The sequence below is a fragment of the Paenibacillus sp. G2S3 genome, assembly GCF_030123105.1.
In the GTDB taxonomy this organism is placed as follows: Bacteria; Bacillota; Bacilli; order Paenibacillales; family Paenibacillaceae; genus Paenibacillus_AQ.
In genome coordinates, this window is the sequence record NZ_CP126095.1 from 6,284,080 (window position 1) to 6,341,750 (window position 57,671).

Consider the following 57,671-nt stretch of genomic DNA (forward strand, 5'->3'; position numbering starts at 1 on the left):
CGCAGAAGCCTTCCATTTCTCGCTTTAGCCTTAGCTCAATGCCTGTCGTTTCCCTCAGTCTATCCAATGGGGATTCAGAGGATCTTGAGGAACTGACCCGTATTGCCGAGAATGACATTCGCCCTGCCCTTGAAGATGTTGAGGGTGTCGCTTCTATTCAAATCTCTGGACAATACGTCAAAGAAGTTTCGCTTAAGTTCAATCAAGAGAAGCTCAGCCAATACGGACTGACCGAAGATACGGTTAAAGGGATCATTCAAGGCTCTTCCCTCCGTGTTCCTTTAGGGCTGTTCGAGATGGACAAAGCTCAAAAGGCAGTGGTTGTGGATGGCAACATCACTACCGTTGAGGATCTTAAAAATGTAACCATTCCAGTTATGCCAACTGGTGCTACGGGCGCTGCTGGCGCTGGTGCTTCTGGAGCTGGTGCTACCGGTGCAGGTGCAGGAAGTACTGCTGGTGCAGGCGCTGCTGGCGGAGCCGCAAATATGGGATTGCCGACCGTGAAGCTGGGAGAGCTTGCCACAATTGAGGTTGTTGGGAATTCTGAATCCATCTCCCGTACGAATGGTAAAGAATCAATCGGTATCCAGATTGTCAAAGCCAATGATGCCAACACTGTTGATGTCGTAAATGGCGTTAAGGACAAAACTGAAGAATTAAAAGCACAATATAAAGGCATTGACCTTACAGTTCTGCTTGACCAAGGTAAGCCGATTGAGGACTCCGTAAATACAATGTTGTCCAAGGCAGTATTTGGTGCTCTTTTCGCAGTAATTATCATTTTGGTCTTCCTGCGGAATATTCGTTCGACGATCATTTCTATTATCTCTATTCCATTATCACTACTGATCGCAGTGTTATGTCTGCGTCAAATGGATATCACGCTTAATATGATGACCCTTGGTGCGATGACCGTTGCCATCGGACGGGTAGTCGATGACTCGATTGTCGTCATAGAGAACATATACCGGCGGCTCTCCTTATCTGGCGAGAAACTAAAAGGCCGGGAATTAATCAGTGCAGCGACACGTGAAATGTTCGTACCAATCATGTCCTCTACGATTGTAACCATTGCGGTGTTCTTACCGCTTGCTCTCGTAAGTGGTATGGTTGGCGAGCTGTTCTTGCCTTTCGCTTTAACCATGGTCTTCGCCCTGCTCGCTTCATTGGTAGTTGCGATTACCCTAGTTCCTGCAATGGCTCACTCGCTGTTCCGCAATGGATTGAAAGGTAAGAAAACGCATAGTGAGAAACCAGACAGAATGTCTGCCGGTTATCAAAAAATTCTGAACTGGTGTCTTTCTCATAAACTCATTACGTTCGGAGTTGCGGTTATTCTCCTTGCGGGTAGCTTGTTCCTGATCAAACCTATCGGTGTTAGCTTTATGCCTTCCCAAGAAGATAAAACCGTTATGCTAACTTACTCACCGAAGGCTGGGCAAAGAACTGAAGAAGTTCAAGAGCAAGGCCTGAAAGCTGAGAAATATATTTTAGCGCAGCAGCATGTAGATAAGATGCAATATTCTATCGGCGGCGGTGGCCCAATGGGTATGGGCGGATCCAGCAACTCAGGACTCTTTTTCATCGTTTATGATAGTAATACTCCTGATTTCGAAAGCGTAAAAGAGAAGTTGATCGAAGGCTTAACCGCAGAAGTCCCAGATGGTGTGTGGGGTGATATGTCCGCGATGATGAGCGGAGGTATGGGTGGAAGCACGTTAACCGTGAATGTATTCGGAGACGAATTAGATCAAATTAAGCCGGTAGCAGATGAGATCGCCAAGATCGTACAGGCTGACACCACTAATTTCAAAGATGGAGAAACAAGTCTCAAAGAAGCTTACGATCAATATACGATTGTAGCGGATCAAGAGAAGCTTAGCTCCCTTGGACTTACAGCGGGACAAATTGCGATGAAGCTTGCTCCTGCAGGTACACGTCCAGTACTCACAGAAGTAGAAATGGACGGCAAGAACTACAAAGTCTATATCGAAACAGATAAAGAAACGTATAAGAGTATTAAAGAAATGGAAGAGGCTACATTGACTTCACCACTAGGCATTTCCGTGCCAATCGGTCAAGTTGCCAAAATTGAAAATGGCTCTTCCCCTGACTCGATTACTCGGATGGACGGTAAAATGAAGGTGGATGTCACTGCCGAGATTATTTCAAGTGACGTCAATAGTGCTTCAAACATCGTGAAAGAAAAAGTAGATGCTATGGAATTACCTGATGGCGTAACGGTTAGCTTCGGTGGTGTAACCGAACAGATCAATGATACGTTTGGTCAATTAGGTATTGCTATGGCGGCTGCTATTGCCATCGTATACTTCGTGCTTGTGGTTACGTTTGGCGGTGGATTAGCTCCATTTGCTATCCTGTTCTCACTTCCTTTCACAGTTATCGGGGTACTCGTTGCCCTTCTGATCGCTGGGGAAACCTTAAACGTCTCCTCCCTCATGGGTGCGCTGATGTTGATTGGTATCGTAGTCACGAATGCAATTGTCCTCATCGACCGCGTTATTCATAAGGAAAAAGAAGGAATGACCACACGTCAAGCCTTGCTTGAAGCAGGCGGCACACGTTTACGTCCAATCCTGATGACTGCACTTGCAACGATTGGCGCATTGCTGCCACTGGTTACAGGACTTGAAAACAGTGCAGGGATCATCTCCAGAGGACTGGGAGTTACAGTTATCGGCGGTTTGATCAGTTCCACGCTGCTGACACTTGTAGTAGTACCAGTTGTGTATGAGTTCCTGATGAAATTCCGCAGTAAAAAGGTAATTGACTAGAACTCTTGATGCGAATCAAGTACACATGCTAAATGAAGAAGCTGTCTCCTTAGTAGTGAATACTACTTATGAGGCAGCTTCTTTTTTACTTGGACCTCTATATACATCACTATTCACACTTCTTCTACATGAAAAACCCGACCTAATTTATAGGCCGGGCTCTGTATTATTATACTGTTCTTATACCATTACTGTTGCACTGCTCTCCAGCGAAGCTCTCCAGGAACGCAGCATTTGCAGATCAAGGGGTAGAAACTCAGCGAGCATATGGGAAAGTCCCAAGTACAATGTACTATTCGTTGCTGCGTTTAACTTCTCGCAGAACTGTGGAGTCCATTGCAGTAAATGATCTTCCAAAAAGGCTACCTGAATATCAAGTAGATCCATAGCACTTCTAATTGAGAAGCTGTTGTACAACATTCGCTCATGCATCACTGCCATAAATTCCAGCTCAATAGCAATATGATCATCAGCTTCACCATTACATTTGTTAAATACGATTCCTGCGGAAGTATATACATTAGCAAGCACGTTGCAGAAATCTTCAGAACGACCCAGAATAGCAGCTTCACGTAATTTAAAAGAGCTTACTGTCTGTTCGTGCATAAGCCGTTTATACTCTTGGGTCTCTTGCTCACATATATGGGGGAGCTTATTCGGTTCCTGACTCAAATAGCGCTTCAGTTCCCGTCCACCTTCTGTCATCTCTGCAGCAACACTCATCTTACGATTCCGGCTCCACTGAGCCACAAGTGAGAGTGATGGTTTTCTGCCCAAAAAATCCACTAAAAGCTGATATATTAATCCCCGACTTTCCAACCAATGGCTAAATGCCTCCGGCACGGCGAGCGATGGAACAGTTTGCATAGTCATTTTGCAAATCCTCCTCATTGGGTTTCCCGGCCACACACCGTCACATGATCGACGTGCAATTTCCGGTATCCTTTCTGTTTTCGCAAAAGTGAACGTAAAAGTAATCCGCACCTAGATTATATCGGATATTAAAAATGCTTTCCGTGAGCATTCTATGACTAATCACATCATTTGTCGTACTTTTGTCACATTTTCGCCAGTCAATTTCGGCTTTGTCATTCTATTTAGTTTGTCCATTATTATGCAATTAAATCACAACCCTCCTTCTTCAAATAGGGGGAGTTTAACCCGTTCAATAGTTTGCTCATTGACGTACCCGCGAGCGATCTTTAAAATTCTAAACAAGTATAATCACCTTCGCCTCCTCTTAAGGCGGGAAGCATTCAAAATACCAACAAATGAAGGGAGCAACGCTATGGAGCCGCTGACGGACCCTTTTGGGCGTTTACACGATTACATCCGCATTTCGGTTACCGACCGCTGCAACCTGCGTTGCATTTATTGTATGCCAGCGGAAGGGATGGAATTCCAGCCGCAGGACGAGATTCTGAGCTATGAGGAAATCACCGCAGTTGTGGAATCGCTAGCACCACTTGGATTACGCAAGGTACGGCTAACAGGTGGAGAGCCTCTTGTACGCAAAGACCTGGAGAAGCTAGTGGCGATGATATCTGCCATTCCGGGGATCGATGATATTTCACTAACTACGAACGGATTAATGCTTCCAGCTAAAGCAGCACTGCTAAAAGAAGCAGGACTATCACGAGTGAACATCAGTCTGGACTCTTTACGCCAAGATCGCTTCTCTATGATTACACGCGGCGGAGAGGTCTCCAAGGTACTTAAGGGGATCGAGGCTGCACAAGCTGCTGGGCTGGAGCCGATTAAGCTTAATGTTGTATTAATGAAAGGGATTAATGATGACGAGATCAAAGACTTCATCTCCCTTACTCTGAACAGTCCACTAAATGTACGTTTTATTGAATATATGCCCATCGGAAGTGCTACTGATTCTTGGCGCCAAGCCTATCTACCGCTGGAAACTGTAATAGAAGCCTGTACTGCGGCCGGTTGGGAAACCCAGGAGGCGGAGATGCCATCTGGCAATGGCCCTTCCCAGAATCGGCGGGTAATTGGAGCGCAAGGAACCTTCGGTCTAATCCATCCTGTAAGCGAACACTTCTGCGATAACTGCAACCGTCTGCGACTCACAGCTGATGGTCATATCAAAGCTTGTCTGTATTGGGCGGATGAGTACCATGTGCGTCCTTTAATAAGCGATCCCGCAGCGATGCAAGCCTTATTCCGAAAAGCTCTGGGCAACAAGCCACATAACCACGAAATGGCATTAGCCTTGGAGAAAAAAGCACAAAGCCACACGCCGACGGCTCGGCGTATGTCTCAAATTGGAGGCTAATCTGTCTCATTAAAAACGCCGCTTCCCCCAAGCCATCTGGGGAAAGCGGCGTTTCATTTGGAGATTAAAGGATAGCCTTCGCCATCCACTCTTATAGATACAGGGCATCGAGCAGCTTGTAAAGCGTCGCTGCTGCCTCCGCTCTTGTTGCATTGTTCTCAGATCGGAAGGTATTATCTTCGAATCCACCCAGTAGCCCCGCTTCAACACCCGCTTTTACGGATGCCTGTGCCCATTGTGGAATAGAGGCAAGATCGGCGAAGTGCACCTCTTTATCCGATTGCTTATGGGCATTAGCCTTCAAAGCATTGGCGAGCATAACTGACATCTCGGCACGGGTAATTTTCTCCGAAGGCTCGAAGAACATTTTACCGTTCACATCATATCCACGAAGGATTCCTGCATCTACCGCCGCTGCTACATCACCTGCAGCCCAAGCTGGAATCGCACTTTGATCCGCGAATTTCACTGTGCTACCTGTAGATTGCAAACCAAGCGCCCGTACAATCATAGAAGCGAACTGTGCCCGGGTAACATCCTCATTCGGACGGAAGGTATGATTCTCGTACCCTTTCATGATGCCCATTCCGATTAGACGATCTGTAAATTCATTAGACCAATGATTACTCAAATCTATAATTGATGGGGCTTGATAATTAAACACAGCATATTTGGCAAACTGATTTACGCTTGCAGTTATAGTACCATCCGTTTGATTCTGGCCACCAACATAAACCCACTTGTTAAGCTGTTCATTGTAATAGTAGATAGCTGCTTTGTGCCCCGATGTAATCTTGGTCGCATCGTATTTGAGGGACAGTTCCACAGGCTTACTGAGCATGCCTGCCTTGTCACTAGTAAGCTCTACTGCTGCACTCACAGCCTGAAGATCGCCCATTGCTGGCGTCTCACCAGTGGCAACAACCGAAAAGGTAATTTCACTGTTACCAGACAACGCTCCAGCCGGAATCGTAAAGCTGCCCACGTCTTTAAGTGTGCCCGTTCCTCCTTGCTGTGCCTTTACATCCAATTCTACCTGAGAAGTTGTAGAAGGCTGCTCTGTAGGGGATGGTGTCGGGGTAGGAACTGGAGTTGCAACTGGTCCGCTGCCCCCTCCACTGCTAGTGCCCGGGGTTACAACTACGGTGCGTACAACCTCAGCAGACACATTGCCAGCCAAATCTGTGGCATTGTACTTCAGTGTATAGGTTCCTGGAGTCTGAACATCTACTGTTCCTGTCACCAGGATAGAGCCTGCAACCCCAACTTTGTCAGTAACGTCTGCGCCAGGATCCTTGAAGTCATCCCCTTGGGTCAGACTAAGATGGCTATCCCCTTTCAAGGTAATCACAGGCGCTGTACGATCGATATTCACAGCAATCGGCAATGTTGTCTTATTTTCTAAAGAATCCGTTGCGTTAAATTGCAGTTGATGTTGACCTTCTTCCGAAATCTCAACCACTTTCCCACTTTCATACGGTAGGAAATTGCCGTTTATATCGGTCGCTAATTGAATGGATACATCCGAGCCTGGAATATATACGCTGGCATACACGCTTACGGAAACACTCTGATTCGTCCAGTTACCGCTTAAATAAGCTTGTCCGTTCTCAGTCTTTAATGTGCTATGAAGCGCCAATGGAGTGATACTATCATCTCCGCTAAGCGTTACTTCAAAAGCCTTTGTTACTGTAGCTAATCCCCGCTGAATCGTAGCTGTTAAGGTCAGCTTCGTATCCTGCTTAGGCTGGAATTTGATTTTGCCATCATTCGTCATCAGGACCGGATTGGAGCTTTTCCACACAATGCTTGTCCCGTGTTTGCCTTCAGAAGGCAACATTAGATCCGTCTTAATTGCGCTTGTGTCTCCAAGATCTAACTCAGTCATAGTATCGTTAACTGCCTGCTGATCGCTATACGAATCCACATCTACAAAAATCGGATTGGAATAAAACCACATATCACTATAATTACGGGCGTTGATTTCTTCGAAACGAGTTAGGTTATCGACAGTATTATTTTTCGGATCAATTTGTGGTTCGCCGTTAACCGTTTCTCCAGCAACATCAGTACCAAGATTAGTCCCTCTTAAACGGAAATAACGATCCTTGTCCGCTGCCCCTACCTTGTACTTAATGACATTGTAGCCTTCGGCATCCGTAGTCCAGTCCTCGCTTGTGAAACGTTTCAGAACTTTTGTAGTATTGTTAGTTGCTTTAGTGTACTCAGGTGTACCTGGTTCAACCTTGCCATTGACTTCACCGGAGATCAAATCTACATGATCCACCTTAACGGCGTCGCCATTATTATTTTGCTGTGGACTTTTGAAACGGATGGTAAGCTCTAGGTCGTCCCCTTGTTTTACATCCAGTTCGCCGCCCATTTCTTCCTCTTCTCCATCTCCAGACACATTAAATTCTAATGCATTGATGAGATCACCAAAAACAGAAAAGGATTTGCCCGACCGCATGCCGTCTACGACAGCGTTAATATCGGAGCCATCTACCCAAGTGTAGTTCTTGGAATACTCGCCAGGCCAGTAACCGCTAGAGAATTGATCATTTTTTGTTTTGAAATGAAAATCTGAGTTAGCAAAATTCCAAAATCTGCGGCCCTCACCAAGCAATGCGTCCCACATTCCTCCAAGCTGTGCAACCTTGACGTCTGTACCTCCGTAAGTCTCAGGCGTCTCTCCTCGGTCACTCGCCATCTGATTGCCTAGCATACCTTCAAAGCCGAAGACAAGATTCGGATCGATATTGTTAAAGTCACGGATATCCTCTATTTTAAGCTCCGCGCTTGTACCATTTTTTCTGGAGGGGTGATTGATCAGTACATAGCTATCTGGATAATGGCTACTTAGCCATTTCATAGCTGTACGAGTATCTTCTTTTGTAGAAAAAGCTCTCTTATCCGCTGCGCTCCACTCAGCCACATCTGCCGGATTGAACATACTTACATCTCGATTAGTAAATAAATATTCAAATTGATTAATAGCCTTCAAAGCTTCTGCGGACCCTGGGTGATCTGTAACAATCCCAACCGCAGCATGATCATATTGGGGCATATCCCACTCAAAGCCGGAAAAAATAATTTTGCCAGCGTATTTACCTTCTGCCTGTAATTTCTTGATTTTTTCATTCTGATAATCCACAATGCCTTGAGACATCGGAATGGAGCCGCCAGGAATATTCATCCCTTCATCATCCCGGTCAGAAACCCGAAGATGATCCGCCAGTGCCATCCAGTCAAAACCATTCTGTTCAAATGCAGTATCTAGTACACTCATCAGTGATTCCTGAGCATCATTCGATTCAAAAGTATGTGCGTGGTATTCACCTGTCATCCATTTCCCTGAAAGTTCAGAAGCTGTAGCCGTCAAATCAGGCGTTGATTCACCTGAAGCACTGTAAACTGTCTGCAATGAAAAGTTGGGTGCTAACAATAAAACGGCAAGCGAACTAGTTAGAAAAACGCGAACTCTGCTCTTCTTCAAAATGATTAATCCTCCGATGTCTTTATGATTTTCTATTATTCTATATTTAGAATAGTAGAAAATTGTAAAGACATGTCGGATTTTGTTGCATGTTTATGTAAATATTCATATTTACATAAACACTGCCGATTTATTTCTTTGGCATTGGTAAGCTCACTACAAAAGCCGTTCCTTCACCGGGTCGGCTGGCTACGGTTACTTTACCTTTATGTAGCTCAACGATCTTCTTAACCAGTGATAGGCCCAGGCCACTACCTCCCCCGCTCGCTGTTCTAGCTTTGTCTGCCTTATAGAAGCGATCAAAGATGCGAGGTAAGTCTTCTTCAGAGATACCAATTCCACTATCTTGAATCTCCACCTCTACCCGCTCATCTACCGTTCGAAGCTTGATATGAATACATCCATTCTGGGGAGTGAATTTAATACTGTTATGAAGAAGATTGGTCCAGACCTGGGTCATTAAATCTTTTACCGCAGTTACATTCACTTCCTCCAATTCAGCCTCTACCTCTATATTTTTCTCCAGCCACTGTGGCTCAGAAGCCAAAATCGTATCTCTAAGCTGCTTATCCAGACGATAAACCTGATTTTCAAACGGGAAATTGCCTGATTCAAGCGCGGACAGCTTCAATAAATTATCACTGAGTCCAGATACGCGGGTGCTCTCAGCCACGATAATATTAAGGTAGTGCCTCCTACTTTCCACATTCAGAGTCTCATCCTGCAGCGCAAGAGCAAACCCCCGAATCGAGGTTAGTGGAGATTGAATTTCATGCGATACGTTGGAGATAAAATCCTGGCGCATGGTCTCCATCTGACTCAGCTCACTTGCCATTACATTGATACTCTCAACAATTTCTCCGAATTCGCCGTATTCCCTATTATTATCCAATACTACATTAAAATCACCCTTAGCAATTCGTCCTAACCCTTCAATGATTGATCTATAAAAGACACGTTCCCAGCCACGAAATAGCTTGGAGACTACCAATGCCATCATGAACAAGATCACAATACCGACCATCACGCTGATTAATTGGACCAAATAATCCGAGGAGGGGCGCCCAGCCCTGCTATATATCCAGTTCATTAGGAAATAAGCTGCAGTCCAGCTAATCCCAACGCCACCGAAATAAACAAAGGACATCCCAATCCGCTTAATGATCTCCTTAAATCGATTCATGCCTCAGCCTCCAACCGGTAACCAAGACCACGGATCGTACGAATCACGAACCCATAGTTATCCTGATTAAAACGTTCACGCAAACGGTTGATATGCACATCCAGCGTTCGTTCATTTCCCTCAAAATCATAACCCCAAATCTCTTCGATCAGCCTGTCTCTAGTCAAGGTCTGACCCGGATAGCTAGCCAGCTTAAATAGGAGCTCAAACTCTTTAAGTGGCAATGTGATCTCTCCATATTCCGAGGAAACCTCATAGGTTTTGCGATTCATTCGCAATCGACCTATGGTCACACTTTGTGCAGCAGAAATTTGATATCGCTTGAGCAGCGCCTTTACTCGCGCAATTAGCACCACTGGCTCAAAGGGCTTGACGAGATAGTCATCACTTCCCAGCTCAAAGCCCTTCACAATTTGTGAGGTCTCACCCTTAGCCGTCAGCATCAATATCGGAAAATCATAAGCTTGACGTATTTTCCGGCATAGCTCCCAACCATCCAAATTGGGCATCATCACATCAATAATAGCTAAATCTATGTTATTACCTTCCAGAATCTGAAGAGCCTCCAGTCCATCGGAAGCCCCATAAATCTCATCCAACCCCTCAGCTCTCAGAAATACTTCTACCAATTCGCGGATGTGCGGATCGTCGTCCGCTACTAGTATTTTTGTCATGTATCACTGGAGCCTCCTCTTTATTGTCCTGAATTTCAGGATTATTCATCTGCAGCTGCTGGGTAGCAAATTCCCGGTATAGCTCATGATTGTCCAACAGCTCTTCATGTCTTCCCATTCCGGTAATCTGACCTTTTTCCATAAAAATAATCTGCTCTGCATTTACAACCGTAGCCAAACGGTGAGCAATTACAATCGTAGTCCGACCCTTCATCAAATTGGACAGTGCCTTCTGCACTACCGCCTCTGATTGGCTATCCAAACTGGAAGTGGCTTCATCAAGCATAAGAATCTTTGGATTCCGCAGTAGTGCTCTGGCAATGGCAATCCGTTGCCGTTGTCCACCAGACAGCTTCACGCCTCTTTCGCCGACATCCGTATTATATCCTTCAGGAAGTGCATCAATAAAGCCATCTGCATAAGCCATTGCTGCTGCTGCGTGCATCTCCTCCCTGCTAACGTCCCGATCCAATCCGTAGGTTAAATTCTCAGCAATCGTACCGGCCAACAGCGGACTTTCCTGCGAGACATACCCTATAAGCTTCCGCCACGAACGTAGTGAGAATGTAGACACTGGCTTGTCACCCAGCTTAATCAGACCTGACTGAGGCTCGTAAAAACGTTCTAGCAACGAGAACAACGTGGTCTTACCGCCCCCGCTCGGTCCGACAATAGCCGTCACCTGACCCGGAAGCATCTGGAAGCTTACATCGTTCAACACCTTCTCACCATTTTTATATCCAAAGCTTAGACCCTCTACCGAGATAGGTCCTTCTGCACCGTTCGCCTCTTCCTGTCCTTCATATACTTCCTCTTCTGCTGCCAGAGTCTCAATAATACGCTCTGAGGCACCCTTTGCCTTCTGAATCTGTGTGAAGAACGTAGTCAATTGAGTAAGTGGCATAATAATCTGAATAAGATAAAGAATAAAGGCGACTAGTTCTCCAGCCGTCAAGACGCCGGAAGATACCTGCATTCCACCATAACCGATAATGACTACAAGCAACATCATAAAAACAAAGGAGACGAGTGGACTGATCATCGCGCTAATCTTGCCTTCACGAATACCAAAGGAAAGCAGGTTCATAATTCCACTCTTGCCTGCCTCGTACTCTTTTTTCTCTGCGCCCGAGGATTTGACTAGACGGATCTCTGATAAAACACCACTAAGTGTAGCGGTAAAAGAAGCGGTCTCGTCTTGCATCCCCTTGGAAATTTTGTACATCTGCCGTCCAAGCGGTACTAGAATCAGCGCAGACAGTGGAAGAACAGTAAATAGAACAAGCGTCATTTTCCAATTTAAAAACAGTAAAACTGAGATCGAACCTACAATGGAGATCACTCCGGTAAATAGACTGGCTAGATGCTCAGAAATCAGCGTTTTGATGATCCCCGTATCATTCGTCATGCGGCTGACACTTTCTCCTGTTCGGTTGTCATTATAATAAGCCACAGGCAGAACTAGAAATTTACGCCACAATCGATCCCGCAGACCTGCAACCATCTTCTGGCCCACATAATTCAGCAGGTAGATGGAGATTCCTCCGGCAATCGTCTGTGCGATAAACGCGGCTGCAATGCCCACAATTTGCAGCTTGCTAACGGAAGCCAGGGAGAAGCCATCCACCAAGTTCTTAGTGAACATCGGGATGACCAGACTGACCAAAGTTGATATCATGCTTAGCGCAATGGCTATAGCCAATAAGCCGTATGAAGGCTTGGTTTCTCTTAGTAGCGTTAAGAACGGCTTCAGCGCCATCTTTCGCTTGGGATCGGATTTCTTCATAACATTAATTCCCCTTTTCTTAATAGCTCTACGAGAAAAGCATAGCAATATCTTTCTCGCCTTACACCCATCCTATCTACAGATTGTAAACTGAAGTTAAACCCGCTGATCTGGCATTGTGCGGACATCCTACGGAATTACCATCGGGCAAAATAATACCCGTTACACTTAGTGTTTATGCCTCCTACGGAAGCGTTCACGCATTTTTTGTCGCTTATCGTCTCAAACATAAATAAAACCCAAAATAATGTAAAAAAGTAAAAAAGGGTGTTTGTATCCCTTTTCAACACGTGTTACAGTGATAGAAGGGCCTACTATTGGCCACTCTACTCCAAGCAAGATATTTAGTGAGAAAGGAGTGAACCATTTGCGAAAAGGCGTTATTCCATCTTCTATCACGTCTTTAAAATGGTTCAATTTTTTTGTATATGGAACCATGGTCCTCTTCACCAGCTTCTTTCAACTATACCTGCTGGATGTAGGGATGAACAAATTAGAGATTGGTGTCTTATTCTCTATGGGAGCGCTAGTATCCATATTTGCAAATCCATTTTGGGCGTTCTTAACAGACCGTTCTCAGAATATACGGCGTATCGTTTTGCTTATGTTATTCGGAACGCTAGTGTTCTCACAGTTTATGTTTCGAGCAAATACATATGAAACGATCTACAACGCCATTATTTTGTTCTATTTCTTCCAAGGACCACTATTTGCTCAAAGCAACACAATGATTCTCAGCTATATTGACGGAACTAATCAGCGTTTCCGTTCTTTCCGGCTTTGGGGTTCAATAGGGTGGGCACTGATCGCGATTGTCGCCGGCTTTATCCTGGATTGGGCTGATGTATCCATCTTGACCTATCTGCTTACAGCGTTACTAGGTGCATCAATCCTATCCGTTCTTGTATTGCCTAAAATTAACCATTCTATTATGAGAGCTCCGATGCCGTATAAGGGCTTAAGTAAGTTAATTTTCAATCCTTTTTTCTTGTGTTTTTTAGTGTTTGGTATTCTGGTATCCATACCAAACACTATGAACACCACATTTATATCCTTGTATATTACGGATCTGGGCGGTTCTAAAAAAATGATTGGTCTTGCCGTATTCCTCTCCTCCATTTTGGAGGTAGGCGTATTCGTTCTCTGTGACCGATTCCTGAAACGTAAAATTTCTGTTCTGCTCGGCTGGCTTGCATTGGTCAGTGGTTTGTTCGTTTTGCGTTGGTGGTTTATGGCTGATGCGACTACTGCCCTTCAAGTGGTGTTTATTCAAATCTTACACTGTATAACATTCGGCGGCTTCTTCTATGTAGGTACCCAATTGACGATGCTCCTGATTCCACGGCCTTATCGCTCTTCCGGACAAGCGCTCTACACCCTAAGCTGGAGTGGGATATCCGGTTTCATTGGAGGTATTCTCGGAGGTTGGATGTATCAGTATCTGGGTGCACAGAGCATGTATCAGACGGGTGTATTCTTGACGCTAATTGGAACGCTTGGCTTTGGCTTCATGTGGCTCTTTGTTAGCCGTGGAGGGTATCGCCCCCCTACAGAGGAAGATGAAGAGATCTTCGACATCGAAGCATTGTAAGTCAACAAAAGCAGGCCCAAACGTACCTATTCGGGACGTTTGGGCCTGCTTTTTGTTGTTATCTTGAGTAATTTATCTATTTAGCCTTGTTTAGGAGGCTGAAATGAACTCTTCAGTGAAACGATAAGGTTGAATACGAGATGTCCAGGTGCTGAATATTTGCTATCCACATTAAAATAGCCATGACGGAAGAACTGGAATTTATCCTGAGCCACGCTATCCTTAAGTGCAGGTTCGACAAAGCCTTGTAAGATTTCAATGGACTTAGGATTAAGCTGATCTAAGAAGCTAGGCTCCGATTTCTCTACCGAGGAATCTAAACCTTCAACTTCAACAGCCTCTTCCGCTTCTTCCGCAGAAATCAGAGGCTCGTATAAACGGAATTCCGCAGGAACCGCTTGGCTAGCTTCAACCCAGTGCAACGTACCTTTTACCTTACGGCCTGTAAATCCGCTGCCACTCTTCGTTTCTGGATCATACGTACAATGCAGTTCCACTACCTCGCCATTCTCATCCTTAATAACCTCATTACATTTGATGAAATAAGCATGCTTCAGGCGTACTTCATTGCCAGGGAACAACCGGAAATATTTGTTCGGCGGATTCTCCATGAAGTCATCACGCTCAACATAAATTTCACGTGAGAACGGAATTTGGCGTACGCCCATTTCCTCATTCTCTGTATTATTCTCCGCTTCAAGCCATTCTGTTTGACCTTCTGGATAATTGGTGATAACAACCTTAAGCGGTCTTAACACAGCCATTGTACGCGGTACAGTTAGCTTAAGATCCTCACGGATAAAGTGTTCCAGCATTTGCAGGTCCACCAGACCCTGACTCTTCGAGATACCCGCTTCATATACGAATTTACGAATCGCTTCCGGCGTATATCCTCTACGGCGTAGACCAGAAATCGTAGGCATCCGTGGATCATCCCAGCCATCCACATGTCCTTCGTCTACAAGTAGCTTCAGCTTACGCTTACTAGTCATCGTTTGAGCCAAATTCAGACGACCAAATTCATATTGATGAGGGACAGCTGGCATCTCACATTCAGCTACAACCCAATCGTAGAATGGACGTTGATCTTCGAATTCGAGCGAGCAAAGGGAGTGAGTGACCCCCTCAATAGCATCTTCTAACGGATGAGCGAAGGTATACATTGGGTAGATACACCATTTATCGCCTGTGTTATGGTGATGTGCATGTGTAATCCGATAAATTACAGGATCACGCAGGTTAATGTTCGGTGACGCCATGTCGATCTTGGCGCGAAGAACCTTCTCGCCGTCCTTGAATTCGCCTGCACGCATACGGCGGAACAGGTCCAAATTCTCTTCGATACTACGATCGCGATACGGACTATTCTTTCCTGGCTCTGTTAGCGTTCCGCGCAATTGGCGAATTTCATCCGCACTGAGGTCATCAACATAAGCTTTGCCCTTAGTAATTAATAATTCGGCACGTTTGTACATTTCTTCGAAATAATCAGATGCAAAACGCAGCTCTTCCCATTCATAACCGAGCCACTTTACATCTTCCTGAATCGAGTTCACATACTCCGTATCCTCTTTGGCCGGATTCGTGTCGTCAAATCTTAGGTTAGTCTTGCCACCGAACTCGTCCGCCAGTGTAAAGTTAATCCAGATCGCCTTGGCATGTCCGATATGTAAATAACCGTTCGGCTCCGGCGGAAAGCGAGTGATAACTTCCTTTACTTTACCCGTACGGAGGTCTTCGGTAATAACATTCTTAATAAAATTGGAGGGGGTGCTACGGTTCTCCACAGCTATCAACCTTTCATTCTGTAGTGTTACACTACTTCTTGTTTAAACATGTTTCCTACTAATATACCCGTTAACCGTAGATTGATCAATAAAAGGGGGCACAAGGCATGGATCATTTTTTAGTGTCTTTAGACCTTTTGACTTCTGTCAGGGCGATAGAGTAGCATGATAATCATAAGAAATAATCCATAATCATACATAAGGCCTTGTGCCGAAAAGGAGGCAACCGCTTGTTTAATTATGTCATCGATGAAGAGCTAATGTTAAAGCCGATTATGCCAGAACACGCTCGGCATATGTTCACGTTAGTAGAGCACTCACGTGAACGACTAAGACAATGGCTCCCTTGGGTGGATGCCGTTACGGAACAGGCTCACACTCTTAATTTCATCAAAAATGCAGTTAAACAAAGCACTGACAATGGTGCTTTTACCGCTGGACTATGGGTTCGCGGTGAGCTCGCCGGTGTTGTTGGGTATCACCAGATTGACTGGCATAACAGAGCTGTTGGGATCGGCTACTGGCTTGGTGAAGGCTATGAAGGCAAAGGGTATATGACCAGTGCCTGTCGGGTTCTAGTGGACTATGCACTACTGGAAATGGAGCTACAACGTGTTGAAATCCGCTGCGCAACCGGAAATGTTTCCAGCCGGGCGATTCCGGAACGGCTTGGTTTTGTGCTCGAGGGTGTGATTAGACAGGCAGAGAAACTGCCTCATGGCTACGTAAACCACGCCGTATACGGTTTATTGCGTAGTGAATGGCAGCTGCTCGGCTAAGCTAGGCTACGCAAGCAAAACATATAAACTCATAAATAGAAATAAGCCTGGAAGGCATACGCCTCCAGGCTTATTTTCGTATGTAGATCGTATCTAATTTTCCGGCAGACCCAGCTGTTTTCGAAATTTGTTCCGAACTACGGCAGAAAGAGTTTCTAGCTCCGCAAGCTCTGCCAGTGCAGCTTCCTCTTGCAGCCCTACTTGCATTAAATGCAGAACATGCGCCACGGACGCACCGCCAGCCCCATTTTCTTTTTTGACAATTACATCTCCGGTTGAAATCTTCCCTTCACGAAGCACACGCAAGTAAAATCCGCTATATCTAGTGTCCAGTACTTGAGCTGGAAGATCTGCCGGACCATGCTTTTGTGAGATTTTGAAGCAAGGATACCGGGGCTGGCTGACCTGCAGCACAGTGGTGCCTATTTCGTACACATCGCCAATGCACACGTCTGTCTCCAATAAGCCGGCAGTTGTTATATTTTCTCCGAAGGCAGAGTATTCCAGCTTCTTCCCAAGCTGCTGCTCCCAGTAGGAATAGTGCTCGATCGGATAGGCACAAACTGCCTTATCAGGACCGCCGTGATGTTTAAGGTCTGCTTGCCCGTCTCCATCAAATCCGCTCATATGTAGCTGAACCGATCCTTCTGCAGGCATTTTATAAATGCCAGTTTCTAAAGGTTTCCCCCGATAATCCACTGTTATCGGCCGCCCCACATTAAGCGAGATGATCTCCATATCCTTTTCCTCCTGTCAGCATGCAGCACATAAATATTTCATCCACATAACGACCGCCTAGATAAAACTCCTCCCGCAGACGTCCCTCTTCCACAAACCCACATTTACGATAAAAAGAAAGCGCTGATTCATTACAGGATAATACGCGTAAACGCAGCTTGCGAATGGCGTTCTCTGCGGCATGTTCCTTAATAGCCTCTATGAGCTGCCGGCCAATACCTAAACGTTGATAATCCGGATGGACAGCAATATTGACCTCACACACATGCCTGTTACTCTCCATTCGACTAGGACAGCCAAACCCAACATATCCGCATAGCTTGTCATCCTTTAACGCGACAAGCTGTGAACCCGGGGGAGCATTCAGTAGGTAATCCTCTTGAGAACGCCACATTAATGGCCCCGGACTAGTGTCCTCCGTCCAGATCATATGATCCAGATGTATCAGTTCCCGCACGTCTTTAATCTCTGAGAATCTTATTATAAGCCTATCCCTGTTGCTTCGTTTCATAAAGATGTACACCCCTTGCCTTGCACCTCTATAGAATTCATCGCAGATCATTTGAATCCACTATGCTCAACTATCCTATTGACCGCTCCAATGAATTTCCTCGGCGGTTGATATATGCATGAACGATAAAGAATCCTACGGACAGCAGTGCCATCGCACATGCCAACCATGCGGTAGGCGCTAAGCCTCCACTATCGTATAACCTACCCATTAAGTATGGTCCAATCACCCTGCCGACTGCCCCCATGCCTCCACTTAGCCCTAAATAGAAAGGAGCACTGCGACCTGCATGATCCGAAATAAAGGAAGGCATGGCCGGAGATATCAGCATTTCCCCAAGCGTAGCGAGTACCATCCCAAGCACTAGACCTGAATAAGTCGGCATCCATAAAAGAACAGCATACCCACCCAAATAAAATAGAGCACTTACTGTCATTTGGGCCGTTGAGGTGGATGCGAACCAGCGTTTAATCACTGTTACGAGTGGCTGGGCCGCAAAAATAAGAATACCGTTCAGCGTCCATAGGAAACCATACGTTTTCTTAGGCCAGCCCTCTGAAATAATAAAAGGGGACACCCCTGTATTCCAGATAGAGTTCCCTAACAGTAGGAACATCGAGGCAATACCCATATAAAGATAAATTCGTGTATGCCCCATTAGCTTCCAGGTGGATTGTTTGTCAGGACCAGCCTTCTGGTGTTCTGCGACCTCCTGTGAAGAATCTCCTCCAACTTTCTTGAGATATACAAAAAAGAATACCGCAAATACCGCTGAGGTTACGCCGTTCATCACAAAGCTGAGCATATAAGAAATATCGGCCAAAAAACCACTTAACGCCGTACCCAGTGCTACACCAATATTATTGGCGACATAAATAACATTAAACAGCTCTCCGCGCTGCTTCGTAAAACGAAAGCCGATAAACGCCTGAATCGCAGGTAATGACAACGAATTAAAAAGCCCTACCAATCCCATCGCGACCATAAATAACGTCCAGTTGCTACTTGCTGCCGGCAAAGTGAACAGGGCAAGTGCATTCATGCCCAGTGCTCCAACAATCAGCCGGTTAACGCCTACCTTATGATAGAGTGAGCCCCCGAGTAGTTGACCCACGATCCCTCCAACCGATTGAATAAGAATTACTAATCCAGCATCCGACATGCTGCGTCCGAGCTCATCAAATACATACATTGTAACCAGAGGCCACATCAGTGCACTACCGGTTGCGTTAATTAGGCTGGCAATTAAAAATATCTTAACTTCTTTAGGATAATTCTGTAAAAACTTCATAAGTAGTGTACATCCCCTGTAATATATGTGTCATTATTCCATCCAGTATTATCCCAAAACAGGGTTCAGAGCAAGCAGACGCATTGACGTGCTATCGTGATAAAGTATCTCCATACTCTACCTCTTATTTAGGTCTAACTTCTACCGTAGCTGAGAAAAAAGTGGCCCCGTTCACGTCCGCAATCCTCCATTGCTCCTACTATCTATTTATATATTATAGTTGCCGCTATCGTCCGTAAAGCAGACTAAACAAAACGATGTGATTCGTTCTTGCAAAGTCGGGGTAATAGAGCCTAGAAACACTCCCCCTTTTAAAATTCGCCGTGCATCCGAATTCGTTCCCCCGAGATTGGATACATCACGGCGGATTTTATTTGTTTATACAGTAAAAAGCACCCCTCGACTATTCTAAGGAGTGCTCTATAAGATAGGTTTAGGCGTGTTTCTTTACACCGCTGCCGGACATGCTGTCCACGGATTGAATAGATGCAGGCTCTTTACGCAGGTAAGCCATCCAATAAGCTGCCGCAACAAAAATGGCGCCGCCCGTCAAGTTGCCTAGCCATACCGGAACAAAGTTATTGAAATACTCTCCCCATGAAAAATAACCTTCAAAAATAGCAGCCGGAATTAAGAACATGTTGGCTACAACGTGCTGGAAGCCGATAGCTACAAAAGCCATCGTTGGGAACCAGATGCCGAGAATTTTACCACTGAAGTTATCTGCTCCATAGGAGAGCCATACAGCCAAAGCTACGAGCCAGTTACAACCGATACCGGAAACAAATGCCGGCAAGAAATCTGCCTCAAGCTTATGTCCTGCCATCTCCACTAATTTTTCCAAATACACACCGTCAGAGGTTAGACCAACCACGTGACCGAAAAAGTAAGCTACAAACAAAGCTCCCGCTAGATTGCTCAGGGTAATCAATACAAGATTCTTAACAACTTCCCAGAAGGATATCTTCTTCGCCATAAAAGCAAGTGGCACAGCCATCATATTGCCTGTCAGTAGTTCTCCCCCTGCAAGCAGTACTAGAATCAATCCAACAGGAAAGACTGCTGCCCCTATAAAGTTAGCGATGGATCCCCATTCATGTGGTGCGCCAGCAATGACGCGAATATCCAGTAAAAATCCGAGCGCGATAAACGCTCCTCCCAGAAAGCCCAGAATTAGTACGGTGCTTAAAGGATTGTGCGCCTTTTTTATGCCGTTCTCGACCGTGACTGCGGCAATCTGCTGCGGTTTATTATAAGCCATGATTCCTATCCCCTTCATCTATTTACTTAAAATTTGTTCCTTTACGACCATTGTAGCGTGTCATAAAACACATTAACGTGATAATTATCACTCCACGAAAAACTAAGTGAAAGTTTTCACTGACATGTCAAATTTACTGTAGTCTGTGCACCATTAGAACATAAAGCTTATTTAATTGATCAAATTATCTCACTTTTGACCACTTTTGAAGTGAACAAAGTTGTTATCGGACTCAGATGTCCTTAACCGTAGCTTTTGGGCACATTTGGCTCGATATAGGACCCCATAGTCACTATTCGCACGAAAAACACCAAAATTGCACCTCATTTTACGTAATAGCTGCACTGGTGTCCGAAAACACACTCAAAAGACAATGAATGGCTAAATAGCGTCTTATGGGTCCGTACCATAACCGAAGCCAAGCGGGTTTGCACCTACCCATGCAGAGAATCATCCTCCACCTAACAAAAAAAGCAGCGATCTCCCTACAGGGGGATCGCTGCTTTGCTAAAGACCAACTAATTCATCCAAATCCACTTCGGAGACAAACGTCCCCTTTTTATACGGTTACTGCCTCTTTACTTGGTACTGATGTAGGTACTGATGTAGGTAACGATTCAAGACCTACTGTATTCAGGAAGTTCCAAGGCTTGTTGTAATGAGGTTGGAAGAAGAAATCAATAAAGGCAAGCTGATCGATTGTCATTTTATTTTGAATACATACAGATACTGTGTTGATCGATTGCGTCAAATCCGTCTTGGACATGATTTGTGCTCCGAGAATACGGCGTGTAGCGCGATCAAATACAACTTTTAATTGAACTTGCTCGAAGGTTGGCATAAATTCCGGACGGTAGTTGTCAATAATCATGGTTGTTTCTACGTCCATTCCTTCAGCTTTAGCTGCTTCTTCAGTAAGACCGGTAGCAGCGATATTATCTTCATAAATCTTAATGCCGGAAGTCCCTTGAGTACCCATATAAGGAATTGTCTCTGTCATCAAGTTACGTGCGACCAAAGTGCCCATCCGTACTGCATTGGTTGCTAGTGGAATATAAGTGTGCTTACCTGTAGGGTTGTAATGAATCGCGCAGCTGTCACCAGCGGCGTACACATCTGGGCAACTAGTCTGCATATAATCATTGACCAGAATTGCGCCATTTGGCAGCATATCCACTTGACCTTTTAAGAGCTCAGTATTCGGACGGAAGCCGATACAGAGAATAACAAGATCAGTCTCATGCTCCCCTTGGCTTGTGATAACCTTGGTAACTTTACCACCTTCGCCAGCAAAAGAACTAACCTTCTCATTCAGCGCTAATTTAATTCCATGATCCTTAAAGGATTGTTCGATCGGTGCAGTGAACTCTGGGTCCAAATATTTATTTAGAATACGATCCTCACCATCAATTAGCGTGACCTGCTTCCCGTTCAATTGGAAGGCTTCCACCAATTCTACGCCGATATAACCAGCGCCTACGACTGTGATTTTATTCGCGTGTTTAGCCTTTTCTATAATGGTGTTGGAATGCTCATAGTTCTTGCAAAGCAAGACACCTTCCAGCTCAAGCCCTTCGAGCTTAGGCACAATTGGCCATGATCCTGTAGTCATAATCAGTTTATCGTAGGTATCGTCAAACTCCTGTCCCGTTACCAAGTTGCGAACACGCACCGTTTTGGACTTCGTATCCACTGCGGTCACTTCGTGACGCATGTTGGTCTTTACACCAAGCTCAGCAAGCTTCTCTGGAGAAGAATAGAACAGCCCGTGAGGGTCTTTGACTACTCCACCTACGTATAAAGCAATTCCACAGGATAAGAAAGAAATATTATCATTACGCTCATAAACCGTAATCTCGGCTTCTGGGTAAAGCTTAGCAGTATTTACAATTGCGGCAGTTCCGGCATGGGTACATCCAATGACAGCTACTTTCATTATTTTCTTCCTCCTTCAAATGGACAACCTGGATATATATTCGAATTACTTGACTGACCAAATTAGATATCTGATCACCGATGAGTTATTTGTGATTTATTTCACTTTATAAACTGATTATATTGTGATATTTATCACATTACAAGTCTTTTCGCCTATATTCTCAGATTGTTCACAATTTTAAGCATTTTCCGTCACTGCTGCCGATTGCGACCTCGTTAGCTTTGCCATAGGCGTAAGACATTATGTTCTGACCCCTCAGGATATACTTTCTTATAACGCGCAAAAAAGGCTTCCCCCTCGTCCAACAGGGAAAAGCCTAATCATAAACTGAATTTACACCAAACCGTGAATCACGCCATCCTCATCCATCCATAGTGCCTCAGCGGCTGGTTTAGCAGGTAGACCTGGCATCGTAACGATATTGCCCGTAATCACTACAGCAAACCCTGCACCGAGCGAAAGGGTTATATCACGGATACCTACAGTGAACCCTTCAGGAGCGCCAAGCAATCTAGGCTGATCTGAGAAGGAATAAGGCGTCTTCGCCATACATACTTGAAGATCCTTTAACCCAAGGCGCTCAATCACCGCTAGGCTGCGTTTGGCCGCAGGAGAAAAGTTAACCTCCGAACCACGGTAAATTTCGCGCACAATCTTGGTGATTTTGGAAGAGATGTCGAGTTCATTCTCATACAAAGGAGCAAAGCGCTCAGTGTCACTTTGGTCCAGAAGCTTCTTTAGTTCCGAAGCCAACTCTTGTCCGCCCGCACTACCTTCTGCCCATACCTTGGATATTGCCGCAGGAACGTTCAATCGGCGGCAAGCCTCCACAACGTCAGTAATCTCTTCTGGGCTATCGCCTTCAAAATGATTAATGGCAACAAGAACAGGTACCCCAAATTTGCCGAGATTCTCTACATGACGCTCCAAATTAGACAATCCAGAGCGCAGCGCCATCCGGTTCTCCGTTTGGAGTTCATTTTTAGGTACACCCCCGTTATATTTCAAGGATTTCACCGTCACGACAAGCACTGCCGCTGAAGGGGCTAGACCCGCTTGCCGGCATTTGATATCCATGAATTTCTCTGCACCCAGATCCGCTCCGAAGCCTGCTTCCGTAACCACAACTTCTCCCAGCTTGAGTGCATAACGAGTACCGATAACACTACTGCAGCCATGGGCGATATTCGCAAAAGGACCACCGTGTACAATAACAGGAGTACCCTCCAAGGTCTGCACCAGATTAGGCTTAACCGCTTCCTTCAGCAGCGCTGTCATCGCTTCAACTGCCCCTATTTGCTCGGCCGTTACAGGCTCTCCCTCTTGGTCATAACCAATCAAAATGCGGTTCAAACGCTTTTTAAGATCACTCAGATTATCGCATAGGCATAATACAGCCATAATCTCAGAAGCTGTCGTAATCTGGAATCCACTTTCCCGTACAGCTCCATTTCCATCTCCGAGCCCTGTCACGATATTCCGCAGACTGCGATCGTTCATATCCATCACACGTTTCCAAACGATACGCTGCGGATCAAGACCCAGCTTATTGCCTTGGAAGATATGATTGTCAATCATCGCTGACAATAGATTATGTGCAGAAGTTACTGCATGAATATCACCCGTAAAGTGCAAATTAATCTCATCTGCCGGAACGATCTGTGACTTACCGCCACCCGTGGCACCGCCTTTCATGCCTAAGCATGGTCCGAGGGAGGGTTCGCGCAAGGCAGCCACGGTCTTTACTCCTGCTGCGTTCAATGCCTGTGCCAGCCCAATGGTTGTTAAGGTCTTCCCTTCGCCAGCAGGGGTTGGATTCACCGCAGTGACCAATACCAGCTTGCCATCTGGCTTGTTCTTCATGTCTTCCCATAAGGAAGGTGACAGTTTACTTTTATATTTTCCGTATAGTTCCAGATGCTCTTCGCCAATTCCCGCTTGTGCTGCTACCTCTGTAATTAACTTCATGCTTGTATAGAACCCTCCTGCCGTTATTATCCTGCTGCATCCCACGCTTTATGCATATTTTGCATAGGCATTATATTCTCTTCAAAGGATACATGGTCTCTGTAAAGCGTCAAGTATAATTTATCACTACAAAATTTAAGGCGGCTATTCCATATTCCTATGTAAAAAAGAAAATCCCGTCGAGGCTCGGCCAAAGACCGAGGTCGAAAGGATACTTGTAAAATAACAATTTATCAGACCCTAAGTGGTCTACAGTAAGGACTCAATCTGTGCTGTCATCGTTTCTGGCGATTCCTTTGGCTCCACACGAGCCACTACATTTCCGCCACGATCAATAAGGAACTTCGTGAAGTTCCAGCTAATATCGCTGTTGTCCCCACTACCCGGTTGCTGCTCTTTTAAATAATTGAAAAGAGGGCTGGCATCCGGTCCATTCACATCCACTTTGGCAAATACGGGAAAGGTAACCCCATAATTAATCTGACAGAATTCTTCTGCCTCTTCACTTGTACCCGGCTCCTGACCCGCAAATTGATTGCAAGGGAATCCTAATACTACAAGTCCCTGATCCTTATACTGCTCGTATAGCTTCTGGAGATCCCCATACTGCGGTGTAAGTCCGCATTTGCTGGCCGTATTGGCAATCAGCAGTACCTTGCCTTCATACTCCGTAAATGACACTTCTTTACCCGAAGGCGTAACGCCGGAAAAATTGTAGATTGACATCCTAATTCCCCTTCCTTCCATGTACTTACTACACTACGTATCTTACCCGAATTGTAATAGAATGCAACTTTTAGACACTTTCTGTAACCACTAAGATAAAAAAAAGCAGTCCTATGTATTTCTTAGGACTGCTCTCTATCACTCTGTTATTTGGATACGGGTACGACATCATAATATTCTTCCAGCGTAATCCCTTTATCCGCAATATAAGTGGCTATATCCTTGCCCACATAACGGATATGCCAAGGCTCATACTTATATCCTGTAATGTCCTGCTTTCCTTCTGGAAAGCGGATGATATAACCATATTCGGTTGCATGCTGCGCTAGCCACTCCGCTTCCTTCGTTCCACCAAAACAGCTCTCCGCAGCACATTTCCCGTCACTTCCTGAGACATCGATAGCAAGCCCTGTCTGATGCTCGCTATAGCCAGGCACGGCACTGTAAGTACGAGCCAGTTCTTCTCCGTCTTTCTCAACATAACGATTGAACAGCCTTGTTTGGGTTTCCTTAGAGCGGTAGGCCGAAACGCCAGCCAAGTAAATCCCGTCTTCCTCTGCGCCTGCGAACAGTTTCTCTAATGCTTCGGCAGCTTCCTTACGCATCATACGCTTCTCGATTTTCTCTTTAAATGTAAACCGCACTTCCGGGTAGACTAGATCCGTTGGCTTATAGTTCTCCGGCAGTCCATACTCCTTATTCACCATCACAGCTACGCTGTCAGGCTCTTTAAAAGAATCATCAGTGCTATTTCCCTTGCCGTTACTATCCGGTTCGGACGGATCAGAGGGATCTGTTGTATTAGATGGATTAGCTACCACTGGGTCTGTAATGCCTTCTCCGGTACTATTACCGTCTTCACCAGGCTTACCTTGAAGATTATCCTGTACATTTATATCGGACCCGCTATTGTTCGCAGTGGGAGAAGTTGTCGTATATTTCCCAATTCCCCAGCCGACTGCAATAACGATAATCAACAAGCTCACTAACTTCAATTTTTTAGACATCTGCAAGTTCTTCCTCCTCGAAGTCGAAACACTCTATTTATCTATTAGACAAGCTTTCCTTTAAAAAAGTTACACTAAGAACCTTTTTTTAAAATATAAGAAGCTATATATTCCACTCGATCAATTATCCATACATCCACAAAGTAAAGTTACCATAGGTGATTAGCTTGTCCGCTAACTTCCCTATGGTAACAAGTTTTAGTTATGAAATTCCACTCACATTATCTGGATGTGCCTCTGCCGCCGCTTTTAAAGCCGCCGGAGCTGCCACGTCCACCGCGTGAGGAACCCGCGCTTCCGCTATTGCGGCCGCCTTTACCAGCGCCACCCTTGGCACCGCTGTAGCCGCCTTTGTTACCTTTACCACCTTTACCGCCGCCTCTAGACGGGCCTGCACCGTAGCCGCTGCCTAAGCCGCCTCGTGGTGTGCCGCCAGCGTAGGCACCGCCATCAGCCCCTCTGGCTACGTTCTCGCTGTAGCCAGTGCTTGGTCCGCCCTTCCGGTTCGCACCGCGCGAACCGGCGCTAGGCGCTGCTGCGTTGCCGCTAGCTGGCGCATCGCCTCTGGAGGCGAAGGCGCCATAGCCGCCGCCTACTCTTACTACGCCGGCAGCCTTGCCGCCGCCCTTAGGTGCGGCAGCGTCAAAGCCGCTACCGCCACGCTTGCCAGCCGCCGCATCGGAACGACCACCGCGGCGTCCTTCTGCAGGCGCGCCCCAGCCGCCTGCTTCCTTACCGCGGCCGCGGCCACCTTGCCGCGCTCCGCTTTCGCCGCGCGGAGCACCGCCGCGGCCAGAGCCGCCGGTCTTCGGTCCGCGGCCCGTGCGCGCTGCCTCAGCGCCGCCGCTTTGGCGACCGCCGTGGCGTCCGCCGCCTTGTACCGCTACGAATTCGCCAACGCCGAATTCATCCTTGTCGTAACGGCGACGATCCAGGCGCTGCGAAATGCCGTGCTCAATCATGTCTAGTCCATCTTGCTCACGCGGAGAAGTGAACGTAATTGCAAGCCCTTTACCTCCGGCACGGCCTGTCCGGCCGATCCGGTGAATATAGCTGTCCACATCAAGTGGCATATCGTAGTTAAAGATATGAGTAATACCTTCGACGTCTAGACCCCGAGCCGCTACATCTGTAGCTACAAGAAGCTGCAGCTTCGCATCACGGAATCTTTTCATTACACCTTCACGTTTACCTTGAGACAAGTCGCCGTGCAGCTCATCACAATCATAACCTGCTGCTTGGAGTGCTTCGTTCAGCTTGGACACCCGACGTTTGGTCCGGCAGAAAATAATAGCCAAATACGGACGATCTCGCTCAATCAACGCTTTAAGTGCCTCTTCTTTATTACGATCGGAGACCTCTACGACTTGCTGTTTGATATTATCCAGCGGAATCGGGGAACCACTCTTAATAATGATATCCAGTGGCTCTTTCATGTAATTAGCTGCGAGGCGCTTAATCGGATCTGGCATTGTCGCAGAGAACAACATCGTTTGACGACGATAAGGAACAGCCGTAATGATGGTCTCTACATCCTCCAAGAATCCCATATGCAGCATTTGGTCAGCCTCGTCCAGAACGAGCATCTTAACGCCACTAAGGTCGAGTGTTTCCCGGCGCATATGATCCAATAGTCTGCCCGGTGTACCGATAATAAGATGTCTTCCACCTTCCAGCTTACGCAGCTGCTTCTCTACATCTTGACCACCGTAAACTGCCAGGATTTTGATATCCGTATGACGCGCCAGCTTGCGTGCCTCTTCTGTAATCTGCAAAGCCAGCTCACGTGTTGGAGCCATAATCAGCGCCTGCGGATATGCTCGCTCCGTGTGGATCTTGTCCATAATTGGCAGCAAGAAGGCCAATGTCTTTCCTGTACCTGTCTTCGCTCTTGCAATTACATCTAGTCCTTGCACCAATGGCGGTATAGCTTCCTGTTGCACTGGTGTTGGCTTAACGATGCCTTGACCTTGAAGCAATGTACACAGTAATTCTGAAACACCTAATTCTTTAAATCCCGGCAAATTCTCCACCTCACTATTTTCTCAGTTAAATTTGATTACATCTCTTACTTAACTTCCGTCTTCCAAAGCCCTATTCAGGCAGCCCCTACCCGACTGTCCTTTTGGGGGCGTATGCTTCCGATTCAGCTATATTCAAACAAAAGCGGAAGAACCCCGTCACCGGCATTCTTCCGTCCCATGTATCCCTTGACCCGTTAAAAGAGTGCGGTCAAAGTTCGGTTTCTGGGCAGCAGCGATCCACCGGACGTTTAGACGGCACTCCATTTGCGTTCCATTCCACTTTATACAATAGAAGTAAAGTTAAGCTTAGAAAGTTATCCTTTATATTGTACTTGATAGAACGGCATTTGTGTGAAACTGCAGAATAATAATTATTCTATCCTGTAGTTGTTAGTTAGAACCTTCCCGATTTAAAAATCGCAAAGATCAACCATAAGAACATCAGAAGCGCCACTACGCCGCCAATCTCCACTGTAGGGAAATTCCACAACACGGAAGGCTGACCGCGCATCGCAGTCCCAATAATGAGTCCAACCATGATGATACTGAACGCAAGCATCACAATACTAAATGCTAAGCGGTTCCCAACCCGGTCCAGCTTTCGCTCCAAATGCTCAAGCTCGGGTGCCACAATCTCTACCTTTAGCTTTCCCTTACTAATTAGCGCGGATAACTGCCTTGCCTGACCAGGAAGCTCTAGAAGACTCTCCGTTAAATCCGCTACGCCTCCAAGGAACTTGCGCTGCAATCGGGGACCACTAAATCGCTGCTTCACAAGTTCCCGTCCAAAAGGCTCTGCCATCTCTAGGATGCTAATCGTTGGATCCAAGTTGCTAATGACACCCTCAAGCGTTAGCATCGTCTTGCCGAGCATCGTTAGATCCGGGGGAAGGACTAATCGATGCTTGCGAGCAATGCCAAACAGATCATTCAGCGCTTTACCTATGCTCATCTTACTGAACGGAACATCATAATACTCATCTCGCAGTCGATCCATATCATTATGCAGCGCAGCTCGATCAGCATCCTCTGGGATGACTCCGAGGCGCAAGATTGCCCGGACCATAGCATCCGTGTTTTTGCGCATCAGTGCGATGACAAGCGCAGACAGCTGCTCTTTCATCTCTTCGTTCAGTCGCCCCATCATGCCAAAATCAATCAAAGCCAGCTTCCCATCAGCCATTCGAATAACATTGCCTGGATGAGGATCCGCATGAAAAAAGCCATGAATGAAAATTTGCCTTAGCATCATTTCTACGAGCTGCTTAGCGATAACCTTGAGCTTAACTCCGTTACTCAATAACTCATCGCGGCGACTCAGCGTAATTCCTACCACATATTCCATCGTCAGCACCCGTGCTGACGTATAATCCCAGTAGATATCCGGGATGTACACTCCGTCATAATCCATCTGTTGAGCAATTTTCTCTGCATTGCGCCCCTCTTGGCCGTAATCCAGCTCGCCAAGCAGCGATTTCGAGAATTCCTCTACCATACGGGACAACTGATATTGCCTCGCCCAGCCTAGCTGTTTCTCAGCAAGGGCACTTAGATCTTTGAGAATTTCTAAATCCCTGCTCATCGTTCGCAGAATGCCAGGACGCTGAACTTTGACAGCTACGACCTGCCCACTGTGAAGAACAGCTCTATGCACCTGACCGATCGATGCAGCAGCAAGAGGAGTATCCTCAAAGGAATTGAAGATTTCATCCATGTGTTGATCCAGTTCATGCTCCACAATCGTGCGCACGCGCTCCGCAGGGAATGGAGGCACATTATCCTGTAGTTTTACCAATTCTTGAATAATAGAATCAGGCAGCAGATCTGAACGGGTACTGGCGAGTTGTCCAAGCTTAATAAAGGTTGGCCCCAAATCCTCCAATACGAGCCGTATCCGCTCCCCGAGCGTAAGACTTGTATGTGCTTCTTGCGTTACGAGACGGCGTGGAAGGGATAATAAATGATAGAGCCCCAGCTCCTCCACCATATAACCAAAACCATGGTGCATAAGCGCCATGGCAATGGACCGGTAACGTCCGGCATGTCTAATGCGTACTGCCATTTAGTCCGTGCTCGTTTCCGCCGATGTTTCTTCTAGATGGGAAATGCCCTCCAGCTCGGCCAATCGACGCTCCAATACGGCAATTCGCCCTTCCAGCTCGTCAATATCACTTTGTACAGGAACCTTCATTTCCTTCAACACGCGTTGTACTTGTTCTTGTACTACAGACTTGAGCATACCTCGCTCTTCCTCACCGCGTTCAATCAGCCGATCAACGAGGGCCTTAGACTCCGAAGGAGCAAGCTCCCCTCGTTTCACGAGTTCTTCAACAACTTTTTCTACTTTTTCCTTACTAACAATGGTGAGGCCCACTCCTAAAGAGATCGCTTTTTTAAACAAATCACTCATAGTACTTCCTCCCAAAGATTCCGTTTCGTTACAAACGGAGTTGATGATTAAAGTATACCCCACTGTGCAGATATTTCAAAAAAACACAAACATTCCTTAGTTAGTGATCGGAATACGAGCAGCCCAAGTAGCTGCCTGCAGGATCAGTTTACGTAGTGCTGGATGGCGGAAGGATGGCTCATGATGGCCAGGCATAAGGAATACTACTCGTCCTAAACCATAGCTGTGGCACCATGCAGCTGGAAGCCATTGACCCTCCGATTCGTATTGAAGAAGAATAGTCCGATCTGTGAACGGATCAAATTCAAAATGGTATGGCTCCTCATCCAATTGGAAGTCTTCAACGCCCTCAGTAATGTCATGCTCTAGCACCTTAAAATTCATCGGCTCGTAAGCAGTGTGACCCTTAAAGCGGCCACCGATCAGCTGAGCTAGTTCGTTACGCTTCGTCAATGAGGCACCTGTATGTAGAACAATCAGTCCTCCACCACCGCTCACATAGCTGAGTAGGCCAGCGGTTTGCTGAGGAGATACGGTTTCATTCCACAATTCGTTATAAGCAATACATAAGTCATAGCTTGCCAAATGCTCAATGCGCATCATTTTTTTATTTTCGGAACACTGAACGGTTAATAAATCATTTAAGATCTCGCTAATTTGTTGGTCCACTCCTTGAAGTGGATGGAAACGGGGATGGGTGTAATCACCAAGTAAGAGACATTTTCTTTTGTCCATGGGGATCCTCCTCCTTATTCATTGTTATTATTCGTCACATGTTGCCTATATTCTAAGGAAAACTGCTGCGAATGTCCATGCAGATGGCAGGTTTACTACTCTTAAGGCTCCATTTTCCGGGTAAAAAAGCATCCCCACCCAGTGAACCTGGCGGGAATGCTTCTGTGTGGTAACGTAAATCTTATAAAGCTGCCGCACATTATGGTCTAGCGATTCGCCGCCACATATTTGCCCAGCTCTACAATCATGCTTCCCATCCGCTCATGCTCGGGCATGACGATACGCTGTACGCCCTCTTCCTTAAGCGCCTCAGAGGTAATACGCCCTACAGAAACAGCAAGCACTTTATCCTCGAAAGACCTTAGCATCTCCTCCAGCTTGCCCTGCTCCCGAGCAAATTGAGAGAGAAAACGAAATTGCGGCGCACTTGTAAAAGCCACGGCATCAATCTTACCTTCTATGATTTCTGTAAGCAATCTTTCAAGCTCACCTAGTTCTGGTGGAGTATGACGATACGGCAGCACTTGGCGGGTATTCGCCCCAGCCTCCTGTAGCCATGCGAGCATCTGAGGAGCTGGATCGCCGTGCAGCTGCAGAACGACCTCCTTGCCCTGCAAATCTAGAGATTGAAGCCCACGAATCAATCCGATCGTACTTCCGTCGTCATCACGAAGCTCCGGCATAAGTCCTCTTTTTTTCAAAGCATTCACTGTCTTATAACCCCGTGCAGCAATAATAGAACCAGAAAGTACTTCTAAGAAATGATCAGCGATATTCAGGCGTTCAGCCGTTTCGAAGAGAGCATCCAGTCCCATGCCTGTAGTAAGAATCACCAAGTAAGGCGGATGGCTGATCCATGAATGCAATCCTTCCTCCAATGCCTCATCATCAAGAAATACAGTACCTTGGGCAGGTCGACATAACGCCGTCCCCCCCATATTTTGGACCAGCTTGGCCATTTCTTCCGATTTGCGTGGACCCGCCAAGGCGACCGTGTACCCTTTCAGTTGCTCTGCCATGTACTATTATCTCTCCTCTCTCCGTTGCCTAACCCAACATTATTGCTTATCAGTATACTTGCAAAGGGCTGCAAAAGGGAAGATAAAAGCATCGTTTTCCTATATGAAATATTGATTATTGCTAGGAAGAGTGTATCTTAAAGCTACTCACAAGCTTTTGCAGTTCCTCTGCAAGACGGCTAAGGTCGGTAGACGAAGATGCCATCTCTTCAACAGAAGCGAGCTGCTCTTGTGCTGCCGTTGCGATGGTCTCTGTATTCACAGCCGCTTCTTCGGAGATGCCACGAATCTCTCCAATAGCCTTCTCCATATGATCTGATTCCACCAATAAGGTCTGTACAGCCCCACCCATGGCCTCAATCTTCTCTGCGGCACTCTTGACCGCTCTACGGATACGGGAGAAGGAACGTCCGGAAGTATCCACGGCCTCTATCCCTTCGGTTACGCGCTGCTTTGTGTCTTCCATCGTATGGGTCACCAGCGTCATTTCACTATTAATGGCGGTAATCTGCTCTGCAATCAGATGCGCTGATCTCTCTGATTCCTCTGCCAGCTTACGCACTTCAGCAGCAACAACGGCAAATCCACGGCCATGTTCTCCAGCTCTGGCCGCCTCAATAGAAGCATTGAGAGCTAACAGATTAGTCTGACGGGCAATCCCTGTGATGACGCCGACAATGCCCTCAATTTGACCTGTTCTTTCATTAAGCTTGTCGATTACACTGCCAAGCTCTCCCACCGTTCTATCGATCCCATTGATCTTATCCACCACGCTGATGACGGAATCATTTCCTTCTGAAGCAGAGAGTGAGGTCTTGTCCATCATCGCAGACACCTGCTCCATATATACAGAAATATGATCCACTTCGCTTGTCGTTGCTGCTGTACTTTCCATTCCTTTTCGTACACCGATTACCTGCCGCTCCGTCCCTGCCGCTACCTCTTGAATCGCTATCGTCATTTGCTCGATTGTTTGGGCATTCTGCTCCGCACTGGCGGTTAACTCTTCTGCTGAAGAGGAAACATTGCTCGTCATCTCCTGCACACCAATGATCATCTCCCGCAAGCTGAGCACCATTAATTGAAAGTTCTCGGCAAGCATGCCGATTTCATCCTTACGGAAAGCCCCTATGTCTTCAGATAGATCCCCTTTGGCTATCACGGCAGTTGCTTTCCGCAAACGGACCAGGGGCTTTAAAATAGATTGAATATTAAAATAGATTACGATCAGTGCAAGCAGAACGGAAACTACAATTACAAGCAGCGCTGTATTACGGATTCCACTCGTTACTGAAGTCACTTCATCTATGCTTATCGTGCCTCCGATTCTCCAGCCCGTAAGCTCATTTACCATAAATGTCATCTTTTTGTGCGTACCCTTGTAGACATAATCAAAGGAACCTTGATCTTCCTCGAACATTTTCTTTATAAAGTCATCTGATGACTCCACCCCAATAGCCTCTGTTGGATGAACAAGATATTTCTTGCTGTTATCCAGGATAATAATATATCCTTCCTTACCCACCTTGGTCGCAGTCAATTCTCCTAATGTAGATAGATTAAGATTCATGGTTACCACCCCGTCACCGCTCTTCAGGACTGTTGATATCGCGATCGCCGTTTCCTGATTCACAGTTTGAAAGGCCGGAGAAATCACAACACCTGTCCCGTGCTTCAGAGAATTAATATAGGCACTTTCCTGCCTGGGATCGTAGCCTTCGGGCAGCTTGGCCTCCGAAGCATGGATCGATTGCCCTCTGCTTGTACTAACATAAATGTCTAACACATCAGGATGTAACACAGCATATTCTTTTAATCTGTCCTTCATAGTAGCTACCGTCTCTCCACTTGCCTCACTGTTGGTCCCCTCAGCGGTGAACTCAGCGGCAAAATAAGAAATAGTATCTATTTTCGATTGAATATTCGAGTTGATGATTGCATTTACTGCCTCAACACTTTCGGTAGCATTGTTCACCAACTGATCTTCCACTTCATGGCTAGCAGATTGATAGGTTCGCCAACCGATAATGATACTGGGCAACAGTAGAACTAATAGGTATGTAAGAATTAATTTGGTTCGGATACTCATACCTGTTTTTTTGTTCATAGTTGTCATCACACTCTCTCTCTTCGAGTCTTAAAGTAGGACATATTTACCAGCCTTAATATATAATTATATATCCGCCTTTGGAACCGATTTTCCTCCTATCTTTCTTCATTTTTCTAATCTTTCTTAAAAATTGTCATATAAATGCAACAAAAAGACCGCTTAAACGGAAGCGGTCTACTCAAATATGCCTATTTCCTTATCTTTACCGCAGCAAAGGCTCCGGTTCTATCATCCTAGTTCACGTTCTTGTTCTTGCAGTTCGGGCAGACGCCTCCGAATACCACATGGGCATGACCAATGGTATAACCTGTATCCTTGGCCACTGTGTTCATCCAGTCTCGTGGAACTTGGTTCATTACCTCGTCAACCGCACCGCAAACCTCGCAAATGATATGCTGATGATCATCCATGCGCGCATCATATCTACTGGCAGCCTCACCAAGCTTGAGCTCACGAATCATTTGTTTATCTGAAAGATAACGTAGGGAGTTATATACAGTACCATATGCTAAGCTATGACCCTGCTCTACTAGCCGATTCATTACTTCTGCGGCAGTGGGATGGTCATGTGAATTAAGGACGATATCGTAAACGGCTTGACGTTGGGAAGTCAAATTTAGACTTTTCATTGCTATCATCCTCTAACTTGTTTTTAGATCAAGTATAAATCGTGAATGTGAGAACGTCAATCCCACTTTTATCCACTCATTACTTTCTCAGTTACTCGATCAATCCAGAATATTTGATGTTAACATCAGCTTTGACCTGAAAATCGAGCCCAGCATAGAGCCCCTTCCACACTTCCATTTCGGTATCATTATTAAAATGTCTAGCTCCATAGTGCAGCCCCCACCCAAAAGGATCCAGACCGCTCGCTTGAATTTTTGTCAGCAACGCTGAGATATCCTCTTCCAGTTCTTTTTCGCCTGCCGTCGCAATTTTTTTCAACATACTATGTGTTACCAAATCCGGGCTGCTACTCTCTTCGAGGATCCCTTTAATCTTAATATGATATCGAATAGTAGCTTTCCCGCTCTCCGTATTTAGTATCTTGTAGTCCGAGGATGATCTCTCTGTGTAATACTGATACATAATCCCCTCAATATGGGCTGGCAAATTGGTCCGTAAGTTGGAGCGCGACAGCAGATTGTATAGCCGGGTTTCGTTCGGTGTAAGCACCATCTTGATTTTCTCGCTATCCAGTAGAGCAATTTTATCAATTAAGAACTCACTCTTCCCTTTAGCCTCGATAATTGGCAAAATCGGATCAATACCCTTCTCATAAATATTTCTCATCAGCTGATAGGAATACACACTAGCAATAAAAGGAGACTCCGTTCCCTGACCACTCATCGCCAGAATAAGAGAATTCGATGGAATTCGCTCCGATTCGGGTCGTACCTGCAGCACTTGAAGTGCCTCCGGACGCCCGACCGCAAAATTTACAATAAGCTGGACATCTCTGCGCCGCACGGCCCAATCCATAACATGCTGAATATCTTTGCGTGCGACCCCTTCTCCCAGAATAATCGATTTACAATGGGAATAATCAAGCTCCTTCTCCACTTTTGACTTCATTCTGCGGAGCGCTTCTGAAATACTAGGGGACTCTTCGGTTAATATCTGCATCTTCTCATCAATCTTGGTAACTTCCCCCTGCGGGATGGCAAGCTTCAAGCTGATCTTAAAATCCCCTTCTTTTTCTCCAGGGTCAACACCGATCGCCAGCACGAATATCCGCAAATCAATTTCCTTGAAATCACAGCCAGAAAGAAGCAAGAGTAAGGCAAGTCCTATTACACTAAGTGCTTTCCTCACAAGCCCTGCCTCCTCACTTTACGATAACAATAAAATAGTAATGCTATTAAGAACATCTCACCAAACCAGCGGATTTGTAGAAACCAAACACCCATCAAGTTGAGCTGATATTGATCCATCCATATTAAGGAGAGGACCACTCCGCTAAACAAGCACAAGATGAGCCACTCTTTCCACTGCTCTGCCTTCTGGGATTTTTTTTTCGTAGATGAAATAGCACCTTTGAATAATCCTAACCCTACATGCCAATGAACAATTACACTCACTAGAGATAAAGTCATGTAGGCAAAATAAAAAATAAACAACATCCGTTCAATAATAAAGGATTCTATCCGGATACTGTCTGCCGTCGAGAACCACGTATATACATGTCTCTCAATCGCAACAGTACCGAAATAACCGATAGGGACCAAAAAGGTTACGAGAAGTACGAGAAGTCCTTCCACTCCTAAAATCCAGACATGCTTTAGCTTTAACCCATGAAATACCCGATTAAAGATGGCTAGATTAATATAACCACTAAAAGAAAAGGTAGCTGCCGAAAGACTCATCAGATCCGGCTTATGCCAGATGTATGTAGTGATCTGCAGAACAGAATCCCAATTGAAATCCGGATTGGTCAGCGCCTTTACGATGCCATAGACAATTAACGGTAATGTAACGAAAAGAATGATTTCAAGACCATACAAAAGTGATAGTGAATCAAAGCGACAGCAGATGCAGACCAATATCAGGAAGCCGATCACGACAGTATATGGGCTTGAATTCGGACTGACATATCGCAGTGTAATATCTACAAAGGAAAGCAAGGTAACCCCCCCAGCCACACACCATAACCCCGCAAAAAAGACAAGTAAGGGTTTGACTAGCAGCTTAGGAAGAAGAGGGGTAAATATTTCCGGAAACCCCTTTCCAGGAAATTTAGCAATCAATACAGTAAATATATAGACAAACAAAGTGCCAAGAACCGTTGCAATCAGTATGGAGAACAAAGCACCGTCAAAGCGTCTGTCTATTAGTTCCCTCGGAACAAAATTAATGATGTTGATCAAGCTGTTCATCAGAAAAAGACAGTAGAAATAACGGCTTTTGGCCATCAATGTTCCCCGCCCTTCTTCTTACCAAGGTTATCAAGAAAAAACAATCTGAAATAAGGTTGTCCAAAGCTACGCTGATTGCATAAATACATCGCGAATCCCACAACACAGACCACTACACCAACCATTCCTAGAACAGCGGCAGCTATAAGAAAAATGTACTTCAGCACGCGTATCGACAAGCTCATCATATTCAGAGGAATCAGAAAATTGGATATCGCAACGGCAGAGACCAATATAATCATAATATTACCTACAAGCCCTGCCGCCGTAGCTGCCTGACCTAAGATTAGACCTCCGACTGTCGTGGCCGTAGGACCAATCGCTTTGGGCAGCCGTAAACTCGCCTCGGTCAGAAATTCCATCATCATAAGCATTAGGAGCACTTCCACAAAAGATGGATAAGGCACGGTCGCACGACTACCCGAAATGAGCAGTGCAACCTGCACACGAATAATCTCTGGGTTATAAGAGGTGAGTGTTACATAGATCGCAGGCAGCCATAACGTCATACACACTCCGATAATTCGGAGTAGCTTTAAGAAACGGCCCACGATAGGAAATTGGATTTTATCATCCATGGATGTAAAGAAATCGTTAAATATGGAAGGTAACACTATCGCATACCCCGTTGTATCCAGCAATATTGCTACTTTTCCCTCAGACAAATTAAATACGACTCTATCTGGTCTTTCAGTAATAATAGACTTAGGGAGTATTCTTAATTTATCACTGCTTATAAACTTCTCAAGTTCTCCCGTAGCCTGTAAAATATCAACCTTTAGGGTATTCATCTTTTCCCTTAATTCCGCTAATACCTTATGATCAACACGACTGATGTCGTATAGGATGGCCACTTTTGTTTTGGAGACATCCCCGATGACCATGGTTTCCATTTTGAGATTAGTGGATTGATAGCGCCGACGAATCATGTTCAGATTAACCGCAATATCCTCCGTTAGTGCATCTGAAGGTCCCTGTGAAATGCTTTCTGCAGACGTTTCACTAACACCGCTGCTCTCTGTACTCATCGCGTCAAAAAAACAAATCACATCATTTATGCTAAGAAGAACGTACCCACTAAGCAAAAGCTCGATCGCTATTTCCTTCGTAGTCCCCTCTTCCGTGCCCGGATACGTCGTAATGTAATCAAGGTAAGCGTTAGTATCCCCCATCTCATAGAGCGGCGTAATCACATGGCGACTGAGCGTCTGCGAATCTGTAACGCTTTTAATATAAAGTAAGTTGATCTGCCCAAAAGGTGCAACGAGCGTTCGATCAATTAAATCGGCGAATCCGTTCAACTGATCCTTGATCCATTCCAGAGAAACATTGTCCTTATCCTGTTGAACTGACATGGATCATCCCTCCTATTTATCCTGCGCTTCCCGGATGCCACCTTATTTTGGCACTGTTTCACTGAATTCATGCACTGCATGTGTGAATAAGAGAGTTTCTTTTAACGGGACTGTGGTAATAAATGAGATGAGGATTGTACAGATGGAGGGATAACAAGATGGATCCACACCGTAAAATAACGCAAGATCTCCCGCAATTTCCAGAATCACTATGGAGAGACACTACGGATTTACCGGCTTTTCCAAAGCTCACTGAAGATATCTCTACAGATGTCGCAGTGGTAGGTGGCGGGATTACAGGAATTACAACAGCCTATCTCTTAAGCAAAGCAGGATATAAAGTCACGCTCTTGGAGGCAGGAGAAATTCTCAGCGGTACTACGGGTTTTACAAGCGCCAAAATTTCCGCTCAGCACGGATTAATCTATCACCATTTGATCAAGCATTTCGGAGAGGAAAATGCCCGCCTCTATTATCAATCGAACAACGAGGCTTTGAATTGGATCTTAAATACAGCTGAAGAACTTGAAGTGTCTTGCGGCATGAAACGTGAAGCGGCCTATCTATACGCAGAGGCTGAAGATCATAAAATGCTTAAACAGTTAGAAGAAGAGTATAAAGCCTATGAACAATTGGGCCTGCCCGGTGAATGGCTGGATAACGTCTCTATCCCTCTGATGGCGAGTGGTGCCATTAAATTACCAGGACAAGCTCGCTTTCACCCACTGCAATATCTAAAGGCCTTGTTGAAGGTTATAGTGGAAAAAGGTGGCGTGATCTATGAGCATACAATGATGGCGGACAAGGTGGAGAAGAACGATAAGCTTACGCTTTTTACGGAGAAGAATGACTACCGTATCACCTGCCGTTATGCCGTATCAGCTTCTCATTTTCCCTTCTACGATGGAGGGGCGTTATATTTCTCACGACTGCATGCTGAACGCTCCTATTGTCTGGCGATCCAGCCTGAAACAGACTTTGAGGGTGGAATGTATTTAAGTGCCAGCGAACCAACCCGTTCTCTGCGTGCTGTGGAGTGGGAAGGACGTAACCTGGTTATCGTCGGGGGCGAAAATCATAAGACAGGCCAAGGCATCTGCACAATAGGTCATTATGAGAATCTGGAGCTGTTCGCAGGTCACTTGCTGGGCATCAAATCGATCCCTTACCGCTGGTCAGCACAGGATTTAATTACGCTGGACAGGGTCCCCTACATCGGTAAGATTTCGGACAAAGAAGAGATTTATATCGCTACCGGATTCGGAAAATGGGGCATGACAAGCGGTACCTTGTCCGCTCAAATCATCTCGGATCAGATTCAGCGTAAAGATAATCCATATACAGGATTGTACGATCCATCCCGCTTCAAAGCTGGCGCCAGCCTAAAGAGCTTCTTCGTTCAAAATGCCAATGTGGCAAAAGAGCTAGTAGCGGGCAAAGTTGAGATCGTCCACAAAAAGACAAGTGATCTGAAGGCAGACGAAGGTGCTGTTGTCTTCCATGACGGCAAACGAGTCGGCGCCTACAAAGATCCGGAAGGGAAGCTTCATCTGGTGGACAGAACCTGTACTCACATGGGCTGTGAATGCGACTGGAATGACGGCGATCGTTCTTGGGATTGCCCTTGTCACGGCTCCCGTTTCTCCTATGATGGAGAAGTATTAGAGGGACCCGCATCGGTGCCGCTAACGAAGCTTTCCGAATAAATTTATTTCGTTCGTGAAAACAAATGCTATATTCATGGAAATCTATATGTCCAAGAAAAATAACATCGATATTCACGGGAATCTTCAAACTGCTTTCTTCGGGTGATTGTAAATGCCCTATAGCATTCAGGTATAATAGGACATGTAATGAAGCATTAGCTTCAATAATGTTTAAAGGAGCGTGACGTTAGAGATGGATTTGAGAGGAAAGAGTGTTGTAATTACTGGTGCAGGCAAAGGGATCGGCAAAGCCTTGGCCATGGCACTAGCTAAGGAAGGTGCTAATTTGGGTCTGATCTCCAGAACATCAGGCGATCTCGAAGCGTTAAAATCAGCCTTAACGGAAGTATACGACGTTAAAGTCAGCATTGCCGTTGCGGATATCGCTGTACGCGAAGAAGCTGAACGTGCGGTTGCTTTCTTACAAAATGAGCTTGGAACATTTGACGCATTAATCAACAATGCCGGAATTGCAAAATTCGGCACTTTGGTAGAAATGGACCCTGCCGATTGGGAAAGTCATATCCAAGTTAATCTTTACGGTACCTATTATGTAACTCGCGCTGCGCTGCCAGCTATGATTGAGAAGAATGGTGGAAACATCATCAATATCTCCTCCACTGCCGGAGAACGCGGCTTTGCTACAGGCTCGGCTTACTGCGCATCTAAGTTCGCACTGATGGGCATGACCGAAGCCCTCGCACAAGAGGTGCGTAAGCACAACATCCGCGTCGTAGCCTTGACTCCAAGCACTGTTAACACTGGGCTAGCTTCCAGCGCTGGACTTAAGATCGGTGACGAAGACCGTATGATGCAGCCTGAGGATGTAGCTGAATTGGCGTTAACAGCCTTGAAGCTGCCGGATCGTGTCTTCCTAAAAACAGCAGGACTCTGGACCACTAATCCGCAATAAAAGGGAGCAGCTGGTTCTACGCCATGCTCTGATTGCACTTGTTCAGGAGAATGCGGCTGGATGTAGGAGGAAGAAGCTTGGATTGTTTGGTTGCAATTTGTGATCGATAATCCCTCAGGCTCTAACTCCTCTCCATGCTCTGATTGCACTTTGTGCAATAGAATGTCTCTGGGGGCGGCTAAAACTTGGTTTGATTGCACTTTGTGCAATCAAACTGGGGAAAAACACTACTTTAGGCGATTTAACCTTAATTCAATTGTACAGAGTGCAACAGAATACCTTTTGTAGACTAGTTTCTGGCTATTCTGTTGCACATTTTGCAATCAAACTTCACTTTCATCACCAGAGTAGGCAAGTGGGGTTTAGGTACTTATTTAATTGTTGGTACTAATAATAATGTGGGTGCTTATAGTCATCTTATAGTTGTGATTGGTACTTGTAATTACGATAAGTAATTGTAGTTAAGGGTCGTTATTTCGAGCGCTAGACACAACTAGGCGTTCTAATACGATAGTTGCACTTTGTACATCTATTCAGCGTAATTAGAGGATCCTTCACACTTTAATTGCACTCTGTGCAACTAAAAGCAGGCAATTCTCAACCATTCGCCAAATTCATAAAATTTAGTTGCGGAGAATACACTTATCGCTTCGTTTTTAACGAAACAGAACTTTTAAGTGTATAAAGTGCAATTATATATTCAACCTATTGTTTATGTATGGATATCACACTACTGAACGGAGGTTTACCTAATATGCTAGTAGTAACAAATACTATTAAGGTTAAAGAAGGTCATGGTGAAGCCATTGCTCAACGTTTCGGAGGAAATAATGGTGTACAGGATATGCCAGGATTCGTCCGTATGGAGGTGTGGCAAGGAAGTGCCAAAGAAGGTGTTGAGGAATTAAAGATCTGTACTATGTGGGAGAATGAGGAGGCATTTAAAGGCTGGACCTCTAGTGACTCCTTCCGTCAATCACACCGCGGTGCTGGTGGCAATGAAGCCATTCTTGGTGCTTCGATCGACAAATATAAGCTTATGATCAGCCGAACACCCGGCACAAGCAATTAAGTGTAGAGAATGGACAACTAATCGTAAACTCTTCGCACAGCTAGCAATTGGACCATCATCGCTATCTATAATAAGCATTGGGTTTCGACCACGACAATAACAACAGGGATGTCCTAGCCATTATGGCTTTGGGACATCCCTGTTTGTTTTACAGTGTATCGCTTATTGCTTACTACCACTTGGCAAAGTTTGCTCCACCTCTTGATGTTTCCCTGGCCAGAATGCCCACCGACCAAAAAGCGTCGTAATAGCGGGCACAAGGAACGGACGAACAACGAAGGTATCGAGCAGAATACCTAGAGCGGTGATGATCCCAAACTGCACAAGCACCTGAATCGGTAAGCTAGCTAATACAGCAAAAGTACCTGCCAGAATGAGGCCCGCAGAGGTAATTACCGAGCTGGTCTCATTTACGCCTTCCGCGATCGCCTGCTTAAGCGGCATGGTCTTACGCTTTTTCCAAATATTCGAGATCATGAAGATGTTGTAATCTTCTCCTAGTGCCACCAGGAATACAAAGGAATAAAGCGGGATCGCTCCCTGAATGGCATCTGCCCCCATCACATAGTGAATGATGATCCAGCCTAAGCCAAGTGCAGAGAAGAAGGAGAGAATGACCGTTCCGACTAGATAAATGGTTGCCACTATAGAACGCAGATATATCAACAACAGCAAAGTGATCAATCCGATGACAACAGGGATAATCAGATCGGTGTCACGATCCCCAATCTTTTTAGTGTCATACTGAGTCGCTGTCTGACCACTTACCCACACATGATCTGCAGGATTCTCAACCCCTACATCAATTAGCGCCTGTTCTGCCGTTGCTAGAAGGGCTGGAATATGCCCCATTGCTTCAAGTGAATAAGGATTGTTTTTAAATTCGATATCATACCCCAGAATATCCTTATTCACAGCGCCTTGCTGCGGATCGGAAACCGTGTCCACATACGTGAGCCCTCCGAGAATGACTTTAAGATCCTCTCCACTCGCTTGCCCCTTAGTATCAATAATCAGCTTAGCGGGAGCTAGTTCTCCCGGAGAAAACTGCTTACCGATGAGGTCGAACCCTTCGCGGGACTCCATATTTTTAGGAAAAGAAGAAAGGATATCATACGTAAATTTGATTCCACTGGAGAATGAAGCCAGAATCCCCAGTCCGATAACGGTCACTCCTACAATAGCCCAAGGCCGGGAAACTACAAATCCACCAATCCCCTTTTTATGGGAGACCTTTGGTTCTGGAGCTGGTTTGCCTTTAGCCTTAGCCCGTTCAACCTCCATTTGCGGTGTGCGCGGAATGAATGGGAAGAACGAGGTCCGTCCGAAGATCGCCAAAAGTGCAGGTACAAGCGTTAAGCTAGCAATTCCCATAATGAAAATCGACACGCTGAATGGTATTGCAAAGCGATGGTACGCTCCATACTTGGCCAGTAATAGTGCGAACAGCGCAAGCACAACGGTGAAGCCACTCATTGCGATAGCCCCTGAAGAATCGGTAATGGAACGAAGCAGGGCACGAGTTTTGCTTTGCTCTATCTTCAGAAGCTGGCGGAATCGCGAAATCAGGAACAAACAATAGTCCGTACCCGCACCGAACAACAGAACCGTCATAATGGAGACTGCCTGCGAATCCACCGTGATCCAGCCTTCTTGCGCCATTTTTCCAAGAATCGGGCTTGTTACACCATAAGCGAATCCAACGGCTATAAGCGGTATAAACGCTAAAATAGGTGAACGATAAATCACCAATAAGAACACAAGCACAAGCATAACTGTAGCAATTAGCAAGGAAACGTCAGCGTTCTTGAATAAGCCTGAAGCGTCTATAGAAATGCCCACAGGACCTGTAACACGTAAACTCAGATCATTTCCATCTGCCTTAGCAGCGGAAGGGTCTCCCCCAGTCTCAGTGCTTATGATCTCTTTCATTTCTGTCACAGCTTCGCGAAGCTGATCACTATCTGCCGTTTTATCGAAGAGCACGGGTGTTACCAGTGTACTAAGATCCTCAGATAATGAGGTTTGCAACGCCTGCGGCGGCAGCTTTCCTAGTGGGGGAACAAAGTTCTGATGAGGCAAAGGTTGCTGCTCCAACTTGTTGTATACAGCAGTGATATGTACTAAGTCATCTTGCGAAAGCCCACCTTCTCTATGCCATACGAGCAATGCAGGTACTCCGCTTCCACTTGGAAATTCTTGTTCTGCAATTGCTGTTGCCTGTATTGATTGTGCATCATCTGGGAGGTTGGGCGCATTATTAGCAACTTGAGAATTCACTGCAGGCCATAATAGGGTAAGTACACCTACTAGCACTATCCATACGAGAAGAGTAATCCACTTCGTCTTTTTTCCTGCCACCCATTTACCGTAGCCTGACATTCCCTTCATCCTCTCCTTTACCTTACAATCTTAAAAATGAGCCGTGGGTCATTTTTTAATTCTATCATATCTATCCTTAAATTTTTAATCAAACTTTTTTTTATTTTTCACAAAAATTAAAACACCTCAGCACATATAAAATACCCCTCCTTCACATAAATAATCAGCAAATGTGAAAGGAGGGGTATTTAGTTTGCTATAATTTTTTCTTCACTTCAATTTAGCCTGCGTCCAAATCTCCTTCGGAGAACTGACTGTTGTAAAGATCCGCATAGAAGCCGCCTTGTGCTAGCAGTTCCTCGTGGTTGCCCTTCTCGATTACGCTACCTTGATTCATAACAAGGATAAGGTCAGCATCTCGAATCGTCGAAAGACGGTGAGCAATTACGAAGCTGGTTCTGTTTTGCATCAATGCCTTCATTGCTTTTTGAATCAACAATTCTGTCCGTGTATCGACACTGCTCGTTGCTTCATCAAGAATGAGGATCGATGGATCGGCCAGAATCGCACGGGCAATCGTAATCAGCTGCTTCTGTCCTTGTGAAATATTAGAAGCTTCTTCATTTAACACCGTATTATAACCAAGCGGAAGTGTGCGGATAAAGTGATCGGCATGAGCAGCCTTGGCAGCACGCACCACATCAGCTTCTGAGGCACCTTCACGTCCATAAGCAATGTTATCGCGGATCGTACCATTGAACAGCCAGGTATCCTGAAGCACCATACCAAATTTGCTGCGCAGGTCACTCCGTCTCATGTTGGTAATATTGACACCATCAATGATAATTTCCCCATCATTAAGCTCGTAGAAGCGCATCAACAGGTTAATCAGAGTGGTTTTACCAGCACCAGTAGGACCGACAATCGCTATAGTCTGACCTGGACTAACCTCAATATTCATGTCCTCAATCAGAATCGCATCTTCTTTATATCCGAATTTCACATGACGGAACTCAACGGAACCTTCCGGAGTACCTTCATCAAGCTTCGCAAGTGTAGTATTAACTTCCTTAACTTCCTCTTCTTCGTCTAGAAGTTCAAATACACGTTCTGCGGAAGCGATAGTGGATTGAATAATATTAGCAATGTTAGCCGTTTGTGCAATCGGCTGGGTGAACTGACGGGAATACTGAATAAAGGCTTGGATATCACCAACATCAATCATTTTTTTAGTAACAAAGATACCGCCGACTACACAGATCATTACATAACCCAAGTTACCAATGAACATCATGAGCGGCATAATCATACCGGACATGAATTGAGCACGCCAGCCAGAGTCATAAAGCTTATCGTTAATTTCATCGAAATCCTTAAGGGACTGCGGTTCGCGACCAAATGCTTTAATAATCCGGTGACCTGTATACATTTCTTCTACATGACCATTCAATTGACCTAGCGATTTCTGCTGTCCGACAAAATAAGTCTGCGAACGCTTGGAGATAGCTATAATCACAACAAAGCTGAGTGGCAATGTAACAATTGTAATCAAAGTCAGCCATGGGCTGATCGTAAGCATCATTACAATGACACCGATAATAGTCACGATAGAAGTAATCAATTGAGTTAAGCTCTGTTGCAGTGTAGTACTGATGTTATCCACATCATTCGTAGCACGGCTAAGAATTTCCCCATGTGTACGAGAATCAAAATATTTCAAAGGCAATCGTTCCAGCTTGCTGTTAATTTGCTCACGCATGTCGTAAACGACCTTCTGAGCTACACCAGCCATTACATACTGCTGAATATAGCTGAACAGAGCACTAAGCAAATACAGACCCGCAAGTATGATCAGGATTTCATTAATGTATCCAAAATCAATGGAGGCTCCCTCAACACCCATTAATTTACCGTAAGCACCTTCAAACAGCTTAGTCGTTGCTTTACCCATAACCTTAGGACTGAAAATACTGAATACAGTACTGGCAATAGCCATAACCAAAACGATGATTAATTGAACCATACGAGGTCTTAAATACTTAATCAGACGACGAAGTGTACCCTTAAAGTCCTTAGCCTTTTCTGCAGGCATCCGCATGCCAGGACCGCCACCAGGTCCAGGACCTTTATGGGCGCGCGGAGCAGCAGGTTTGTTGTTTTGTTCGCTCATGCTATTTCCTCCTCTGACAGCTGCGAGGATACGATCTCGCGGTACACATCACTGCTCGCGAGCAGTTCACGGTGAGTGCCCATTCCGGCGATTTCACCCTCATCAATAACAATAATTCGGTCGGCATCCATAACGGTACTAACCCGTTGAGCTACGATTAGAACAGTGGATTCCGTGGTTTCATCTTTGAGTGCCGCACGAAGCTTAGCATCTGTTTTGAAATCAAGTGCTGAGAAGCTGTCGTCGAACAGATAAACTTGAGGTTTTCTCACAAGCGCACGTGCAATGGACAGCCGCTGTTTCTGACCACCGGAGACATTACTACCGCCTTGAGCAATTTCCGAATCAAACCCATCTTTCATTGCTGATACGAAATCGTAGGCTTGAGCTACCTTGGCTGCATGAATAATTTCTTCATCGGTAGCATCCTCTTTACCGTAGCGAATATTCTCGTTAATCGTGCCTGAGAACAATACCGCTTTTTGAGGGATGTAACCAATTTTGCTCCGTAGCTCTTCCTGAGTCATCTCACGCACATCTACTCCGTTAACACGTACAGCACCTTCGTTAACATCATAGAACCTTGGAATCAAGCTAAGCAGCGTAGATTTACCTGAACCAGTACCGCCGATAATCGCAGTAACTTCACCTGGGCGAGCACTGAAGCTAATTTTCGAAAGTGCAGGTTGTTCCGCGCCAGGATAAGAAAAGGAAACATTATCAAATTCAACAAAACCACGCATATGATCACGGCCGTCTTTTTTAGTTGCTTGAGCCGTTGTTTGCAATTCACTCTCTGAAGGATCTGTAAACTCTGGCCGCATATCGAGCACCTCATTGATACGCAAGGCTGAAGCTGAAGCACGAGGAATCAGCACGAACATCATCGACACCATAATCAGGGAGAACATGATTTGCATCGCATATTGAATAAATGCCATCAGTGAGCCGACTTGTAAATCGCCATCGCCAATTCGGATTCCACCAAAGTAAAGAATTGCGATCATGGAAAAGTTCATAACAATCATCATAATCGGCATCAAACCGGCCATGATTTTATTTACTTTGATAGCTGTGTCTGTCAGATCACGGTTAGCCTCGGAGAAGCGTTTATTCTCATGATCAATTCGGTTAAATGAACGGATAACACGGATCCCCGTCAAATGTTCACGTAGCACCAGATTTAATTTATCCAGCTTAATCTGTATCGCTTTAAACAACGGTAATCCCTTCATCCCGATTAAGAAAATTGCGCCAACGAGTACCGGGATAACTACTACAAAGATCAATGATAATTTCGCATCTTCAGACACCGCCATGATGATACCACCAATCATCATCATTGGTGCACCGATCATCATGCGCAACATCATAGTAAGTACAGTCTGTACTTGCGTAATATCATTCGTTGTACGCGTAATTAAAGATGCGGTACCGAGCTTATCGAATTCATGCAGCGTGAAATTCTCTACATGATTAAACACACGAGCACGGGTAATTTTACCGAACCCCGCTGCTACCTTTGCCGATAAATAACTCGCTATGACTGAACATAAAGCCCCGCCCCCTGCAACTAAAAGCATGAAGCTACCTATTTTCCAAATAAAAGTACGATCTCCCTGAACAATTCCTTTGTCGACAATGTCGGACATCAGTGTAGGCAGGTATAAGTCGCCCATGGACTGCAAGAACACAAGAATTAATACAGCACCAATAGCTACTCGAAATGGCTTCAGTTGTTTAAATAATTTAATCAAGCTTCTCATCTCCGTTCATTTGTAGCCTATCCCAATTAGGTGGCGGATTATCCTCAACGAATGCATGTACTTTCAGCAACAGTTCTGTGAGCTGCTTAGTCTCTTTTTCACCTAAGTACTGTACGAGCTCATCAAACATTGCATCTCTATATTGCTCTGCTCTTCGTGTGAGTTTTTTTCCACTCTCCGTTAATTTCACGCGCACGACTCTTCGGTCCGAAGGATCTGCGTGTCTTTCCACCATCTGTTTCGCCTCAAGACTATTTATCAACTGCGTAATAGTTGGAGGTGTGAATCCGAGAAGTCGACTGATTTCAGATATCTTTAGACCCTCATCATCAGAATGATTCCATTTTTCAATGCATATCATTAAAGTCATCTCACTCGGCTTATGGCCTTCAACACCCTTTTGCCATTGGCCTTTATGCAGCCGTTTCATTGCCGCAAAAAGCTCGTGTGCGACTGAATTTTCAGTATTTTCTGTATTTCCTCCGTTTATCCCAATTTCTTTCACCTCTTATTTAGTTAGGTCAACTAATTATTAAACACTATATTATTTAGGCTACCTAATTATATTTTCGGTGCAACGCTTTGTCAAATTTTGAATACGCTATCAATTATTACGAAAAAGAAAACTCCCAAGCTCAATCGCAAGGGAGTCCAATTTCATATATGTATTACTCTGTATTATAAGAATGCTGAATAGATAGATAGATTTATTCCTACCAATTCGCTCCGTGCTCGTAAGTCGTAATACCTCCATTACTTCCAGAGCCTACAGGTCCGATAATGATGAAGCTAAACAATGCTAACACACTTACCATCATCAATAGTGATTTTTTCATGCTGTCTCACCTCCTTTATCAAATTCCTATATTTGATTTGCTGATCAGTAGTAGCATAATCCCTATTGGTCTCAAATAAAGTTACACAATTAATAAAATCTTTTCCGTTATTCTGCTTAATAGCTAACTCCAAACACTGAATAATATAATCCACACCAGTACTGTACTGTTTACGGGTTATAAGGTACATGGCTACTTGATAGTTTAGCCGATATACACGATCCACATTATTGGGCTCCTGAAACTCCTCAAATCGCAACATCTCGCGCGAGAAACGTGAAAGTACGTTATCGGCAGAGAACCCATGGCGATTAGCTGCATCCATAATAGTAATAAGACCTACCAAAATTTCACCAGGGTGATCGGCCAAAAAAGCTGTATATTCAGGTAAAACAGCCACATTTCCCGCTAACATCTCCAGCGTAAAACTATTGGCCGTTGCAAACAACCGGAAATGCTCTACAGCTTCACGACCTTCATCATCCATCATTTCGAACCAGCTCAGATCAGCGTAGCCTGCAGTATACTTTTTCGCTGCTTCATAATTGCCTTGCTTGGTTAAAGCTGTCCCTTTGAGCAAATACCCATGACCATAATAGACGATGAGCGGACGTTCCGTACGAAGATCTTCTGTTCGTCTACCTTCACTCTTTCGCAGTTGATCACGATACACGGCATTGGCCAAGGTTCTCAATTCATCAGCATACCCTTCCATATCTACCCATCTGCGCAGACCGTAGCATAATTGTGATAGCATTAGTAAACCATCCAATTGCATACTCTCAGGAAGGCGTCCTCTAAATGGTCCAAAGGTAATCACTGCGCGTAATTTCTCATCTGTATCAACTATTGATTGCATCGATCTAAAAATACGAAAATGACTGATCGCCAGTCTCTCAGAGTAACTATCCGACTCATTCTCGGTCACTATTTTATAAAAGTATATTGATTCATCTACTTTTCCTTTATTAAACAATTTATCAGCTACCGAATAAACGATATCTAGCGATTTCGGATATTCCAATAACCTGCTTAATGTTTCATCAATACATTGCTGCTTACCCAGTTCAGCGCAGCGTATTAAAAAAGGCTCCACCCTCCGGCGTGAGACCTTCTCTTCATTGAAGCATTCATCAACATACAGTGGATACAACCAACCGTCAGGAAATCCAAAGGCTTTAATGATTGCATCTATTTGTCCCAAGGACATAGGCTTCGGCGGATTCCCATGCAAAATTGCACTGAGACTTCCACGATTCAGGCCACAAATTTTTGAAAATGAGGCGAGATTATGGCCGGAGCGAGACAGATTTTTCTCAATTTCTGAGCGTATAGTTGTTAACTTCCCCTCCACTCGGCACCCCCAAAGTTCGACTTGAAAAGATTCTATTAATTGACATTATAGGTGAAAGTTATGGATTGTACAACAAATAGATTGTACGACAAAAAGAGGAGCGTATTTCTCTCCTCTTTATCGGTTGTATCTTCATAATAATGTAATTCTATGGTTGTATCGAAGTTTAACTTATTGTAATAGCGGCTTTTGAGCTTCTGCAGTAAGCTGTTGCACTTGCCTTGCGACTGCGCAAATTCTCCATCATCTTACGTTGTGCCAGCAAAATATAGCTGTCCAATCGCTCACTTAACTCTAAGACAGCATGATCACTAAGACTCCGTTGCTCCGCGACTTCCAGCAATTCGCATCTAAGGCTCTCTATAGTCACAAACAGCTCATCTTCTCTGTAGTCTCTTCTATAAATATTCTCGGAAGAACCTTGATATAGTGTCACAACTCTCTCCTTCTCTCTATCAACATCTCCCCCTATCATAATCCATGATACCAAAAAACATATTTTCAAAAAAAAGAAAAAATTGTAGTGTATCTACAAAAATAAAATCGCTATCTATTCAGAAAGATCCTTGGAATCGTAAGGAAGCTCATTTGGGTACTGTTCTCTTAATAGTCCCTTTGCAAAAGAAATCCATTCCCGTGCTGCAAAAGATAAATAACGGTCTCTACGCCATGCCATAGCGAGCTGCCAAGGAATTACCGGATCTGTCAAAGGAATGACTACTAACCGTGAGCGATCCATGTCGCGGCAAATGGTTTCCGGCAATAATGCGATTCCCATTCCCGCGGCTACCATTTTGCTAATTAAGTCCCATTGGGAGCTTTCATAAATAACCTTCGGTTGAAATCCAGCCTTCACACATTCCGTAATAATCCGATCATGTAATGTGAAATCTTCACGGAAAAGAACGAATTCCTCTTCAGCCAGCTCACTAAGCGGAACAAGCTTTGCTTCGGCCAGCCGATGTCCCAAAGGTAAAATAAGATTTAGCTTCTCTTCAACAAAAGTGAAGCTATGAAGCTTGGCTGTATTAACAGGTAGCACGACCATCCCAATGTCCAGCAGTCCTGTTTCCACATCTTCCTCCACTTTTTTTGCCCCATCCTCATGCAGACGAATCGTAACCTGCGGATACCGTTTATGAAATTGGCCGATGACCGAAGGAAAAAAGCTTGCTCCTACCATTGGAGGCAAACCAATGCGAATGTGACCCTGCTCCAGATTTCGTAAGCTATCCAGTTCGGAAGACAAGCTGGCGAATGACTCTACGATATTTTGCGCTTTGGTAAACAGAATTTCCCCCGCATCTGTAAGCCGAATGCTTTTCCCTTCACGGTAGAACAAGTCTGCCTCCAGTTCGACCTCCATATTCCGAATCATTTTACTGATCGTGGGCTGTGTTATATATAATGATTCGGCAGCTCGAGTAAAGCTTTTCATTCGTGCTGCTTGGACGAAATATTCTAATTGTCGGATATCCATTTTAGTGCCCCCGATACATAGATAAAAGGAATGTTATTTATTCCATCTATTCATTGTACCTATGAAAACAATTGATGTAAACTTTCATTATCATGAAAGGAGCGAAGCCTTATGAAAAAGATTACTATAGGCTTGCTGCAGGTAGCGGGACTTACTTTATTTTCAATAGTCATTAATGCTGTAACCCCATTATTGCATATCCCTATTCCCGGAAGCATACTCGGAATGATTATATTGTTTCTCCTGCTTGAGTTTGGTGTCATTCGTTTAAATTGGGTGGAAGTTGGTGCTTCCTGGTTACTAGCCGAGCTCCTACTATTCTTCATTCCATCTGCTATAGGGGTAATGAAATACGCTAATATCCTGGAAACGGATGGATTACGCATTCTTGCCGTTGTCGTCTTGGGCACATTTGTTGTGATGGCCAGTTCCGGATTACTTACCAGTAGAATTTATAAAGCGAAGGAGCGGAAAGGCTCATGTTAAACGCTCTGTTATTCTTTGGTCTCACGGTCGCGGTGTATTTACTCGCGAAACGTATCTATGCTTCTACTGGTAAAGTCTACACCTCTCCATTAATCATCACACCAGTGATTATGATCATCATTCTGCTCATAACAGGCATTACTTATGACTCATACAATGCGGGAGGAAAATGGCTGACGGATTTGCTGCAACCGGCAACCATGGCCTTTGCCATCCCTTTGCATAAGAACTTCAAGGTGCTCAAAAAGCACGCCGCCGAAATTGCGGCAGGCGTGCTATCAGGGACGATAGTTGCGGTGATCTCTTCCATTCTGCTCGCCAAATGGCTGCATGTTAGCGGCGATCTGGCAGCCAGTCTGGTACCGCGTTCGGTAACTACACCGATCGCTATGAGCATCTCGCAAAGTATCGGCGGTGTTCCGAGTATTACGGCAGTCTTCGTCATTATTACCGGGATACTTGGTACAATGATGGGCCCTACTGTACTTCGCATCTTCCGCATTGAGAATGAAGTTGCGCGCGGTGTATCGCTGGGAACCGCTGCACATGGTACAGGAACATCTAAAGCCTTCGAGCTTAGTTCACTGACCGGAACCATCTCCAGTATTGCGATGATTCTGTCCGCGCTGTTATCTATAGGTGTAGCGCCAGCTTTGCTCGCGATATTCCTCCACTAGGCTAACCCAGCTTGGGCCAAGGACATGTCTCTTTAGTACATCTAAAGTAGCATGTCCTTTTTCTATGAATTGAACATTTAGAACTTAACGGGCAATCCGCTTTGCGCTGAATCGTAGGCCGCACAGGTAACTTTAAGGGTTTTGTACCCCTCCTCATAATCGCATAAAATGCGCGACCGATCCCCCGTCCGTACAGCATGTATGAAGGCTTCACTTTCTTCTAAATATGGGTTTCCTGTATTCTCATATTCGGTACTATTGCCGCTTCGCACTTCCAAGAGACGATCTGGGTTCCAGTCCAATAGTCCCCGATCATTATAGAAGCTAAGACCTACACTTCCCACCTCATCAGGTAATACGCATGTATTTGAAATATTAGCAATGATTCCATTTTCAAGCTTGAGGGATACGGTACCTACATCGGCGACGCTCACACCTTCATGCTGCTCGTGCATAATCCGGTTTCCGAACATGCCGTAGACTTCCTTCACTTCTCCAGCCAGATAGCGAACCAAATCGACAATATGCGTTGTCTGCTCTGTGAATTGTCCTCCGGATTGCTTCTGATCGCGCCACCAAGCTACGCCTGGCATACCGCCCATCCATTGCCCCATAATCATACCGACCTTGTCCCCACGCAATGTTTCTTTCAGACGTTTAATGTTCTCCTGATAGCGGAAATGATATCCTACCGAGGTTAGCAAATTATGCTCTTTAATATCCTGAAGTAGGCTTGCGGGAATTTCAGTCGTCATACTAAGCGGTTTTTCTATAAAAAAGGGAATATCCCTCTTGATTAATGATCGTTCGATCGCACCATGAGATTGTGGAGGCACACAAATATAAACAGCATCGAGCTTCTCCGCATCCAGCATCTCCGTAATATCACCATATCCAGCAGCATCGTAAGGACGTGCCATATCTTCGCCTTTAGCCTTACTACTTCCGCAGACCGCCTGCAAACGGACATCATCCATCTCTGCAAGTAAATCAGCATGTACCTTAGAGAACCAACCCGTACCCACAATACCCACTTTTAATGTCATTCTTTTTCCTCCTGCCGATTGATTATGAATACCTTTTCATAGATTATACCCTCTTATGAGCGGATAAGATAATCTCTCCATTCTTCGGGAAGCAAATGCTTATAAGGACTCTGCAAAAAACGATCATCCGCAAGCACAATAATGCCTGTATCTGTCTCACTTCGAATCAGCCTGCCTCCAGCTTGCAATACCTTGCACATTCCCGGGTAGACATAAGCATAATCAAAGCCGTTTTTGCCTCTGGCATTAAAATACTGACGCAGCAGATTACGCTCAAGACCAAGCTGTGGTAGGCCAACACCAACAACCATTACCCCGTTGAGACGGTCTCCTGGCAGATCTACACCTTCCGAAAAGATCCCTCCGAGTACAGCAAATCCTAACAGCGTCTCATCATTATCTGGACTAAATGAAGCTAAAAAACTTTCTCTAGCCTGCTCACTCATGCCCGTATCCTGCATCAAAGTCCGTATTTCGGGGTAATTCTCCGTAAAGGCCTGATATACATTTTGTAAATAGAGATATGAAGGAAAAAACACCAGATAATTGCCCTTCTTAGAAACCATTTGATTCAATGCCTGAGTTAAAGGGATTAGAGAAGCCTCCCGGTCATGATAACGTGTGGAAACAGGTAGTACGGTCACTTCCCATTGCTCCTTCTGAAAAGGAGATGAAACCGTTAAACTGTAATCTTTCTCCACTGCACCAATCATATCCCGATAGTACGATAATGGAGAAAGCGTAGCAGAGAACAGAATCTGACTTCGGAAGCTCTTAGACATTTGCCGGAGCAAATGCGATGGATCCAAATTGAATAGCTTAATATACACATCGCCGCGCCGAACCTCAGCATAGGTTATGTAACGTTCATCATAGGTCTTAAAGGTGCGAAGCATCCCTTGAACTGCAAAATAGGTATCCAGGAGAACATTCTCTCCTTCTCCATTCAGAGGAACAATGCTGGCGCTTGGATGAATAAGCTCCTGTTCTGCTTCCAAAGAAAAGGTCTCCAGCAAGGCTGGCAGCTCCTCCGGGAACGAAGCCCATTGTCCCTGTCCCTCATCATTACAATTTTTACGAAGGGAGATGAAAAAAGCATTCACCGATTTAGCGGCCACACTCAGATTCCGGTTCATTTCTTTATACTGGCGCTGGATTTCCAGAAAAGGGGCCTTCAGCAAAGAGGCGGAGAACATTTCCCGTCCTCGGTCTACCAGGTTATGCGCTTCATCTACTAGAAGCACCGTTTCTCTTTTTCTCTCCTCCGTTAGCCGTTTCAGGCTGATCCGAGGATCATATATATAATTGTAATCGCAGATCACCGCATCGCAGGCATAAGCTGCATCCAGCGAGAACTCAAACGGGCACACTTTATGTTTGTGAGCATACAGTGCTATGGTGTCTCTGCTCATCAGCGTCTCATGCTGTAATAGATCCATTACCGCATCGTTAATCCGATCATAATAGCCATCCGTATAAGGACAGGAATCTTTACCGCAAATCCCTTCATCACGAAAACAGGTTTTCTCTTTAGCCGTAAGTGTGATGACATGCAGCTGAAGTCCCTGCGTCAGCAGTAGCGAGATAGCTTCCTGCGCGGCAAAACGGGTAACCGTCTTAGCCGTTAAATAGAACAATCCTTTGGCTTGTCCTTCGCCCATTGCTTTAAGGACCGGGAACAGCGTCGACATTGTTTTTCCAATACCTGTGGGGGCCTGAGCGAACAGACTGACCTTTTCCACCACGGATTTGTACACCGCTCCGGCAAAATGCCGTTGTCCCTTTCGATAAGAAGCAAACGGAAAACACAACTCGCGAAGGCTCTGCTCTTTCTTAGCATCATGACGAACCATCATCTCGGCGTATGGAGCATATCTAGCTACGGTTTCATTAGCGAATGAGACCAGTTCTTCTACCGACAACGTTCGGTACAAGCTTTTTTGCTCATCAGTAGCCCGGTGAACATAGGTAAGCTTTACCTGAATAGAAGAAAGCTCCTGCTCCAGCGATACCATATATGCGTACATCAGCGCCTGTGCCCAATGAACCTCATGTCCCTCTTCCAGCATATCCAGCAGTCCGGAGGTTGATTTAATTTCTTCGACCATAAGGCTCCCATTCTCCGAAATAAGCAATCCGTCACAGCGCCCATCCACTATATAAAGTAAGCTACCATAAGGGATCTCTGCTTTCAGATAGACCTCCTTGCGATCACCTTCCTTATATTGCTTTTGGATCTTCTGATGAATTCGCGTTCCTTCAACCATAGAAGAAGTGCCATGAAATCCAGGCTCAATACTACCGCTGCGAAAAACATACTCAACGAGAGTTCTAACGGATAGGGTTACAGTTTGATTCATTTATTTACACCCACCTTAATTATCCATTTAAACTTTTTGTTCCCAATATCTATTTTAGTTCTTTAATCGCTGTATAACCTCATATGACAGCAGAAACATCATCTTTCACCCATATGTATTTAACTTTACGCATCCAACAAGGCTTATACTTACGTTTTCGATTTTTGACTTTCTATAGCTAGCCCTGCATAATAAATTTTATTACTATGGAATCATTTTGTCTGGAGCGCTGTTTCTTCCTAGCCGGGAAATGGCATTTTATCATATAGAAAGAGGGGCGAAGCTGTGTCATCCTTTAACATTAAACAGTGGATCGTTAAACCTTTTGTGTTTTTCACCATACTTTTTATTCTAAAAGCTTTCTTAGCCTGGGGTGTAATTTTTGACGATGTACTACCTTGGAAGTCATTACTGACAGAAATCCCTTTTGCCTGGGCAATCTTCTGTATCATTGAACGTTTCGCTTCCAAGCGCAAGCTTGGATATTACATGACAGTCAATTTATTAGTAACAGCCATCTTTTTCGCAGCCATTATGTATTTTAAATACTATGGTGTCATTGTAACTTACCATGCGGCAGAGCAGGTGAATCAAGTGACAGCCGTCAGCAACAGCGTATTCTCACTCATGGATCCTTACTACCTGTTAATCTTTACAGATATTATTGTCCTAGGAGGCTATTTCTTCTTTAATAAGAAAGGCCGGGTCTATAAAAAAGAAAAGATCAACCGTCGTAATGGAAAAATAAAGTATAGTGTTCTATTCGCAATCTCACTTGGGCTATGCTTGTTCAACATTTTGCCTAATAAAGCTAGTATGAACGAAATTAAGAAAGCCCAGGAGATGGGTATTCTTAATTATGAAGCCTATACGATCTTTGCTAAAGAAGAACCAGAGCTTGTGCAATCAAGTGACATTACACAGGAAGCCATCAACAAAGTGAAGGGGATTAATACTGCGGCTAGTTCTCCACTTCACGGCACGGCTAAAGGCAAGAATCTTATTATCATTCAATTGGAATCCTTCCAGAACTTTTTGCTGGGACTTAAGCTAGACGGTCAAGAGATTACACCGAACCTGAACAAGG

Annotated in this window: 44 protein-coding genes (2 of these 44 only partly in view); 10 read left to right on the top strand and 34 right to left on the bottom strand. The window is 45.1% G+C overall.

Translation table 11 applies throughout. From position 1 onward, the window contains the following. Window positions 1-2,798: the 3' portion of an efflux RND transporter permease subunit gene (locus QNH28_RS27840; protein WP_283909368.1), read on the top strand. Its footprint begins 364 nt before the window's first position; the window shows 2,798 of its 3,162 coding nt (coding positions 365-3,162); its start codon lies beyond the left edge, outside the window; it ends in the stop codon at window positions 2,796-2,798. A gap of 180 nt (window positions 2,799-2,978) precedes the next feature. Here QNH28_RS27840 and QNH28_RS27845 read toward each other — a convergent pair whose 3' ends face one another. Beyond that, entirely contained in the window at window positions 2,979-3,671 is a 693-nt protein-coding gene (locus QNH28_RS27845; RefSeq protein WP_283909369.1) for a TorD/DmsD family molecular chaperone, read from the bottom strand. 415 nt (window positions 3,672-4,086) lie between these two features. Between QNH28_RS27845 and moaA the strand changes: the two genes are divergently transcribed. Beyond that, window positions 4,087-5,088, top strand: coding sequence for a GTP 3',8-cyclase MoaA (moaA, locus tag QNH28_RS27850; protein WP_283909370.1), 1,002 nt, complete (start codon window positions 4,087-4,089; stop codon window positions 5,086-5,088). Between the two features lie 91 nt (window positions 5,089-5,179). On the opposite strand, the gene QNH28_RS27855 is transcribed toward moaA, so the two are convergent. The 4 genes from QNH28_RS27855 to QNH28_RS27870 all read right to left on the bottom strand — a co-directional run bounded on the left by QNH28_RS27855 (window position 5,180) and on the right by QNH28_RS27870 (window position 12,227). Beyond that, window positions 5,180-8,584 (bottom strand): S-layer homology domain-containing protein, encoded by a 3,405-nt coding sequence (locus QNH28_RS27855; RefSeq protein ID WP_283909371.1) that lies wholly within the window; start codon window positions 8,582-8,584, stop codon window positions 5,180-5,182. A 130-nt stretch (window positions 8,585-8,714) separates the two neighbouring features. Beyond that, complete coding sequence (locus tag QNH28_RS27860) at window positions 8,715-9,767, bottom strand: sensor histidine kinase (protein WP_283909372.1); 1,053 nt, start codon at window positions 9,765-9,767, stop codon at window positions 8,715-8,717. Next, the gene (locus tag QNH28_RS27865) at window positions 9,764-10,441 is read right to left on the bottom strand and encodes a response regulator transcription factor (RefSeq protein ID WP_283909373.1); all 678 of its coding nucleotides are present in this window, start codon (window positions 10,439-10,441) and stop codon (window positions 9,764-9,766) included. Before QNH28_RS27865 ends, QNH28_RS27860 begins: the two co-directional genes overlap by 4 nt. Further along, entirely contained in the window at window positions 10,371-12,227 is a 1,857-nt protein-coding gene (locus tag QNH28_RS27870) for an ABC transporter ATP-binding protein (protein ID WP_283909374.1), read from the bottom strand. The genes QNH28_RS27865 and QNH28_RS27870 overlap by 71 nt, the downstream gene beginning before the upstream one ends. Window positions 12,228-12,585: 358 nt before the next feature. Here QNH28_RS27870 and QNH28_RS27875 point away from each other — a divergent pair, with 358 nt between their 5' ends. Next, window positions 12,586-13,818: an MFS transporter gene (locus QNH28_RS27875; protein WP_481858417.1), complete on the top strand. Its 1,233-nt coding sequence runs from the start codon at window positions 12,586-12,588 to the stop codon at window positions 13,816-13,818. A gap of 80 nt (window positions 13,819-13,898) precedes the next feature. Here the strand turns inward: QNH28_RS27875 and QNH28_RS27880 are convergent, their stop codons facing one another. Beyond that, window positions 13,899-15,605: a glutamine--tRNA ligase/YqeY domain fusion protein gene (locus tag QNH28_RS27880; protein WP_283909376.1), complete on the bottom strand. Its 1,707-nt coding sequence runs from the start codon at window positions 15,603-15,605 to the stop codon at window positions 13,899-13,901. A gap of 230 nt (window positions 15,606-15,835) precedes the next feature. On the opposite strand from QNH28_RS27880, the gene QNH28_RS27885 reads away from it, so the two are divergent. Then, window positions 15,836-16,384 carry a GNAT family N-acetyltransferase gene (locus QNH28_RS27885; protein ID WP_283909377.1) on the top strand — a complete coding sequence of 183 codons (549 nt, stop codon included), beginning with the start codon at window positions 15,836-15,838 and terminating at the stop codon, window positions 16,382-16,384. Between the two features lie 93 nt (window positions 16,385-16,477). On the opposite strand, the gene QNH28_RS27890 is transcribed toward QNH28_RS27885, so the two are convergent. The 18 genes from QNH28_RS27890 to QNH28_RS27975 form a co-directional block, all read right to left on the bottom strand. Continuing rightward, window positions 16,478-17,122, bottom strand: coding sequence for an MOSC domain-containing protein (locus QNH28_RS27890; protein WP_283909378.1), 645 nt, complete (start codon window positions 17,120-17,122; stop codon window positions 16,478-16,480). Next, the gene (locus QNH28_RS27895; protein ID WP_283909379.1) at window positions 17,103-17,633 is read right to left on the bottom strand and encodes a GNAT family N-acetyltransferase; all 531 of its coding nucleotides are present in this window, start codon (window positions 17,631-17,633) and stop codon (window positions 17,103-17,105) included. The genes QNH28_RS27890 and QNH28_RS27895 overlap by 20 nt, the downstream gene beginning before the upstream one ends. A gap of 70 nt (window positions 17,634-17,703) precedes the next feature. Further along, a complete protein-coding gene (locus QNH28_RS27900; protein ID WP_283909380.1) occupies window positions 17,704-18,924 on the bottom strand; it encodes an MFS transporter in 1,221 nt (406 codons plus the stop codon). Between the two features lie 433 nt (window positions 18,925-19,357). Further along, on the bottom strand, window positions 19,358-20,185 hold the full coding sequence (locus QNH28_RS27905) for a formate/nitrite transporter family protein (RefSeq protein ID WP_042192534.1): 828 nt from the start codon (window positions 20,183-20,185) through the stop codon (window positions 19,358-19,360). Window positions 20,186-20,744: 559 nt separating this feature from the next. Beyond that, window positions 20,745-22,121, bottom strand: coding sequence for an FAD-dependent oxidoreductase (locus QNH28_RS27910; protein WP_283909381.1), 1,377 nt, complete (start codon window positions 22,119-22,121; stop codon window positions 20,745-20,747). Between the two features lie 336 nt (window positions 22,122-22,457). After that, window positions 22,458-24,092 carry a formate--tetrahydrofolate ligase gene (locus tag QNH28_RS27915; RefSeq protein WP_283909382.1) on the bottom strand — a complete coding sequence of 545 codons (1,635 nt, stop codon included), beginning with the start codon at window positions 24,090-24,092 and terminating at the stop codon, window positions 22,458-22,460. A 249-nt stretch (window positions 24,093-24,341) separates the two neighbouring features. Continuing rightward, entirely contained in the window at window positions 24,342-24,818 is a 477-nt protein-coding gene (locus QNH28_RS27920) for a glutathione peroxidase (RefSeq protein WP_283909383.1), read from the bottom strand. A gap of 146 nt (window positions 24,819-24,964) precedes the next feature. Then, window positions 24,965-25,825, bottom strand: a complete 861-nt coding sequence (locus QNH28_RS27925; RefSeq protein ID WP_283909384.1) for a M15 family metallopeptidase — start codon at window positions 25,823-25,825, stop codon at window positions 24,965-24,967. Window positions 25,826-26,046: 221 nt separating this feature from the next. After that, on the bottom strand, window positions 26,047-27,849 hold the full coding sequence (locus QNH28_RS27930) for a DEAD/DEAH box helicase (protein WP_283909385.1): 1,803 nt from the start codon (window positions 27,847-27,849) through the stop codon (window positions 26,047-26,049). Between the two features lie 394 nt (window positions 27,850-28,243). Further along, window positions 28,244-29,911, bottom strand: coding sequence for an ABC1 kinase family protein (locus QNH28_RS27935; RefSeq protein ID WP_283909386.1), 1,668 nt, complete (start codon window positions 29,909-29,911; stop codon window positions 28,244-28,246). After that, window positions 29,912-30,259 carry a phasin family protein gene (locus tag QNH28_RS27940; protein WP_283909387.1) on the bottom strand — a complete coding sequence of 116 codons (348 nt, stop codon included), beginning with the start codon at window positions 30,257-30,259 and terminating at the stop codon, window positions 29,912-29,914. It lies immediately after the preceding gene. A 96-nt stretch (window positions 30,260-30,355) separates the two neighbouring features. Next, window positions 30,356-30,994, bottom strand: coding sequence for a ThuA domain-containing protein (locus QNH28_RS27945; protein WP_283909388.1), 639 nt, complete (start codon window positions 30,992-30,994; stop codon window positions 30,356-30,358). 206 nt (window positions 30,995-31,200) lie between these two features. After that, the gene (locus tag QNH28_RS27950) at window positions 31,201-32,013 is read right to left on the bottom strand and encodes a uroporphyrinogen-III synthase (protein ID WP_283909389.1); all 813 of its coding nucleotides are present in this window, start codon (window positions 32,011-32,013) and stop codon (window positions 31,201-31,203) included. A 121-nt stretch (window positions 32,014-32,134) separates the two neighbouring features. After that, window positions 32,135-34,120, bottom strand: coding sequence for a methyl-accepting chemotaxis protein (locus tag QNH28_RS27955; RefSeq protein WP_283909390.1), 1,986 nt, complete (start codon window positions 34,118-34,120; stop codon window positions 32,135-32,137). Window positions 34,121-34,356: 236 nt separating this feature from the next. After that, window positions 34,357-34,752, bottom strand: a complete 396-nt coding sequence (locus tag QNH28_RS27960; RefSeq protein WP_042131422.1) for a Fur family transcriptional regulator — start codon at window positions 34,750-34,752, stop codon at window positions 34,357-34,359. A gap of 91 nt (window positions 34,753-34,843) precedes the next feature. Continuing rightward, entirely contained in the window at window positions 34,844-35,941 is a 1,098-nt protein-coding gene (locus QNH28_RS27965; RefSeq protein ID WP_283909391.1) for a Ger(x)C family spore germination protein, read from the bottom strand. Then, window positions 35,938-37,038 carry a GerAB/ArcD/ProY family transporter gene (locus tag QNH28_RS27970; RefSeq protein ID WP_283909392.1) on the bottom strand — a complete coding sequence of 367 codons (1,101 nt, stop codon included), beginning with the start codon at window positions 37,036-37,038 and terminating at the stop codon, window positions 35,938-35,940. The genes QNH28_RS27965 and QNH28_RS27970 overlap by 4 nt, the downstream gene beginning before the upstream one ends. After that, a complete protein-coding gene (locus QNH28_RS27975) occupies window positions 37,038-38,396 on the bottom strand; it encodes a spore germination protein (protein WP_283909393.1) in 1,359 nt (452 codons plus the stop codon). The genes QNH28_RS27970 and QNH28_RS27975 overlap by 1 nt, the downstream gene beginning before the upstream one ends. Window positions 38,397-38,554: 158 nt before the next feature. Here QNH28_RS27975 and QNH28_RS27980 point away from each other — a divergent pair, with 158 nt between their 5' ends. The 3 genes from QNH28_RS27980 (at window position 38,555) to QNH28_RS27990 (ending at window position 42,087) form a co-directional block, all read left to right on the top strand. Then, complete coding sequence (locus tag QNH28_RS27980; RefSeq protein WP_283909394.1) at window positions 38,555-40,102, top strand: FAD-dependent oxidoreductase; 1,548 nt, start codon at window positions 38,555-38,557, stop codon at window positions 40,100-40,102. Between the two features lie 193 nt (window positions 40,103-40,295). Then, complete coding sequence (locus QNH28_RS27985; RefSeq protein WP_283909395.1) at window positions 40,296-41,015, top strand: 3-ketoacyl-ACP reductase; 720 nt, start codon at window positions 40,296-40,298, stop codon at window positions 41,013-41,015. A gap of 754 nt (window positions 41,016-41,769) precedes the next feature. Beyond that, on the top strand, window positions 41,770-42,087 hold the full coding sequence (locus QNH28_RS27990; RefSeq protein WP_042131428.1) for an antibiotic biosynthesis monooxygenase: 318 nt from the start codon (window positions 41,770-41,772) through the stop codon (window positions 42,085-42,087). A gap of 162 nt (window positions 42,088-42,249) precedes the next feature. Here QNH28_RS27990 and QNH28_RS27995 read toward each other — a convergent pair whose 3' ends face one another. From QNH28_RS27995 to cidR, 8 genes are all read right to left on the bottom strand, one after another. After that, window positions 42,250-44,478: an MMPL family transporter gene (locus QNH28_RS27995; RefSeq protein WP_283909396.1), complete on the bottom strand. Its 2,229-nt coding sequence runs from the start codon at window positions 44,476-44,478 to the stop codon at window positions 42,250-42,252. Window positions 44,479-44,689: 211 nt separating this feature from the next. Continuing rightward, complete coding sequence (locus tag QNH28_RS28000; protein ID WP_283909397.1) at window positions 44,690-46,579, bottom strand: ABC transporter ATP-binding protein; 1,890 nt, start codon at window positions 46,577-46,579, stop codon at window positions 44,690-44,692. Beyond that, window positions 46,576-48,336 (bottom strand): ABC transporter ATP-binding protein, encoded by a 1,761-nt coding sequence (locus QNH28_RS28005; RefSeq protein ID WP_283909398.1) that lies wholly within the window; start codon window positions 48,334-48,336, stop codon window positions 46,576-46,578. Before QNH28_RS28005 ends, QNH28_RS28000 begins: the two co-directional genes overlap by 4 nt. Further along, on the bottom strand, window positions 48,329-48,775 hold the full coding sequence (locus tag QNH28_RS28010) for a MarR family winged helix-turn-helix transcriptional regulator (protein ID WP_283909399.1): 447 nt from the start codon (window positions 48,773-48,775) through the stop codon (window positions 48,329-48,331). Before QNH28_RS28010 ends, QNH28_RS28005 begins: the two co-directional genes overlap by 8 nt. Window positions 48,776-49,058: 283 nt before the next feature. Next, the gene (locus QNH28_RS28015; protein ID WP_283909400.1) at window positions 49,059-49,181 is read right to left on the bottom strand and encodes a hypothetical protein; all 123 of its coding nucleotides are present in this window, start codon (window positions 49,179-49,181) and stop codon (window positions 49,059-49,061) included. Then, window positions 49,135-50,535 (bottom strand): DNA-binding protein, encoded by a 1,401-nt coding sequence (locus QNH28_RS28020; RefSeq protein ID WP_283909401.1) that lies wholly within the window; start codon window positions 50,533-50,535, stop codon window positions 49,135-49,137. The genes QNH28_RS28015 and QNH28_RS28020 overlap by 47 nt, the downstream gene beginning before the upstream one ends. A gap of 166 nt (window positions 50,536-50,701) precedes the next feature. Then, a complete protein-coding gene (locus tag QNH28_RS28025; protein ID WP_283909402.1) occupies window positions 50,702-50,971 on the bottom strand; it encodes an aspartyl-phosphate phosphatase Spo0E family protein in 270 nt (89 codons plus the stop codon). A 114-nt stretch (window positions 50,972-51,085) separates the two neighbouring features. Continuing rightward, on the bottom strand, window positions 51,086-52,015 hold the full coding sequence (gene cidR, locus QNH28_RS28030) for a cidABC operon transcriptional activator CidR (RefSeq protein WP_283909403.1): 930 nt from the start codon (window positions 52,013-52,015) through the stop codon (window positions 51,086-51,088). Window positions 52,016-52,126: 111 nt separating this feature from the next. Here cidR and QNH28_RS28035 point away from each other — a divergent pair, with 111 nt between their 5' ends. After that, a complete protein-coding gene (locus QNH28_RS28035; protein ID WP_283909404.1) occupies window positions 52,127-52,501 on the top strand; it encodes a CidA/LrgA family protein in 375 nt (124 codons plus the stop codon). Beyond that, window positions 52,495-53,178, top strand: coding sequence for a CidB/LrgB family autolysis modulator (locus tag QNH28_RS28040; RefSeq protein ID WP_283909405.1), 684 nt, complete (start codon window positions 52,495-52,497; stop codon window positions 53,176-53,178). The genes QNH28_RS28035 and QNH28_RS28040 overlap by 7 nt, the downstream gene beginning before the upstream one ends. 77 nt (window positions 53,179-53,255) lie before the next feature. Here QNH28_RS28040 and QNH28_RS28045 read toward each other — a convergent pair whose 3' ends face one another. Further along, window positions 53,256-54,224 (bottom strand): Gfo/Idh/MocA family protein, encoded by a 969-nt coding sequence (locus QNH28_RS28045; RefSeq protein ID WP_283909406.1) that lies wholly within the window; start codon window positions 54,222-54,224, stop codon window positions 53,256-53,258. Between the two features lie 53 nt (window positions 54,225-54,277). Then, window positions 54,278-56,584 (bottom strand): helicase C-terminal domain-containing protein, encoded by a 2,307-nt coding sequence (locus QNH28_RS28050; RefSeq protein WP_283909407.1) that lies wholly within the window; start codon window positions 56,582-56,584, stop codon window positions 54,278-54,280. A 285-nt stretch (window positions 56,585-56,869) separates the two neighbouring features. Between QNH28_RS28050 and QNH28_RS28055 the strand changes: the two genes are divergently transcribed. Beyond that, window positions 56,870-57,671 carry the beginning of an LTA synthase family protein gene (locus QNH28_RS28055; RefSeq protein ID WP_283909408.1) on the top strand. The gene runs 1,058 nt beyond the window's last position, so 802 of the gene's 1,860 nt are visible here — the first part of the coding sequence; it begins with the start codon at window positions 56,870-56,872; the stop codon falls past the right edge of the window.

Coding starts and splice junctions, on each gene's coding strand:
- QNH28_RS27845 (WP_283909369.1), bottom strand. CDS start 3,671: ATGACTATGCAAACTGTTCCATCGCTCGCCGTGCCGGAGGCATTTAGC.
- moaA (WP_283909370.1), top strand. CDS start 4,087: ATGGAGCCGCTGACGGACCCTTTTGGGCGTTTACACGATTACATCCGC.
- QNH28_RS27860 (WP_283909372.1), bottom strand. CDS start 9,767: ATGAATCGATTTAAGGAGATCATTAAGCGGATTGGGATGTCCTTTGTT.
- QNH28_RS27865 (WP_283909373.1), bottom strand. CDS start 10,441: ATGACAAAAATACTAGTAGCGGACGACGATCCGCACATCCGCGAATTG.
- QNH28_RS27870 (WP_283909374.1), bottom strand. CDS start 12,227: ATGAAGAAATCCGATCCCAAGCGAAAGATGGCGCTGAAGCCGTTCTTA.
- QNH28_RS27890 (WP_283909378.1), bottom strand. CDS start 17,122: ATGGAGATCATCTCGCTTAATGTGGGGCGGCCGATAACAGTGGATTAT.
- QNH28_RS27895 (WP_283909379.1), bottom strand. CDS start 17,633: ATGAAACGAAGCAACAGGGATAGGCTTATAATAAGATTCTCAGAGATT.
- QNH28_RS27900 (WP_283909380.1), bottom strand. CDS start 18,924: ATGAAGTTTTTACAGAATTATCCTAAAGAAGTTAAGATATTTTTAATT.
- QNH28_RS27905 (WP_042192534.1), bottom strand. CDS start 20,185: ATGGCTTATAATAAACCGCAGCAGATTGCCGCAGTCACGGTCGAGAAC.
- QNH28_RS27910 (WP_283909381.1), bottom strand. CDS start 22,121: ATGAAAGTAGCTGTCATTGGATGTACCCATGCCGGAACTGCCGCAATT.
- QNH28_RS27915 (WP_283909382.1), bottom strand. CDS start 24,092: ATGAAGTTAATTACAGAGGTAGCAGCACAAGCGGGAATTGGCGAAGAG.
- QNH28_RS27920 (WP_283909383.1), bottom strand. CDS start 24,818: ATGTCAATCTACAATTTTTCCGGCGTTACGCCTTCGGGTAAAGAAGTG.
- QNH28_RS27925 (WP_283909384.1), bottom strand. CDS start 25,825: ATGTCTAAAAAATTGAAGTTAGTGAGCTTGTTGATTATCGTTATTGCA.
- QNH28_RS27935 (WP_283909386.1), bottom strand. CDS start 29,911: ATGGCAGTACGCATTAGACATGCCGGACGTTACCGGTCCATTGCCATG.
- QNH28_RS27940 (WP_283909387.1), bottom strand. CDS start 30,259: ATGAGTGATTTGTTTAAAAAAGCGATCTCTTTAGGAGTGGGCCTCACC.
- QNH28_RS27945 (WP_283909388.1), bottom strand. CDS start 30,994: ATGGACAAAAGAAAATGTCTCTTACTTGGTGATTACACCCATCCCCGT.
- QNH28_RS27950 (WP_283909389.1), bottom strand. CDS start 32,013: ATGGCAGAGCAACTGAAAGGGTACACGGTCGCCTTGGCGGGTCCACGC.
- QNH28_RS27955 (WP_283909390.1), bottom strand. CDS start 34,120: ATGAACAAAAAAACAGGTATGAGTATCCGAACCAAATTAATTCTTACA.
- QNH28_RS27960 (WP_042131422.1), bottom strand. CDS start 34,752: ATGAAAAGTCTAAATTTGACTTCCCAACGTCAAGCCGTTTACGATATC.
- QNH28_RS27970 (WP_283909392.1), bottom strand. CDS start 37,038: ATGGCCAAAAGCCGTTATTTCTACTGTCTTTTTCTGATGAACAGCTTG.
- QNH28_RS27975 (WP_283909393.1), bottom strand. CDS start 38,396: ATGTCAGTTCAACAGGATAAGGACAATGTTTCTCTGGAATGGATCAAG.
- QNH28_RS27980 (WP_283909394.1), top strand. CDS start 38,555: ATGGATCCACACCGTAAAATAACGCAAGATCTCCCGCAATTTCCAGAA.
- QNH28_RS27985 (WP_283909395.1), top strand. CDS start 40,296: ATGGATTTGAGAGGAAAGAGTGTTGTAATTACTGGTGCAGGCAAAGGG.
- QNH28_RS27990 (WP_042131428.1), top strand. CDS start 41,770: ATGCTAGTAGTAACAAATACTATTAAGGTTAAAGAAGGTCATGGTGAA.
- QNH28_RS27995 (WP_283909396.1), bottom strand. CDS start 44,478: ATGAAGGGAATGTCAGGCTACGGTAAATGGGTGGCAGGAAAAAAGACG.
- QNH28_RS28000 (WP_283909397.1), bottom strand. CDS start 46,579: ATGAGCGAACAAAACAACAAACCTGCTGCTCCGCGCGCCCATAAAGGT.
- QNH28_RS28010 (WP_283909399.1), bottom strand. CDS start 48,775: ATGAAACGGCTGCATAAAGGCCAATGGCAAAAGGGTGTTGAAGGCCAT.
- QNH28_RS28015 (WP_283909400.1), bottom strand. CDS start 49,181: ATGAAAAAATCACTATTGATGATGGTAAGTGTGTTAGCATTGTTTAGC.
- cidR (WP_283909403.1), bottom strand. CDS start 52,015: ATGGATATCCGACAATTAGAATATTTCGTCCAAGCAGCACGAATGAAA.
- QNH28_RS28035 (WP_283909404.1), top strand. CDS start 52,127: ATGAAAAAGATTACTATAGGCTTGCTGCAGGTAGCGGGACTTACTTTA.
- QNH28_RS28040 (WP_283909405.1), top strand. CDS start 52,495: ATGTTAAACGCTCTGTTATTCTTTGGTCTCACGGTCGCGGTGTATTTA.
- QNH28_RS28045 (WP_283909406.1), bottom strand. CDS start 54,224: ATGACATTAAAAGTGGGTATTGTGGGTACGGGTTGGTTCTCTAAGGTA.
- QNH28_RS28050 (WP_283909407.1), bottom strand. CDS start 56,584: ATGAATCAAACTGTAACCCTATCCGTTAGAACTCTCGTTGAGTATGTT.